Annotated in this window: 50 protein-coding genes, 1 tRNA gene and 1 pseudogene (1 of these 52 only partly in view); 31 read left to right on the forward strand and 21 right to left on the reverse strand. The window is 43.2% G+C overall.

The features are described from left to right. The first annotated feature begins 33 nt into the window (after nucleotides 1-33). The 3 genes from K339_RS0113890 to K339_RS33640 all read left to right on the forward strand — a co-directional run bounded on the left by K339_RS0113890 (nucleotide 34) and on the right by K339_RS33640 (nucleotide 6,140). Complete coding sequence (locus K339_RS0113890; RefSeq protein ID WP_028524137.1) at nucleotides 34-1,389, forward strand: TolC family protein; 1,356 nt, start codon at nucleotides 34-36, stop codon at nucleotides 1,387-1,389. A gap of 17 nt (nucleotides 1,390-1,406) precedes the next feature. Beyond that, complete coding sequence (locus tag K339_RS0113895) at nucleotides 1,407-2,594, forward strand: efflux RND transporter periplasmic adaptor subunit (protein WP_051398001.1); 1,188 nt, start codon at nucleotides 1,407-1,409, stop codon at nucleotides 2,592-2,594. A gap of 87 nt (nucleotides 2,595-2,681) precedes the next feature. Beyond that, a complete protein-coding gene (locus K339_RS33640; RefSeq protein WP_084332206.1) occupies nucleotides 2,682-6,140 on the forward strand; it encodes an efflux RND transporter permease subunit in 3,459 nt (1,152 codons plus the stop codon). An 82-nt stretch (nucleotides 6,141-6,222) separates the two neighbouring features. On the opposite strand, the gene msrB is transcribed toward K339_RS33640, so the two are convergent. From msrB to K339_RS0113925, 6 genes and pseudogenes are all read right to left on the reverse strand, one after another. Then, nucleotides 6,223-6,732 carry a peptide-methionine (R)-S-oxide reductase MsrB gene (gene msrB / locus K339_RS0113905; protein ID WP_028524139.1) on the reverse strand — a complete coding sequence of 170 codons (510 nt, stop codon included), beginning with the start codon at nucleotides 6,730-6,732 and terminating at the stop codon, nucleotides 6,223-6,225. A 16-nt stretch (nucleotides 6,733-6,748) separates the two neighbouring features. After that, a pseudogene (locus K339_RS37880) lies at nucleotides 6,749-7,111 on the reverse strand (DUF5615 family PIN-like protein). A gap of 1 nt (nucleotide 7,112) precedes the next feature. Then, a complete protein-coding gene (locus K339_RS0113910; protein ID WP_028524140.1) occupies nucleotides 7,113-7,340 on the reverse strand; it encodes a DUF433 domain-containing protein in 228 nt (75 codons plus the stop codon). 115 nt (nucleotides 7,341-7,455) lie between these two features. Continuing rightward, nucleotides 7,456-9,165 carry an alpha/beta hydrolase gene (locus tag K339_RS0113915; protein ID WP_028524141.1) on the reverse strand — a complete coding sequence of 570 codons (1,710 nt, stop codon included), beginning with the start codon at nucleotides 9,163-9,165 and terminating at the stop codon, nucleotides 7,456-7,458. A gap of 4 nt (nucleotides 9,166-9,169) precedes the next feature. Next, nucleotides 9,170-10,165, reverse strand: coding sequence for a glycosyltransferase family 2 protein (locus K339_RS35960; protein ID WP_051398002.1), 996 nt, complete (start codon nucleotides 10,163-10,165; stop codon nucleotides 9,170-9,172). Between the two features lie 6 nt (nucleotides 10,166-10,171). Then, the gene (locus K339_RS0113925) at nucleotides 10,172-11,206 is read right to left on the reverse strand and encodes a hypothetical protein (protein WP_157607591.1); all 1,035 of its coding nucleotides are present in this window, start codon (nucleotides 11,204-11,206) and stop codon (nucleotides 10,172-10,174) included. A 137-nt stretch (nucleotides 11,207-11,343) separates the two neighbouring features. Between K339_RS0113925 and K339_RS0113930 the strand changes: the two genes are divergently transcribed. Continuing rightward, nucleotides 11,344-12,066, forward strand: a complete 723-nt coding sequence (locus K339_RS0113930) for a class I SAM-dependent methyltransferase (RefSeq protein ID WP_028524143.1) — start codon at nucleotides 11,344-11,346, stop codon at nucleotides 12,064-12,066. 1 nt (nucleotide 12,067) lies between these two features. On the opposite strand, the gene K339_RS0113935 is transcribed toward K339_RS0113930, so the two are convergent. Genes K339_RS0113935 through K339_RS0113980 form a run of 9 tightly spaced genes read right to left on the reverse strand, consistent with a single transcriptional unit; the run spans nucleotide 12,068 to nucleotide 22,843 of the window. Beyond that, nucleotides 12,068-13,582 carry a lipopolysaccharide biosynthesis protein gene (locus tag K339_RS0113935; protein ID WP_028524144.1) on the reverse strand — a complete coding sequence of 505 codons (1,515 nt, stop codon included), beginning with the start codon at nucleotides 13,580-13,582 and terminating at the stop codon, nucleotides 12,068-12,070. Between the two features lie 2 nt (nucleotides 13,583-13,584). Next, complete coding sequence (pseI, locus tag K339_RS0113940) at nucleotides 13,585-14,649, reverse strand: pseudaminic acid synthase (RefSeq protein WP_037300351.1); 1,065 nt, start codon at nucleotides 14,647-14,649, stop codon at nucleotides 13,585-13,587. Then, nucleotides 14,649-15,773, reverse strand: coding sequence for a tail fiber domain-containing protein (locus K339_RS0113945; RefSeq protein ID WP_028524146.1), 1,125 nt, complete (start codon nucleotides 15,771-15,773; stop codon nucleotides 14,649-14,651). The genes pseI and K339_RS0113945 overlap by 1 nt, the downstream gene beginning before the upstream one ends. Beyond that, nucleotides 15,770-16,780: a GNAT family N-acetyltransferase gene (locus K339_RS36660; protein WP_084332208.1), complete on the reverse strand. Its 1,011-nt coding sequence runs from the start codon at nucleotides 16,778-16,780 to the stop codon at nucleotides 15,770-15,772. The genes K339_RS0113945 and K339_RS36660 overlap by 4 nt, the downstream gene beginning before the upstream one ends. Beyond that, a complete protein-coding gene (pseF, locus tag K339_RS0113960; protein ID WP_028524147.1) occupies nucleotides 16,767-17,462 on the reverse strand; it encodes a pseudaminic acid cytidylyltransferase in 696 nt (231 codons plus the stop codon). Before pseF ends, K339_RS36660 begins: the two co-directional genes overlap by 14 nt. Before the next feature lie 3 nt (nucleotides 17,463-17,465). Continuing rightward, nucleotides 17,466-18,113 (reverse strand): pseudaminic acid biosynthesis-associated methylase, encoded by a 648-nt coding sequence (locus tag K339_RS0113965; protein WP_028524148.1) that lies wholly within the window; start codon nucleotides 18,111-18,113, stop codon nucleotides 17,466-17,468. Nucleotides 18,114-18,120: 7 nt separating this feature from the next. Further along, a complete protein-coding gene (pseC, locus tag K339_RS0113970) occupies nucleotides 18,121-19,305 on the reverse strand; it encodes a UDP-4-amino-4,6-dideoxy-N-acetyl-beta-L-altrosamine transaminase (RefSeq protein WP_028524149.1) in 1,185 nt (394 codons plus the stop codon). Then, a complete protein-coding gene (gene pseB / locus K339_RS0113975) occupies nucleotides 19,302-20,312 on the reverse strand; it encodes a UDP-N-acetylglucosamine 4,6-dehydratase (inverting) (protein WP_037300354.1) in 1,011 nt (336 codons plus the stop codon). Before pseB ends, pseC begins: the two co-directional genes overlap by 4 nt. Before the next feature lie 50 nt (nucleotides 20,313-20,362). Continuing rightward, complete coding sequence (locus K339_RS0113980; RefSeq protein ID WP_028524151.1) at nucleotides 20,363-22,843, reverse strand: putative glycosyltransferase family protein; 2,481 nt, start codon at nucleotides 22,841-22,843, stop codon at nucleotides 20,363-20,365. Nucleotides 22,844-22,977: 134 nt separating this feature from the next. Between K339_RS0113980 and K339_RS0113985 the strand changes: the two genes are divergently transcribed. Further along, nucleotides 22,978-23,562 (forward strand): Uma2 family endonuclease, encoded by a 585-nt coding sequence (locus tag K339_RS0113985; RefSeq protein WP_028524152.1) that lies wholly within the window; start codon nucleotides 22,978-22,980, stop codon nucleotides 23,560-23,562. Between the two features lie 2 nt (nucleotides 23,563-23,564). After that, entirely contained in the window at nucleotides 23,565-25,493 is a 1,929-nt protein-coding gene (locus tag K339_RS0113990; RefSeq protein ID WP_028524153.1) for a c-type cytochrome, read from the forward strand. Nucleotides 25,494-25,582: 89 nt separating this feature from the next. Here K339_RS0113990 and K339_RS0113995 read toward each other — a convergent pair whose 3' ends face one another. Then, entirely contained in the window at nucleotides 25,583-26,407 is an 825-nt protein-coding gene (locus K339_RS0113995; protein WP_028524154.1) for a mechanosensitive ion channel family protein, read from the reverse strand. A 97-nt stretch (nucleotides 26,408-26,504) separates the two neighbouring features. On the opposite strand from K339_RS0113995, the gene K339_RS0114000 reads away from it, so the two are divergent. After that, nucleotides 26,505-26,996 carry a dihydrofolate reductase gene (locus K339_RS0114000; protein ID WP_028524155.1) on the forward strand — a complete coding sequence of 164 codons (492 nt, stop codon included), beginning with the start codon at nucleotides 26,505-26,507 and terminating at the stop codon, nucleotides 26,994-26,996. Nucleotides 26,997-27,039: 43 nt separating this feature from the next. Then, the gene (locus K339_RS0114005; protein ID WP_028524156.1) at nucleotides 27,040-28,497 is read left to right on the forward strand and encodes a M20 family peptidase; all 1,458 of its coding nucleotides are present in this window, start codon (nucleotides 27,040-27,042) and stop codon (nucleotides 28,495-28,497) included. A gap of 114 nt (nucleotides 28,498-28,611) precedes the next feature. Here the strand turns inward: K339_RS0114005 and K339_RS0114010 are convergent, their stop codons facing one another. The 5 genes from K339_RS0114010 to K339_RS0114030 form a co-directional block, all read right to left on the reverse strand. Then, nucleotides 28,612-31,656, reverse strand: a complete 3,045-nt coding sequence (locus tag K339_RS0114010) for an efflux RND transporter permease subunit (protein ID WP_028524157.1) — start codon at nucleotides 31,654-31,656, stop codon at nucleotides 28,612-28,614. A gap of 45 nt (nucleotides 31,657-31,701) precedes the next feature. Continuing rightward, on the reverse strand, nucleotides 31,702-32,769 hold the full coding sequence (locus K339_RS0114015) for an efflux RND transporter periplasmic adaptor subunit (protein WP_028524158.1): 1,068 nt from the start codon (nucleotides 32,767-32,769) through the stop codon (nucleotides 31,702-31,704). Between the two features lie 15 nt (nucleotides 32,770-32,784). Continuing rightward, nucleotides 32,785-34,152, reverse strand: coding sequence for a TolC family protein (locus tag K339_RS0114020; protein WP_028524159.1), 1,368 nt, complete (start codon nucleotides 34,150-34,152; stop codon nucleotides 32,785-32,787). Between the two features lie 112 nt (nucleotides 34,153-34,264). Then, nucleotides 34,265-34,693, reverse strand: coding sequence for a DUF3995 domain-containing protein (locus K339_RS0114025; protein WP_028524160.1), 429 nt, complete (start codon nucleotides 34,691-34,693; stop codon nucleotides 34,265-34,267). A 17-nt stretch (nucleotides 34,694-34,710) separates the two neighbouring features. Further along, nucleotides 34,711-35,328: a TetR/AcrR family transcriptional regulator gene (locus K339_RS0114030; RefSeq protein WP_028524161.1), complete on the reverse strand. Its 618-nt coding sequence runs from the start codon at nucleotides 35,326-35,328 to the stop codon at nucleotides 34,711-34,713. A 196-nt stretch (nucleotides 35,329-35,524) separates the two neighbouring features. Here K339_RS0114030 and K339_RS0114035 point away from each other — a divergent pair, with 196 nt between their 5' ends. The 23 genes from K339_RS0114035 to K339_RS35970 form a co-directional block, all read left to right on the forward strand. Continuing rightward, nucleotides 35,525-36,037: an HNH endonuclease gene (locus tag K339_RS0114035; protein ID WP_028524162.1), complete on the forward strand. Its 513-nt coding sequence runs from the start codon at nucleotides 35,525-35,527 to the stop codon at nucleotides 36,035-36,037. Between the two features lie 127 nt (nucleotides 36,038-36,164). After that, on the forward strand, nucleotides 36,165-37,985 hold the full coding sequence (gene rpsA / locus K339_RS0114040; protein ID WP_028524163.1) for a 30S ribosomal protein S1: 1,821 nt from the start codon (nucleotides 36,165-36,167) through the stop codon (nucleotides 37,983-37,985). 111 nt (nucleotides 37,986-38,096) lie between these two features. Then, nucleotides 38,097-38,167 (forward strand) — tRNA-Cys (locus tag K339_RS0114045). 266 nt (nucleotides 38,168-38,433) lie between these two features. Then, the gene (locus K339_RS0114050; RefSeq protein ID WP_028524164.1) at nucleotides 38,434-39,660 is read left to right on the forward strand and encodes a c-type cytochrome; all 1,227 of its coding nucleotides are present in this window, start codon (nucleotides 38,434-38,436) and stop codon (nucleotides 39,658-39,660) included. A gap of 42 nt (nucleotides 39,661-39,702) precedes the next feature. Then, the gene (locus K339_RS0114055; protein WP_028524165.1) at nucleotides 39,703-42,792 is read left to right on the forward strand and encodes a TAT-variant-translocated molybdopterin oxidoreductase; all 3,090 of its coding nucleotides are present in this window, start codon (nucleotides 39,703-39,705) and stop codon (nucleotides 42,790-42,792) included. Between the two features lie 110 nt (nucleotides 42,793-42,902). Beyond that, nucleotides 42,903-44,330 carry an NrfD/PsrC family molybdoenzyme membrane anchor subunit gene (gene nrfD / locus K339_RS0114060; protein ID WP_028524166.1) on the forward strand — a complete coding sequence of 476 codons (1,428 nt, stop codon included), beginning with the start codon at nucleotides 42,903-42,905 and terminating at the stop codon, nucleotides 44,328-44,330. Between the two features lie 50 nt (nucleotides 44,331-44,380). Continuing rightward, nucleotides 44,381-44,908 (forward strand): DUF3341 domain-containing protein, encoded by a 528-nt coding sequence (locus K339_RS0114065; protein WP_028524167.1) that lies wholly within the window; start codon nucleotides 44,381-44,383, stop codon nucleotides 44,906-44,908. Between the two features lie 15 nt (nucleotides 44,909-44,923). After that, nucleotides 44,924-45,514 (forward strand): c-type cytochrome, encoded by a 591-nt coding sequence (locus tag K339_RS0114070; RefSeq protein WP_084332209.1) that lies wholly within the window; start codon nucleotides 44,924-44,926, stop codon nucleotides 45,512-45,514. Between the two features lie 104 nt (nucleotides 45,515-45,618). Further along, nucleotides 45,619-46,935 (forward strand): hypothetical protein, encoded by a 1,317-nt coding sequence (locus K339_RS0114075; RefSeq protein ID WP_028524169.1) that lies wholly within the window; start codon nucleotides 45,619-45,621, stop codon nucleotides 46,933-46,935. Nucleotides 46,936-47,001: 66 nt separating this feature from the next. Next, a complete protein-coding gene (locus tag K339_RS0114080) occupies nucleotides 47,002-48,117 on the forward strand; it encodes a cytochrome c oxidase subunit II (protein ID WP_028524170.1) in 1,116 nt (371 codons plus the stop codon). 31 nt (nucleotides 48,118-48,148) lie between these two features. Then, nucleotides 48,149-50,026: a cytochrome c oxidase subunit I gene (locus K339_RS0114085; RefSeq protein WP_028524171.1), complete on the forward strand. Its 1,878-nt coding sequence runs from the start codon at nucleotides 48,149-48,151 to the stop codon at nucleotides 50,024-50,026. After that, nucleotides 50,004-51,026 carry a COX15/CtaA family protein gene (locus K339_RS0114090; protein WP_028524172.1) on the forward strand — a complete coding sequence of 341 codons (1,023 nt, stop codon included), beginning with the start codon at nucleotides 50,004-50,006 and terminating at the stop codon, nucleotides 51,024-51,026. The genes K339_RS0114085 and K339_RS0114090 overlap by 23 nt, the downstream gene beginning before the upstream one ends. A 2-nt stretch (nucleotides 51,027-51,028) precedes the next feature. Further along, nucleotides 51,029-51,904 (forward strand): heme o synthase, encoded by an 876-nt coding sequence (gene cyoE, locus K339_RS0114095; RefSeq protein ID WP_028524173.1) that lies wholly within the window; start codon nucleotides 51,029-51,031, stop codon nucleotides 51,902-51,904. Nucleotides 51,905-51,946: 42 nt separating this feature from the next. Continuing rightward, nucleotides 51,947-52,531 carry a cytochrome c oxidase subunit 3 gene (locus K339_RS0114100; protein ID WP_028524174.1) on the forward strand — a complete coding sequence of 195 codons (585 nt, stop codon included), beginning with the start codon at nucleotides 51,947-51,949 and terminating at the stop codon, nucleotides 52,529-52,531. A 42-nt stretch (nucleotides 52,532-52,573) separates the two neighbouring features. After that, nucleotides 52,574-53,335: a cytochrome c oxidase subunit 3 gene (locus K339_RS0114105; protein WP_028524175.1), complete on the forward strand. Its 762-nt coding sequence runs from the start codon at nucleotides 52,574-52,576 to the stop codon at nucleotides 53,333-53,335. Between the two features lie 41 nt (nucleotides 53,336-53,376). Next, a complete protein-coding gene (locus K339_RS0114110) occupies nucleotides 53,377-53,691 on the forward strand; it encodes a cytochrome C oxidase subunit IV family protein (protein ID WP_028524176.1) in 315 nt (104 codons plus the stop codon). Nucleotides 53,692-53,695: 4 nt separating this feature from the next. After that, nucleotides 53,696-54,214 (forward strand): hypothetical protein, encoded by a 519-nt coding sequence (locus K339_RS0114115; RefSeq protein WP_028524177.1) that lies wholly within the window; start codon nucleotides 53,696-53,698, stop codon nucleotides 54,212-54,214. A gap of 2 nt (nucleotides 54,215-54,216) precedes the next feature. Next, complete coding sequence (locus tag K339_RS0114120) at nucleotides 54,217-54,759, forward strand: DUF420 domain-containing protein (RefSeq protein ID WP_028524178.1); 543 nt, start codon at nucleotides 54,217-54,219, stop codon at nucleotides 54,757-54,759. Between the two features lie 21 nt (nucleotides 54,760-54,780). Further along, nucleotides 54,781-55,059 (forward strand): CAMCR motif-containing small membrane protein, encoded by a 279-nt coding sequence (locus K339_RS0114125; RefSeq protein WP_037300357.1) that lies wholly within the window; start codon nucleotides 54,781-54,783, stop codon nucleotides 55,057-55,059. A gap of 24 nt (nucleotides 55,060-55,083) precedes the next feature. Further along, entirely contained in the window at nucleotides 55,084-55,947 is an 864-nt protein-coding gene (prmC, locus tag K339_RS0114130; protein WP_028524180.1) for a peptide chain release factor N(5)-glutamine methyltransferase, read from the forward strand. A 24-nt stretch (nucleotides 55,948-55,971) separates the two neighbouring features. Continuing rightward, nucleotides 55,972-56,679 (forward strand): hypothetical protein, encoded by a 708-nt coding sequence (locus tag K339_RS33660; protein WP_051398005.1) that lies wholly within the window; start codon nucleotides 55,972-55,974, stop codon nucleotides 56,677-56,679. Nucleotides 56,680-56,688: 9 nt separating this feature from the next. Next, the gene (gene yidD, locus K339_RS35965; RefSeq protein ID WP_051398006.1) at nucleotides 56,689-57,147 is read left to right on the forward strand and encodes a membrane protein insertion efficiency factor YidD; all 459 of its coding nucleotides are present in this window, start codon (nucleotides 56,689-56,691) and stop codon (nucleotides 57,145-57,147) included. Next, a protein-coding gene (locus K339_RS35970) for a tetratricopeptide repeat protein (RefSeq protein ID WP_051398007.1) crosses the window boundary here: on the forward strand, nucleotides 57,144-57,671 show its 5' portion. It continues 315 nt past the right edge of the window; 528 of the gene's 843 nt are visible here — the first part of the coding sequence; the start codon lies at nucleotides 57,144-57,146; the stop codon falls past the right edge of the window. Before yidD ends, K339_RS35970 begins: the two co-directional genes overlap by 4 nt.

Raw genomic sequence — 57,671 nt, forward strand, 5'->3', positions numbered from 1 at the left:
AACCCCACAATTTTATAATCAACACTTTACTATATGCCACAATTTCGACCGCAATGGAAATGGCTGGTACTGCTCATGCTACCACTGTTTCCGACGTACAGCCAAACGCGTTATTCACTTCAGGAAGCCATTCAGTACGGACTAACGCACAATATCAATGTCAAAAATACCCAAACTGACGCCCAAAGCGCCGAATCTCGCATTGGCGAAATCAGATCAGTGGGGTTGCCACAAGTGAGTGCTTCCGTCAACATTTTGGACAATTTGATTATCCAAAAGGCAATTTTACCAGCCGCCTTTGTTGGTGGTTCACCAGATGATCCTCCAGTTGCGATTCCTTTTGGAGTAAAATACTCAGGTACTGCCGCTGCACAATTGAACCAAATCATTTTTAATGCACAATGGTTGCTTGGTCTAAAAGCAGCCCAAGCGTATCGTGAATTGGCGGTTAAAAACGTAACGCAATCAAAGATTCAAGTAGCGGAAAATGTCTCGAAAGCCTATTACAGTGTGTTAGTAGCGGAAGAAAGAGCCAAACTTTTGGACTTGAATATTCAGCGTTTGGACAGCCTCACCCGTGAGATGAGCGCCATGAACCAAAAAGGTTTTGTAGAAAAATTGGATGTTGATCGTTTAGAAGTATCACTCAACAACCTGAAAACAGAACGCTCAAAAGTGCAAAACCTAGTGGACTTGAGTTATTACATGCTCAAGTTCCAGATGGGAATGAAACTCGACGATACTATCGTACTGACCGACCGTATCAACGAGAACGAAGTAGCTCGCATCGAAACAGAGGTGAAGGCAGATAATAATGCTTCTTTTAGCTACGACCAACGCATTGACTACTCCATTCTCAAAAGCAACTTGTTATTATCCGAAATGGATGTGGAAAATAACAAGCGGGGGTATTATCCTACCGTGGCGGCGTTTGCGGGTTATGGATACAATACTGGTCGTAACAAGTTTTCGCAACTCTTTACTTCACCTTGGTTCAACAATGCAAACATTGGTTTGAGCGTCAACATCCCTGTCTTTGATGGATTTGCGAAGAAGTACAAAATCCAACAAGCCAAGTTTACGGTGGACAAAGTAAAACAAAGCATGAGCTTGGTTGAGCAGTCGATTGATTTACAGATTCGTAGCGCCAATATTACCATTGTCAATGGCCTCGAAACCTTGAAGAGCCAAAAACGTAATTTGGATTTGGCCCAAGAAGTGGTGCGGGTTTCTAAAATCAAATACCAATCGGGAACGGGTTCAAACATTGAGGTTATCAACGCCGAGTCGGCCTTGAAAGAAGCTCAAACCAACTATTTCGCGTCGTTGTATGATTTGCTACTTGCCAAAATCGACCTCGACAAAGCAAAAGGAAAATTATCCTTCTAATCTTTAAAAACTTTATTATGAGTACGTTGACAACATATACTACCAATAAAAACACTCCTTTCAAAACAGGGCTCCGCGCGGGTGTAGCGGTGCTGTTCCTTTCGGTTTTTGTGACTGCTTGTGGTGGCGGAAAAACAGATAATTCGTTGGCAGGTAAAAAAGAAGAACTGGCCAAATTGAAAGCGGAGTCAAAGACATTGACCGAAAAAATTGCCAAGTTGGATGCCGAAATTAAGGCAGCTGACCCAAGCATGAAAGCGGCAGAGAAAGTGTTTCCTGTGATTACAGAAGCGCTTCAAACGCGTAGCTTCAAAAGCTTTATCGAAATTCAAGGAACGGTTGAAACCAAAAATACGGCAACAGCTACGCCTCGTATGGCGGGTACTTATACCACGGTTTATGTAAAAGAAGGGCAAACGGTGAAAGCGGGCCAGTTGTTGGCTAAAATTGACAACGCTATTTTGCGCGATCAGATTGCGGCTTTGAAACAGCAAATGGAATTGGCAAATGTTGTTTTTGAAAAACAAAAAGGACTTTGGGACCAAAAAATTGGAACAGAAATCCAGTATTTGCAAGCCAAAAACAACAAAGAAGCGTTGGAGAAAAACTTGGCCGTTCTCGAAACACAAGTGGATTTGTACAACGTTTATGCCCCCATCAGTGGTGCAGTGGAGCGTGTGATGGCCAAAACGGGTGAAGTGGCTGCGCCAGGCATGCCATTGGCAAGCATCGTGAATTTGGGAAGCCTCAAAGCAACGGCCAACGTGCCTGACGTCTATATCAGCCACATCAAAATGGGCGATGCTGTAAAGGTGGTGTTGCCTGATTTGAACCGTGAAATCAACGCCCGCGTGACGTTTATTAGCAAGTTGGTAAACCCAGCTAACCGTACCTTCAAAATCGAAGTAGCGATTCCAACCAGTGCCGACATTAAGCCAAACATGCTTTCGGTGTTGAATATCGCGGATATCAACAAGGCGAACGTATTGGTCATCAAGCAGAACTATATTCAGAGTACTGAGTTTGGCGATGTGGTATATGTAGCAACTACCGAAGGCAACAAAAAAGTAGCCAAAGGGCGTAAGGTCAAAATGGGGGTAGCTTACAACGGTGACGTCGAAATTTTGGATGGACTCCAAGCAGGCGATTTAATCATCACAGACGGCTATCAAGACTTGGTCGATGGTCAGGCAATCAGTTTCTAAAAACTGTTAATTGTTATTCGTTAATGGTTAACCGTACTGAGGTTGGTAACCAATTAATTGACAACGATTAACCTAAACCGTAAGGTTATGACAACCCTAAAAGACTTCAAAGTGACGCGTTGGTGCTTAGAAAATAAAACCACCGTCTATCTTTTTACAGCTATAATTTCACTAGCGGGTTTGTTCGTGTATTTCACGATGCCCAAAGAACAGTTTCCCGAAATCGCCGTTCCGACGGTTATTGTCTCGACGATTTATCCTGGCGCGAGCCCCTCGGATATTGAAACTGTTATTACCAAACCCATCGAAAAGCAAATCAAAGCGGCGAGTGGGGTAACAAAAATTAAATCAAACTCGATTCAAGACTTCTCGCTGATTACGGTAGAGTTTTCGACGGGAATCAAAGCGCAAGAAGCCAAACAACGCGTAGCGGATGCCGTTGACAAAGCGTTGGTGGACCTTCCGTCTGACCGTAAACAAGACCCTTCGGTGCAGGAGGTAAACTTCTCGGAGTTTCCGATTATGAACATCAACTTGGCGGGGAATTACTCGTTGAAAAAGTTGAAAGATTATGCCGAACAACTCAAAGACGAAATCGAGTCGTTGCCAGAAATTACGCGGGTGGACATCGTAGGAGCACTGGATCGCGAAATCCAAATCAACCTCGACTTGTACAAAATGCAGGCTGCGGGAGTATCGTTTTACGAAATTCAAAATGCGATTCAGGGCGAAAACATCAACGTATCGGGTGGTGAGCTAAACGTGGACAACGTACGCCGCAACTTGCGTGTAGTAGGGGAGTTCAAGGATGTTCGTCAATTGGAAAACATCATTGTTCGCTCTTCGACGGGTGCTACGCTTCGTTTGGCCGAACTGGCCGAAGTAAAAGATGGTTTTGCCGAAAAACAAAGCTATGCTAGTCTGGATGGTAAAACGGTAATTACGCTCAACGTCATCAAACGTGGAGGCGAAAACCTTATTTCGGCAGCGGATGAAATCAAGGCAATTTTGAAAAAATATGAAGAAACCAAGTTCCCAGATGGTTTGAAAGTAAGTTTGACCAACGATAGCTCAGAGCGTACCAAAGTGGAGCTGAACGACCTTCTCAACACCGTTATCTTGGGCTTTATCTTCGTGGTATTGGTATTGATGTTTTTCATGGGGGTTCAAGATGCGATTTTCGTAGGTCTATCTGTTCCACTATCTACCTTGGTAGCATTTGTGTTGTTCCCCGTCATTGCTTCGGCAACGGGTATTACGTTTACGCTTAATACGATTGTACTCTTTGCGTTTTTATTGGGACTCGGGATTGTGGTGGACGACGCGATTGTGGTGATTGAAAACGCCCACCGCGTTTATAACGACGACAAAAAACTGACCCGTACCGAAGCCATTTCGTATGCGGCTGGTGAGGTATTTATCCCAGTATTGTCGGGTACCCTGACGACCATCGCGCCGTTTTTGCCATTGCTGTTTTGGCCAGGTATTGTGGGTGAATTTATGAAATTCTTGCCATTGACGCTGATTATAACCTTGTTTGCGTCGTTGTTTGTGGCTTACGTAATGAACCCTGTTTTTGCCGCTTCTTCCCTAAAACGCGTTGAAGAACATGCCAGCGAGGACAAATCATTCAAGTCGATTCGCACCCCTTTGTTTGTGTTGCTAGGACTTGCGGCAGTAGGATATTTAATCAACTTTGGAATTGGTAACTTACTTTTATTCATTGCCATTCTATATGTATTTAACCACTACATTCTGACCCCAAAAATCATTGTTCCTTTCCAAGAAAACGTGTTCCCGCGTCTCAAAAACGGTTATCGTAAAGTGATTGCGTGGGTAATTACGGGTCGCCGCCCTTACGGTGTATTTGCGGGAGTGATTGGAATCTTGGTTGGCACATTTGTGTTGATGGGTGCTTTCCCTCCAAAATCGGTATTCTTCCCAAGTGGTGACCCTGATTTTGTGTATGTGTATTGCGTAATGCCCCAAGGAACGGATGCTTCTAAAACCAACGAGGTAATGAAGCAATTGGAAGACCGAGTCTATAGCGTAATCGGCAAAAATAGCCCAGCAGTAGCCTCAGTAATTACGAACGTTGGTATCAATGCGGGTGACCCTTTCAACCCTGACCGTACTGTTGTGCCACACAAAGGCAAAATTACGGTGGCTTTCAAGAGCGTAGAAGAACGCCTTCACCATGGAGTATCGACTTCCGACATTTTGGCGAAAGTTCGTGAAAAAGTAAAAGGAATTCCGGGTGCACAAGTGACGGCAGAGCCAGAAAGTAACGGGCCGCCAACAGGTAAGCCAGTGACGATTGAGATTGCTGGGGAAGACTTTGGCCAGTTGGTAGAAGTAACCGCAAAAGTAAAAAATGCCATCATCAAATCGGGTATTCAGGGTATTGAAGAGTTGAAATCGGATTTGGTGTTGAACAAACCTGAAATTGTGATTGACATCAACCGCGAGCAAGCAGCCCGTGAAGGTATCAGTACGGCGCAGATTGCGTTGCAAATTCGTGGGGCGTTGTTCGGAACTGAAGTGTCTAAATTCCGTGATGACAAGGATGATTATCCCATCATGGTGCGTTTGAAGGAAGGCGACCGTAACCAGATTGAGAAATTGTTGAGCATGAACGTGGTCTATCGCGATATGAACCTTGGTGGTGTGTTGCGTCAAGTTCCGTTGAGTACGTTGACTAACATTCGCTACGCAACGACTTACAGTGGTATCAACCGCAAAGACCAAGAGCGCGTAGTGACGTTATCGTCGGACGTACTTGGTGGGTTCAACGCCAACGAAGTAAACGTGCAAGTGCAAGAAGTGGTGGACGGCCTAGACCTTCCACAAGGCTATACGATTCGTTTGGGTGGGGAGCAAGAAGAACAAATGAAATCAATGCAATTCTTAGGAGTAGCGTTTTTGGGAGCTATCTTATTGATTTTCTTGATTTTGGTGACGCAGTTTAACTCCACCAGCAAGCCACTTATTATCTTCTTTACCGTGTTGTTTAGCTTGATTGGGGTGTTCCTTGGATTCATGCTTACGGGTAAAACCATGTCAATCATCATGACGGGGGTAGGTATCTTTGCTTTGGCGGGTATTGTGATCAAGAACGGTATCTTGTTGATTGAATTTACGGATGAGTTAAAAACCCGTGGCTACCCTACACGCCAAGCGTTGATTGAAGCGGGTGCCGCTCGTTTGACGCCCGTATTGTTGACGGCCTCAGCTTGTATTTTGGGCTTGATTCCGTTGGCATTGGGGATGAACATCAACTTTGTAACGTTGTTCACCGAGTTTAATCCACAAATTTTTATCGGTGGTTTCAGTGCCTTGTTCTGGGGGCCATTGGCATATACCATTATCTACGGTTTGTTGTTCAGTACTACTCTTACATTGATTGTAGTTCCAACCATGTACTGGATTGTGGAGCGTTTGAAATTCCGTTTGGGCAAAAAACCAGCCGAAGAAGCGGTTTATGTTTTCAATAATGGTACCTCAAACGGCAACGGCCACCACGTAGAAGAAGAAGTAGAACATTAATTATTTTGAAGGTTTAGAGAAGCTTGTTAAGAAAAAAGCCGTTCCGCTGGAGCGGCTTTTTTTGTGGGTTTGAGTCGCTATATCAGTGTTTTTTTGAAGCCATTTGTACAAACTTCAGCGCCAACGAGTTCATACAATAACGCTGTCGAGTAGGCGCAGGGCCATCGTAAAAAAGATGCCCTAAATGCCCATTGCACCGCCTACACCGCACTTCAATGCGTTCTTCTCGCTCCGAAAAATCACGTTTGAACAAAAGACAATTGGGCGTAGCGGGTTGCCAAAAACTTGGCCAACCCGTACCACTTTCGTATTTTTGGGCCGAATAAAAAAGTAACTTACCACAGGCGGCGCAGTGATAGTTGCCTTCTCCTTTAAAATCATGGTATTCGTTGGTAAAAGGAGCTTCGGTAGAGCCTTCCCGCGTGACAGTGTAAACGCCGTCGTCCAGAACTTCTTCCCAAACACTGTTTGGTATCCGTACTTCTGTGGTATCCGTCAACGAAAAATAGGGGTTGTGTTTGGGGGTGTTATTGGCACGCTGGCAACTGCTATTTATCACTAATACTAGCAACCCTATCCAACTTAGTTTCATGCGGATTTATGATGATTTACTCTGGAAGTTTGTAGATACTAACACTACGACCTAGTTCGAGATAAAAAGAATCGTCTTCGTTCAACTTTCTGATGAGAAGTAAATGCTGTTCAAACACAGTAAGCAATTCTTGGTTGGAGATGTTGCCTAAAATTATACGAATTAATTTGCGGGGAGTATGCTGAAGAAAAAAGGAGTTGCGAAAATCTTCATCTTTTGTGACAACAATTAAACCATTATTATCAGCAAATTGACAAATTACTGAATCTTTGGTGTGTCACTTATTTTCTAATGAGTTGACATGAAATGACTCAAAACCGTTGTTCGATAAAAATTTGACAAGCTTAAAGGGGATATGTACATCACAAATAAATTTCATTTTAGGCAGCCTCTCTAAGTGAACGTCCAGATACTAAAACTTTGGCATAACTAAGACAAGCAAGTATATCTTCTCGTTCTAATTCGGGATGGTCTTCTAAAATATCGTCAAAAGACATTCCTGCTCCTAACATATCTATAATAACTTCAACAGGCCACCGCATACCCCGTACACAAGGTTTCCCATGACAAACTTCAGGATCAATCGTAATTCTTTCAAGATAGTGCATAGTATAACTGTTTGTAGTGCAAGTTAGCAACAACCGATTGGATAAACAATTGTGAATCACTGATACCGGTCGTTCTTTTAGTAAGCAACAATACCAGTATCAGTGGAGTATAATCTCAATACCGCCAACTCTTCAAATCGGCTCCTGCGGGTGCGCCTGCTTCAATACGCTTCAAGATTTTCGGAATGTACAGGGTATTATAACGAAGCCGCGATACGTAGTTGGGGACGTTGGGGTCGCCATTCCAGCAGTGTTCAAAGCGGTCGCCGTATTTTACTTCACCGTCGTAGTGCGGGTTCTTGGTTGTTTTTAAGAAATCTTCCATCAAGTACACGGCGTTGTTGAGGTAATAATTATCCATATCGCCGCAGTAGATGTGGATTTTTCCTTGCAGTTTTTTACCAACTGTTGCCCATTGGCGTTTGAGAATGTGCATCAAATCGTAGTTCTCTGACCAGTATTTCGCTACGCTATGGTCGATTTTACCCGTTTCTTTGTCCCAAATGGGCTTTGGATACCCATTTTCGCCCATGGGTGAGTAAGTGGCTTGCCAAATATCCCATTGGTCGCCCGAGCGCGAATTATCACCAATGGCCAGTTCGCGTTGGTTGATTTCTTCGATGGTGCATTTTACCTGACCTAGGTAATTGCGCATCCCTGGGCGTGCGGTTTTCTTGAAGTCGCTCGGCAAAAAGTACGCGTTTTCGTCTTTGTAAATATTAACAACCGTGTAGGCTTCAAAGGTAATAGGGTCGGGACAAGCCGCAAAACAGCCGTTAAACTCATCGGGATAAAACACTTGGGCCGCAAGAGCCTCCCAGCCTCCCGTGCTACCGCCGTAAAGAAAACGCGCCCAACCTTGTCCAATGCCTCTGAATTGTTTCTCAATTTCGGGAATCAACTCGTACATGATGGCGTCGCCGTATGGTCCCATATTGGCCGAGTTGACGGCGTACGAATCGTCATAGTAAGGGGTCGCGTGCTGGATTTCAACGATGAGCATTCGAGGGAAATCCTTGCTTGTCCATTGTTTGTAAAAATTGTAGGCTTCTTGCCAAACAAATTTTTTATACCCATATATCCCAAAACGAGCGATGTAATCGGTCGTGTCCATGTCGGCTGGGGGAGGTGTTTCTTTGAAGCCATCAAAGTCGGCGGGGAAGTGACCGTGGTTAATGCAAATGGGGTATTTTGCTTCGGGGTGTTCATCAAATCCATGCGGCAACAGTACGTGAGCCCCCAAATACATCGGCCGTCCCCAAAACTCAGTCAGAAGTTTACTTTGGATTTTGATGTGTTTGATGTACTTCGTGTCTTTGGGTTCAGGCAGTAACGGGTTTTCTTGGTCAAGTACAATTTTTACCACTTGTTTAGCCTTGGGGTCGTACTTGATTTTGAAGGGTTTTGAAAACAAGTTACCTGGAGCCGTGCGATAGTTTTGGCCTTCGCCTCGGTCCATCGGCAGTTTTACGGTATGACCCGTTTTAAGTTTAAACGTTTCGTATTTGTGCAAAAGCGCTTGTACCCAATATTCTCCCGCAGGAAAATCTTTGAGTGATTTGACAGGATAGCCATAAGCAGTGGCGCTTACCAAAGCAGGCTTGTCGGCTTGCCAAGCATCCACGTTTTGTCCAAAAAGCTGCTGCGAGTTGGCTTCGTCACTCACCTGAAAACGTGGCTCAGATTTGTTGTCTTTTGCCAGAAAAAGCATCAAGCGCCCGTCGAAGGTACTTCCTTTTGATTTTGGGAAACTGACCGAAAATTGCGTTTGAGCTACGGTAACGTAGGCACAGAAAAGCAGTAGAAATAAAGGTACGGTTCTCATAAGTTTACTTTTTAAATACCCAGTGATAAAAACGTTTGTGAAATGAACGCTGGAGTTGAAGAAGCTTTACAGCCCACGTTGGCGGTAAGGCAAAAAGTAAAACACTCCACCCGAGTAAAATACAGCTTTTTCGTTCAATAGACAAGTAAAATGCTTCGCGTATCGCAGCCATACGCCCTTCACGTTCAAGGGTTAAGATACATTTTTCAACAAAATCATTATTTAACAACGTTTCGTTGAGCTTGACTAGCTGAGGGGTGGGTAAAATGGGGCGTAACCTTTGCCGAACTTCAATAAAACTGTTGACCATAACGATGCGGTTACGGGTCATACTGGTATGATGTAGGCGCATGAGCGGCAAGGTATTTGGCAAGTCTAAATAAGTAAATTGGACGTTTTTATAGCAGCACCGAATCCAAAACTCCCAGTCTTCGCAAGAGGGTAAATCTTCTGTAAAAAGCCCAGTTACTTTTTCTATTGTCGTTCGCCGCATCACGGGCATGGGAGGCATAATGACGCACGAAATCACTAAAAATGGCAAAAGGTCAATGCCTGCCCCCGACTTATCGAGGGTCCAAGGGGTGCTTTTATGTTGGGGAGAAAAAATGAGCTCGGACGTGCCGTCATAAAAATAGCGTAAACCGCCATAGACAAGCTCAACCTCGGCATGTGTTTCCAAATACGCCGTATGGTGTTGAAGTTTGTCGGATTGTAATAAATCATCAGAGTCCAAAAACTGAATGTATTTCCCCGTTGTGGCCCGAATCCCCGTATTACGAGCAGCAGGAAGTCCCTGATTTTGCTGATAAACGTAACGAACACGGGGGTCGCTTTCTACAAATTTTTGTACAACCTCAGCACTATTGTCGGTTGAACCGTCATCCACAACGACGCACTCCCAATTTTGAAGTGTTTGATTTTGAAGACTTTCTAATGTTTCGGCAATAAACCGGCCGTAATTATAACAAGGGACAATGACTGAAACCAATGGTTGATTCATTGGGTATTAATTTTGAGATGGATACTGCAAATACGTAACATTTTCGAGGTAAAAACTCGGCAACAAATGACCAAAACTTTTGAAAACGGGCTGGTCTTGGCAACAAATTTTGTAGATACTCACAACCTCCGAACCAGCCAAATGAGCATAAAGCCCAACGCTACTGATGCACACATAGATAACAGGGTGCTGGCTTAGGGAAATTTGTTCGATAGAGTCAGAGGCACCTAGCGTGTGTAGGCTGGCCTTCCCAGCGACCTTTTGTTGCATAAAGGCTTCAATGGCCTGCAATGAGGCTTGCTCTTGAGCGGGGTGGAATTTTTGGTAAATACTGGTAAAACCGCGTTTAAGGGCATCGTTCACAATCACCTCAACCCACCGAAGGTAGGTGCTTGGCGTCAAACCATGATGGTCATAGATATTGTCATGAACAATAACGCATTGGTACTTTTCATCAGATTCAATCTTAGGAAAAGGCAAACCAACTACTTGGAGGTTAGTAAGCTTAGGGAATGAGTGTTGTGATACGCCAAATGCACCCAAATAGCGTCCCAATTGTGTCGTAAAAAAACTACGATTTGGACGGTTTCTTTGACCGAAATTAAGATAATAAAGTACCGAACGAAGCGGATTAAAGGGCTTCTGAATGTCCCAATCGGCGGGAGGTCGATAAGCCACTAGCCCTTCTTCAATATAATAATAGCCCTGACACATCGGATGCGTCACCATGAGGTGAAAAATACTGCTGTAGGCATGGGCAGCGTAGAGCGTAAAGGGTTGTTGCTGCGTTATTTTTTCAAGCCACTGGTCGAATTCCCTCACCTTGTTCCAAGATTTCCAAAAAGCGATTTGAACTGCAAACGAATCTATCGGATAATGAGAAAAAGGCAGTGGTATGGCTTGGTAGGTGCCGTCTGGAGGCAAGAAATTACGGCTAATGAGAAGTGTAACTGCTTCGACGGGAATCTTTTCGATGCGAATCACTTCCAGTGCCATAAAGTACGTGATTGGACTGTGGACGTTGAATAAATGTCGAGCCATGAAAATGGTAGCGCTTAGTCACAAAATAGGGGTTCACTAATTGTCAAAGGTAGGAATAAATGTAGCCTAGGCCAAAAAGGACTGCTATTTGCTTTATCTTTGTACTTTCTTTCAACTATTCACTTTAAAGAAACATTATGTCGCTTATCGGGAAGATATATCGCCAATTAGAACCACTCATTGAGGTTTTTTTTCGGACAACACGTCAATCTAAAACGGCCGCCGACCCTAGTAAATGGAAAGCGGAGGCCCAAAAAGGAGAGTTTGCTTTTCACAAAAACGACACATGGCGCCAAACAGAAAGCTTCCTACAACAAACAAGTGTATTGTTCAAATCTTGGGGATTTGATGCCGATGAGTTTGAGGGCAAGGTAGTCTTGGATGTGGGAGCAGGCAGTATGTTGCGTGGTAAATACTTTAAAAATGCCAAATTGGTGGCGTTAGAACCAATGGCCGACGACGTATTGCGTGAAATTCCGTGGACGGACTTACGTGATGCGTGGAAAGTTTTTTCTACGCCCGCCGAGCAATCCATTCCCGAATTGGTAGGGCAAGTTGACTTTATCTTTAGTATCAACGTTCTCGACCACTGCTATAATTTTGACGAAATCATCGCCAATTTATATACCTATCTGAAACCTGGCGCAAGGGCATTTTTGTCGTTTGATGAGCATTACGTGACCAACAAAATGCACCCGTTAATTCTAACTGAAACCATTTGTCCGCCGATTTTTGAAAAGGCTGGCTTTAAAATTGAAAAATTCAATAAAGGTTTTGAAGGAAAAGCAGCAGAGGTAATGAAAGTGTCAACCTACGGTCACGGACAAACTTGTCTCAATTATTGGTTAAGAAAACCATAAATTATTGTTTAGGTTTACCCACTATTCCCCAGAGTTTTTGATAAATAGTAGTACACTGTTGGTTAAATTCTGGGGAGTAGCCACTCACATAAAACCCGCCTACAAACAACAACGTAATGGTAATGGAACGGTAAGTCATGTCTCCAAGTATGGCAATTGGGCTGCCTGTTAAACTTGGTAATAAGCTCACTAGCCCAAAAGCGGCAATTCCCATTCCGACAACAATAGCGTTTTTGGAGTTAAAAGGCTGAAATCCAAATAAATACCAAAGGAGGCCATAACGACAAAGGTTGTAGATGAATACTGAAACAACCGCTCCAATCGCCGCCCCCTCAATCCCGAAAGTAGGAATCAGTTGGTGGTTTAATAATACGGTACAAAAAATAAGGACGATAAAGAAAATGGTATCGAGGTAGTAATACTTTGACGTGTTAAGAATCGTACCGTTGATACCCGTTGCCATGTCCAACACTTTTGAAAGGCCAATCCATACGATTACCCAGCGGCCTGCTTCGTAGGCGGGCGGTAGAAACTCGAAAATGTTGTCGAGGTTGACGCAGATTCCGAGAAATACCCACAGCCCTACGAAAAGTTGAACCAAACAGCTCTTTTGGTAAATTTTGGCGATGTTTTCGTGGTCGTTATTTTTCCACGCTTCTGCTACTATCGTGCCCGCAATAAGCTGCATCGCAATCATGGGCATGGCAATTACCGTCCCAAAAAAGGAGGCTGTGCTATAAACGCCCACGGCATTCAAGTCAATCATGTCGGTAATCATGATTTTGTCGATGTAGAGCACAATTTGCGAAGAAAGTGAGGCGACAATGGAGAGCGCGCAAAATTTAAGAATGGGAACCAATAACTGAGATTGTTTCAAAAAACCAAAATCAGGGCGTAACGAAAACCGCCCTTCTCGAATGGTTTTGAGCACAATAAGCACCATTGGTAACGAAATTCCCGCGCACCAAATCATCATAAACTGGTCGAAGTTTATCCAACGAAACGCATATAGAATTGCTACCACGAGGTTGTTGAGGCGCAGTACAAATTGGCTTAAAAATGTACCCGTCACTGAGTCGTAATGCAGGCGAGAATAAACGTCAAATACGTTGAATATCAACATAAAAGCCACAATAGGTAGCAAATATGGGTAATATTTGACCAACAAAATGGACTTTTTTTGGTATTCTTCAATAAGCCCTTCTTTGAAAAACCAGAGCGCAACAACGACGATAATAAAACCAACAAAAGAAAACAGCAAGGCTAAGAATACGTAGCCATGGTCGTTGGTTTTGGCGTCACGAAAATAGGGGAAATAGCGCGTTCCTGCCCCGTTGAAACCGAGGTTAGCAAATAAGGGCAGCAGTAGCATTAACGACAAAAACAGGCTGATGAGCCCATTTTGGTCGGTTGCAAAGAAATTAGGGATAACATACCCCTGAGTTACCAAGCCAACTGCTGCGCTTAGGTAAGAATAGATGGTACTTTGAAAGGTCTGTTTTTTGATTTGGGCCATTCCTATGACGAGGCAACTAGCCCCCATTCTAATGCAGTACCAGCTTCAATGTCGCGCGAAGCATGGCTTTCTAAAATTTGATCATAATAACGTGTATGCAATCCATTGGCAGGACGAATACTGCGAACATTCTCGGCCGTAAAAGCCTCACCTGCTTTGATGTCTTTGACCACATAAAGTGAGCGTTTGAATTGCAGGCTTTTTTGTTCTTTGGGCGATAATTCGTAGTTGACTCGACCCATTGCCAAAAACGCCCGTTCTGATTCAACCACCAAAGCGTTGATTTCCTCAGGTTCAAGGGAAAATGCAGAGTCCACGCCCCCATCAGCTCTACGTAACGTGAAGTGTTTTTCAATTACCCGTGCGCCCAATGCAACCGAAGCTACTGCCGCCCCAATGCCCATCGTGTGATCTGAAAGCCCGACAGGACATCTGAAAAGCTCTCGCATGTGCGGAATGGTCAGTAAGTGCGTATTTTCGGGGGTTGCTGGGTAAGTGCTGGTACATTTTAGGAGTATCAATTGAGTACAACCATTGGTTTTCAGCACTTGTACTGACTCTTGAATATCAGCAATACTCGCCACGCCTGTACTCATTATGACAGGCTTACCTGTTTTGGCTACTTTTTTGAGAAGGGTATGGTCGGTATTTTCAAACGAGGCAATTTTATAACAAGGCACCTCCAATGACTCTAAAAAATCAACGGCCGAAAGGTCGAATGGGCTACTGAAGGCAATCATTCCGAGGGATTTAGCACGGTCAAAAATGGGTTTGTGCCATTCCCAAGGGGTATATGCTTGTTGGTATAGTTGATGTAAGTTTTGATTCTTCCAGAGAGAATTATCATCGCGAATATAAAACTCGTCCGATTTACCATTAAACGTGATAGTATCGGCCGTGTACGTTTGAAGTTTAAGTGCATGGGCACCTGCTTTGGCCGCTGCATCCACCAGCTCAAACGCCCTTTCGAGCGATTGGTTGTGGTTGCCCGACATTTCAGCAATAATAAACGGCCGATGATCAGGGCTAATGGTTATGTGACCGATTTGAATTTCGTTGGCAAACATTATCGTTTTTTTAATTTTTCAATCTCTTTTTGAAGCTCTTTTATTTGAGTCGCTTGCAATTGGAGAAGTTGCTGTTGCTCTTTAATAGCTTCTACTAAAACGGGGGTGAGACCGTCATAGTTCAGAAACTTGGTACCACTTTCATTGTGAGATACTAATTCAGGTAAAACATTTTCAACTTCTTGGGCGATTAATCCTACCTGTTTTTCGTTGGAAGTAGTCCAGTTGTAGTAATACCCGTTCAATTGATTTACCATCTGTAAAGCATTTGAAATAGGAGCAATGTTGCGTTTGGTACGTACGTCAGAAATAGCATTTATTGTTCCATACACGGTTACTTTTGCATTGTTGGCAGGAGCACCTCCAATCCCGATGTTTGACCCGTTGTCAAATAACTGACTATTAACCAATACGTTTGATTGGTCAAATCTTGGTAAACTGTGCACTGTAGGGGAGGTAGTTGTTACGGCAATAGTCGAATTGTTGGGTAAGAAGTTTTTTAAAAGAACTCCCTCCGAATTGGTCGTAAGCAACGCATTTCCTACGCCTCCTTGAATTCCTTCAAATCGAACCGAGCCAGTGGTGTGTAATTGCGCTTGAGGAGCCGTGGTGCCAATACCGAGCGAGCCGTTGGCGGATAAAATCATTTTTATCACGTTGAGGTTTGTCCAAGAAAATAGAGGCCGATTGATGACAAAATTAGGCCCTAGTAATCCTTCGCCATTGGTGTACGTTCGAGCGTCAAACTTAACAATTGGCTCATTCCCTAAGTCATTTTCTGGCGTAGTCGATACGCTAAATGACATGGAAAACCTGCGGTCAGTTTCATTGTGAGCAAGAATAGAAGGCATAAAGCGCCCATTCAGAATGGTTGAATTGGTAAATGCTAAAAAATCTTTTGGTGCGTCAGCGACTTTAATTTTAAGGATTTGCTCTAGTGTAGAATCACTAGGTGTTTTAAGAATAGATATTAATCCTCTTAAATTGCTACCTATCCCTAAGTTTGGAGGTAAAGTAATAGCCGTATTTGAATTATCTTCCACCCAAGCGTCTGGGGTAGGGTCTTGTCCTTTAGCAGTTAGGTGTAGAACTATAAAAACGACAAAAAATAGCATTTTTCTCATGGCTGACGATTGGTTTGTAGTTTGTAATAATCGGCTGTTTTCTCTAATTCATAAAACCCTGCTCGTTCAAAGGCTTTTTTAGAAGCAAGATTAGCGAGCTTGATGTAAGCAATGATACTACTTTCGGTTTCAAATGTCTCAAAAAATGCTTGAATACTTTGTTTAATCATGGAAGTGGCAAATCCATTACCTCGAAAATGGTTAGCAATTGAGATGCCAATTACGGATTCGTCGTCGTTTTTGTCAATTCTAACTTGTCCAACTGGCTGTTTTAAATGGTTCTCAAATACCAACATTAGGCTATTAGGTGCCTGTATTTTTTTCAAGAACCAATCAACGTGTTTATCGTACGGAATGGGGGCAGAATTGAAAGAATTTTGTCGAGTTCCCTCATCATTGGCCCATTCAAAATATAAATCAACGTCGGACGAAGTGGCTCTTCGGAAGGAGAGTGTTCGGTTCAATTTTGAGTGAATAAGCACATCGACAAACTGCCCATCAAAAAAACAATGTTCTTTTAATCGAGCTTCAAGTTGAAAGCCTGCCTTTTCTAAAACAGGATATAAATGAGGTCTGACATCAAAGGCATAAGTAAATATCTTGTGAAAATTTACTTCAACAAACCCCACTTCCTCGATTAATTGTAAATAATTCAGCCAAAACTCTTCGAAATAGCCTTCTTCAAGACTTGTATTCATCAGGAATGAAATCTCGGCGTATTTATCAATCCAGTTGATATGAACTAAACCGCCATAAGCAACCAGTTGACCTTCTTTAAGTAAGGAGAAAAGGAGCTGAGAAGGCTGTGTTTGTTCAAAAAGTGCGCTTACAGTGGTGGAAAAATAAGCTTCTTGGGCTTCTATTGTGAGCGGTTTCGACTGGCGTAAGTGAAAAATTTGTTCATTTCGCCATTGCCTGATTAAATATTTGTCTTCGTCTCGTAGAGGTACTAGCTGATACGCTTCATTCTCAAAAATTTGACGAGATAAACATTTATAATTTCTCATATAATAGTTGGTATTTCAACTCCGCTAATTTCCAATCTTGCTCATTGTCAATGTCTTGAGCTTCTAGTTCTGAAATTTCAATGCAGCTTGTATTGTCGGTCATGAGGCGCTGATTGATGAAAAAACGAGCAACGTCAAAGAAATAAAACTGCCCCGCATCGTGGTAGCATGGTTCTAAATCTTGCGAACGAGCGCTAAAATACTGTGGTTCACGAAGTACAAAACGCTGGTCTGATTTTTGGACAAGGCATCGTTGTATAGGATACGAAAACCGCATGACAGGAAACACCGCGTCGAATTCTCCCTCTTTTAGTGTTTGAGAAGCCTTTTGCAGCAGTTCTTTTGTTACAAAAGGTGCTGTTGGGTAAATACAACAAGCGGTGTCGAAATGGTGATCCATTTGTTGATACGCTTCCAGGACTTCATTGATAACATCCGCCGTTGTTGCAAAATCATCAGATGCTTTTTCAGAGCGCTGAAAAGGTACTTTTGCGCCGTATTTTTGGGCAATTTGGGCAATTTCAGCGTCGTCTGTCGATACCATTACTTCGTCAAAGAGATTACTGGCAAGCGCCGCCTCAATGCTGTACGCAATGATTGGCTTTCCCAAAAAATCTTTGATGTTTTTGCGGGGAATGCGCTTGCTGCCTCCTCGGGCCGTAATGATGGCAATACAACTCATCGGCTATTGTTTTTCCAAAAGATACATATAGTCCACATTTCCTTGCTGTGAAGCAGAGACGTATGGGTACATTTTACGATAAACTTCTTGGAGCTGAGGGAAATTCTCTTGGAAAATTTTGCTGTAGTCTGCCTTCCAAAGAAACCCTTCGTTCCCGCGGTAGTTGATGTTAACCAAAGAGCTGGCAAAGTACTCAAAACCCCAAACGTATTTTTTGCTACAACGCACCATTTCTGACATGATTCGCGGTAGGTCGTTGGGAGCAATGTGAATAAGCACGCCGTTTGTGACCACCACATCAAAGTAGCTGTCTTTGAAGGGAATATCAAACCCAGACGCTTGGATGATGTTGACGTTTTTGACGATTTCTTTGGCCTTTTCTACCGCGTAGTGTTGTAACTCAATTCCGTATAAATTGGTGAAACCCATTTCTCGGAGACACCGCAATTGTAGCCCAATGTTACAGCCCACTTCTAAGATTTTGGCATCTTTGGGGAGGTTACGAAGGCAATCTTCGTTCATCTGAGTTTTTGTAATCCCCCATTCGTGCCGATAAAAGTCGTCATATTGAGCTGACGTCCAGTTGTTTCTATCGGAATAGGCTTTGCCAAACTCTCCGCTCCAAAACGCTTCCTGTGTGGTTGTTGACATGATGTATTTATGAGTGATAAAAATCAATAATAGTTTGAATAACGAATGCTTGTTGTTCCTCCGTGAGGGTAGGGTACATCGGCAAACTCAAGCAGTGACGGTAGTAGTTTTCGGCGGCGGGGAAATCACCTTCTTTCCATCCTTGAGCGCGGTAATACGGCATCAAATGGCAAGGAATGTAATGAACCTGGGCAAAAATCTGGTGTTCGCGTAAGTGGGTATAAAGCCCCAAACGGTTTTCTATCTCTACCACATAAAGATGGTACGCATGACCCTCAACCACGCCCGATTGCCCTTTGATAAACGATAAACCTTCAAAAGCTGTGCTGTAAACTTGCGCAATTTCGCGACGCCGAGCGAGCCCTTCGTCGGCCCTTGCTAGCTGAGAAATTCCCAAAGCTGCCTGAAAATCGGTAAGGCGGTAATTATAGCCTAGCGTTTGCATTTCCATGTACCAGCCTGGGTAGTTGGTGGCTTGCTCGTCGCCTGCGGCAAAAGCAATGGAGTTTTGGAAACCATTCGCGTCGCGACTGATGCCGTGGGTACGAAGTGTCAGCAGCTTTTGGTAAAGGGAAGCATCATTGGTAGTAATCATGCCTCCTTCACCGCAAGCAATGTGCTTAACGGGGTGAAATGAAAAAATGGCCAAATCGGCAAATTGTCCGTTTCCGCAGCGCTGCATTTGTCCTTGGCTATCGTTGAAATAGCCTCCTGGCGCGTGACAAGCATCTTCGATAATCCACAAGCCGTATTCGTCAGCGAGGGCTCGAAAAGCCTCTAAATCAACCGCGCGGCCTGCAAAATCAACGGGAACAATTCCTTGGTACGTTCCCTTGGGGGAAGCCGCAAGTAGGGCACGTACTGCGTCGATGTCCAATAAATACGTTTCAGGGTCAATGTCGGCAAAAACAACCTCCCCGCCGCAGTAGCGAACACAGTTGGCGGACGCCGCAAATGTAATAGGCGTAGTAATCACTTTTTGGCCTTCGGTTACGTCCAACGCCAGCGCACATAAGTGCAACGCCGCCGTTCCGTTGGCGACGGCTACGGCATATTTCGCCCCGACGTATTCGGCAAAGGCGACTTCAAATTGATGAATTGTGGGGCCTTGCGTTAGAAAATCAGCGCGCAAAGCCTTGGTCACTACCTCAATGTCGTCGTCGGTAATATTTTGTCTTCCGTAAGGAATCATACTTCAAAATTGGGGTCAACGTGCTGCTTGATTTGTTGGCGTAAATCATCGACTGTCAGCCATTCGTCGTTGGTACCTGAGTTATACTCAAACCCGTAAGGAACTTTACGACCGTTGAAAGCTTCTACGTAATCGTCCATGCTCCAAATAGGGGTACTTGGGCAAATAACGTAGTACTTGTCGAGCTCGATGGTATTGAGCGAATCGGTTTCAGTAATCATTTCCTCATGGAGTTTTTCCCCTGGACGAATCCCCACAACTTCTTGGCGTGCGTTAGGAGCAATGGCTTCGGCTACGTCTGTAATGCGGTAAGAAGGAATTTTTGGCACAAAGATTTCACCTCCCCAAGCATTTTCGAGCGCAAACAACACCATTTTTACCCCGTCTTCGAGCGAAATGTTAAAACGAGTCATGTCGGGGTGAGTGATGGGTAAAACTCCTTCTTTGCGTTTCTGCAAGAAAAAAGGAATCACCGAACCGCGCGAACCAATAACGTTTCCGTAACGCACGACTGAAAAACGAATGTCGCGCGCGCCTTTGATGTTGTTGGCCGCCACAAACAATTTGTCGGAACAAAGCTTGGTCGCGCCATATAGGTTAATGGGAGCGGCTGCCTTATCAGTCGAAAGAGCTACCACTTTTTGGACGCCCGTAGCCAAGGCCGCTGTAATGACATTTTGACCGCCTAAAATGTTGGTCTTGATGCACTCCATCGGGTTGTACTCTGCCGCAGGAACTTGTTTGAGTGCCGCCGCATGAATGATAATGTCTATGCCTTCGCACGCCATCGTGAGGCGGGCTTCGTCGCGAACGTCACCAATAAAATACCGTATTACGGGGTATTTGCTGTGGCTAAATTCTTGTGACATTTCAAACTGCTTCAATTCATCGCGCGAATACACCACCAAACGCTTAACGTCAGGGTATAGCTTGAGAATCGTTCTAATAAATTCCTTGCCAAATGAGCCTGTTGCTCCAGTTACAAGGATTGATTTTCCATTTAGCATTATTTAATCAAGAGGATTATTCGGTGGTTGATACCTGTATGCGAGCTGCGTTAGGCTTGTTTTTTGGTACGAAAATCTAGGAACAAAGCCCCGCCGATGAGCAGTAGCCACGCAATAGAAGCGTACAAATCTATTTTTTGACCTTGACTAACCGTTTTTGCATCAAATTTGAATTCGATGGTGTGCTTTCCTGCTGGAATAACCATGGCCCTGAGCACGTAGTCAGCTCTAAAATGAGGGGTCTCTTTACCATCAATGTACGATTTCCAATCTTCGTTCCCTTTGTAGTACATTTCTGAGAAAATAGCTATTTGAGGGCTCGATGTGTTGGATTCATACGCCAATTTTGTGGGGTGATAACTCGTCAGACGAATCGTCCCTGTGCTGTCAGACGACGGTTGTGCTCCTTTTAGAGTTTCAGCAAAACGTTTATCTACAACGGCGGTTTTACCTGGGTTGAAATTATCTAACGCGGCCATTTCTTCGTCAGGATTGTTGACCATTTTCAACTCACGCACAAACCAAGCGTTTCCAAGTGCCCCAGGGTTTTGTTGTACTACAGGCTGTTTTTTCTCGTCAGGTACAATGAAGTACTTTGTATTGAGCATATTGAAAACCGCCATGTTGTTTTTAACCATCTGGCGTTCAATCAAGTCTTGTGTACGGCGTAGTTTTGAAGCACTATAACCACCTATCGACTTATGGAAAGCCGAAGCTCTTGGATCGGCAAAAGGGTTGCTGGTAACATCCAATACGCGGTAATCAGGGTCAGTATCTCTCAAAATTTGTTGGTCAGCGGCGCTAGGTTCTACGTTTTGAGCCGATTCAAATTTAGGACGGAAATCGTCATTGTTGAGGTAACGCTTGTTGACGCTCCACATGTCTATCAACGTCAGCGCCGAGATAATTCCGACAACAGCCGTCGTGTTTTTGAGTTTATTGGTCACAAAGGCCCACAGAACCGCCGCCGCCAACAGAATGAAAAGCACTGTGCGCAAGGCGTCAGAGCGAAGCATAGAAGCACGGTCATCGAGAAGCGCATTGTAAAGGTCATTAGCGGCGGCTTTGTTGTTGCCAAAGCTTTGGGCAATTTGCTCCACAAAAGCGGTGTCGTTGGGACTTTTTAAGCCTACCAAGCTAGGAACGAGTGCCAAAATGAGTGCAAGTCCAGCAGTTGCCCCTAAACTAATAAAGAAAGGCTTTTTAAACTCTTCCCATGAAGGACGGTTTTCAATCAATTGTTTTACGCCCAGCGAAGCGATGATAATCATACAGAACTGCGTCAGTGAAAGAATCATACTGACCGAACGGAACTTGTTGAAACCAGGAATGTAGTCAAACAAGAAGTAATTGAGGGCCGTGAAATTTCCCCCCCAACCGAGCATTAAGGTAAAAACGCCTGCGATTAGGAACGGAATGCGGTAGCGTTTTTCGGCATAAAATAACCCCAGTACAAACAAGAAACAGATGATAGCCCCTGAATATACCCCGCCACCTACGAAAGTCTGGTCGCCCCAGTAGGTAGGTAATTGATAGGCAAACTGAGCGGCATTTTGTCCATCTATACCGTAGCGAGTAAGGGTTTTGTACGATTCTGAGTTGGTGTCTAATTCACCTCCCGAACTACCACCCGAAAAGTCAGGAATCAAAAGCGTTAGTGATTCAAGTTTACCGTAGCTCCACGCAAAAGCGTATTCTTTGGTGAGCCCTTTACTATCGTTATTGCCTGCACTTGCAGCTTCGCCTTTTACAGGTGTAAGTTCTGACCCACCGCGAATGGTTTCTTTGGAGTGGTCATAAAGTGTCCAAAGCCGTGAGGTATTTGTTGCTAAGGCCAACGCGCAAAAAACAGCCGAGGCACCAAAAAAGATAATGAGCGATTTTACTGCTCCATTTTTTACCGCTCTAATGGTTTCAAAAATGGCTAAAATGCCTAAAACGATGGCAGAATAATACGTAATCTGGGGGTGATTGGCGTGAATCTGCAACCCAAGTCCCAAACTAAGCAAGACAGCTCCCAACCAAGGCCGCTGATTAAATCCAAAGATAACCCCTGCGGCCATCAAAGGAAGGTAGGCAACGGCATATACTTTGGCGGTGTGCCCTGCTTCAATAATTTGAAAGTTATACGTAAAAAATGCGTACCCAATTGCACCAAGAATACTGGTCCAAAGGTCACATTTAAACCCTCTTAACATCAAATAGGCCCCAATCAAATACATACCAATGAAGGTCGCTTTGATATTGAATAGGGTATAAATCAGTCCGTGAATTTTGATAAAAATACCGTTTGAATAATCGCCTCCCACCAAAAATGTAGGCATTCCTCCAAATAAACTATTGGTCCAGCCAATGTATTCGCTGGCGTATTTGCGTATTTCGCTTTGAAGAGCTATGAAACGATCAACATCGCCCATCGCCAATTGCTGCCCTTTCAAAACAGGGCTCATGTACATAATGGCAAGTGCTAAAAAGCCAATAATGGCAAGTAGGTGTGGTAAAAGACGACGGAAGTCAAACTGGTTTCTCATATAAAGGTTTTATAGATTGCACAAAATTATAAAAAAACTCCAAAGGTGGTTGTTTCAAGGCTTGTATGGCTGAAATTGGGAATGATTCTCTATCTTTGCTCAACGAATGAGAGATTCCTAATTGATAGCAACCCATGCTGATTCCATTGCATCTTCCTTCTCGCGAGCAATTTACTGATGATGAATTGGTAAACTTCTGCCTTTCAAACCCCGATTTGATGGTAGAACGTAACGAGTTTGGGCAAATTTTTATCAATATGTCTCCTACCCATCTGCTAACCAGTTCCAACAACAGCGAATTGAATGGCGAATTTGTTATTTGGAATCGCCGTACAAAAGCTGGGAAAGTGATTGATTCTAACGGCGGTTTTTTCTTGCCCGATCGCTCCATGCGTGCGCCTGACGTGGCGTGGATTCGGAAAGAACGTTGGGCTGAATTATCAACCGCTGAAAAAAAATCGTTTCCGTATTTAGCCCCTGATTTTGTGCTTGAGTTAGAATCTGACACGGATAATTTGGAGGATTTGAAACAAAAAATGCAAAAATGGATTGACAATGGCGTGCGATTAGGTTGGCTGGTAGCCATGAGTGAACAACGAACGTACATCTATCGGCCGTATGCGGCTATTGAAACTAAATTATTTAGTGAAACCCTAACAGGCGACGACGTTCTCGTCGATTTTGAAGTAGTATTGACCAATATCTTAGAAATACCGTAGTAATGAAAAAACAAGTTATCTGCACAATCACCTCCCTTTTACTGAGTTTAGGCGTATCCTTTGCGCAAGAATCCCCTTCGGAAGAAGATTTTTACAAAATTGTCACCCCGCCAGTGCCTGAGGGTATTTTGCTCGAAGTAGGAGGGATGACCAGTCTTCCTGATGGTCGTTTGGCCATTGGAACGCGCCGAGGCGATGTTTGGTTGCTCGAAAACCCAACGGGCTCAAAGCCGTACTACAAAAAATTCGCTTCAGGCTTACACGAAATCTTAGGTCTTGTTTACCAAAACGGTGCTATGGTTTGTGCGCAACGTGGAGAATTGACAAAATTGATTGACAAAGACCACGATGGGAAAGCGGATGTTTATGAAACAATCTATGCTTGGCCGTTATCATCGCACTATCACGAGTATAGCTTTGGGCCAAAAATCGCCCCTGATGGCTCGTATTTTGTGTCGGGTAACGTCGCTTTTGGGGACGAAGAATGGTGGGCTGGCGAAAGCCGCCGTCCGTTACGTGGTTGGATTTTTAAAATTACGCCTGATGGCCAAATGGAACCGTGGGCAACGGGTGTTCGCTCACCTTGCGGCTTAGGCATGGTGGATGGTGAGTTGTTTTATGATGACAACCAAGGCGACTGGATGGGTTCTGGCGGTATTTGGCACGTGAAAAAAGGGGCTTTCATGGGGCACCCAGCAGGGCTCAAGTGGGCTAATAGCCTTACTAATTCTCCCATCAAAATTACCCAAGAAGAAGTATATGCGATGGTTGACCCGCGCAAAACGCGTGACAAAAATGGCAATGCCATCAAGCCCGAAAACGTACAAAATGAGAAGTTTTTGACGTTGGCTGACATGAAGAAAAAATACCCTGAAACGCAACTTCCAGCAGTGTGGTTACCTCACGGTATTTTAGGGGTTTCAAATGCTGAGATTTTAGCGGATCAAACGGGCGGGAAATTTGGCCCTTTTAGCAACCAACTTTTTGTAGGTGACCAAGGGCAAAGTAAAGTAATGCGCGTTTTCTTAGAAAAAGTAAAAGGTGAGTACCAAGGCGCTGCGTTTGACTTCCGTTCAGGATTCCAGTCGGGAGTTTTGCGTATGGCGTGGGCCAATGACGGCGGTTCACTTTACATCGGAGAAACCAACCGTGGTTGGGGTTCGTCGGGCGATGCTAACCAAGGCTTGCAGCGATTGGTATGGAACGGAAAAACACCGTTTGAAATGAGAGCAGTTCGTGCGATGCCTGATGGATTTGAAGTAGAGTTTACCCTTCCAGTAGATAAAAAATCAGCTGAAAACTTAGCTTCGTACGCGGTTCGTAGCTTTACGTACAAGTATCATCCAGTATATGGAAGTCCTACGATTAACGAAGCAAAATGCGCTATCAAAGGCGTAAAAGTTTCAGAAGATGGCTTGAAAGCACGTATTGTGGTGGACAATTTGCGTGAGCACTACATCCACGAGTTGAAACTTGACGGAGTGCGTGCTTCTACGTCGTATTGGTCTTTGGTACACCCAACGGCTTTCTATACATTGCATAATTTGCCCGATGGCGAGAAGTTGAAAGTTGCTGAAATGAGCACAAAATCGTCGGCTACGACAACTGCGGCGAAAACTACAGAAAAGAAAACCGCAACGGCATCGGGTAAAGCACCAACGTTTGAAGAAATTAAACCTTTATTGGCCAAAAATACGTGTTTGGCTTGCCACGCCGTTGACAAACGCCAAGTGGGGCCTGCTTACACAGAGGTGGCAAAACGTAAGTATTCAAACGAAAAAATTGTAGAGCTTATCTATAATCCTAAGCCTCAAAACTGGCCTGATTATGCTACACCAATGGCTCCTATGCCGCAGGTACCGCGTGATGAAGCGCTCAAAATTGCCGCTTGGATCAACTCGTTAGCGCCGAAATCAGCGCCAAAGCCGTAAGTAAGAACTTGATTCGATAGATAAAAAAAGCGTAACCTCACATAGCAAGAGGTTACGCTTTTTTGTTAACGCCCAACTGGGAAATTTATCTAGACTTTGCTAGGTTGCATCACGACGTGGACTTCGGCGGGTGCGGGGGCTAGGATATTATCTGCGGTAAATTGTTTGCTAATGTGTTCGTGTACAAAATAATAAACATCCCAGTAATGATCAGGGTGAGTCCACACACGAACGTCAAGGAAAATGGCATTTTCGGTTAGTTTTGTTACCAAAATATCGTGTTCGGTTTCTTTGAGAGCCTGAGGGCAACTGGCAATGACTTTCTGAATAGAAGCTCTGATTTTATCGACTCCGTTGGGTGCTCCTGCGGCAAACACCATATCCACGCGAATTTTACCTTTACCAGAAATATTTGTAATAGCTCCTGTCGAAAGCCCGCCGTTTGGCAGGGTAATGGTTTTATTATCGGGCGTAAGTAAGACAGTATCAAAAATTCGGATGGCTTCTACATGGCCTGTGTATCCTTGGGCAGAAACCAAATCGCCTACTCTAAATGGTTTAAAAATCAAGATTAGTACGCCACCAGCAAAATTGGCTAAACTTCCCTGAAGGGCTAGTCCAACGGCTAGTCCAGCTGCCCCTAAAATGGCAACAAATGAAGTAGTTTGAACGCCGAGTATCCCTGCGCAACTCAGCAAGAGCATGATATTGAACGTGACAGCCGTCAGGGAAAGTAAAAAAGGCTGAACATCACGGTCAATCTTTGCATTATTCATCCGAGTGCTCAAAAAACGCATAACCGTTCCGATAAGCATTCGCCCAATAATAAACGCAAAAATCGCGAGCAACACTTTGCCTCCGTACTGCGTTACGGCGGCCATAAGTTGATTTTTAAACGTGGTTAAATCTAGCATGGTAGTAAGGAATTGATGGAAAATTTGCCTTATGACCGCTTTACTGTCTATTAGTCACGTTACATTTGTGCTGTTACAGATTAACTAGGTTGAAACTATGATTACTTCTATGATTGTTGCCGTTGCCCAAAACGGGGTAATTGGGCGTGATAATCAGCTTATTTGGCATTTGCCCAACGATTTAAAACAATTTAAACGCCTAACGACTGGTCATCCAATCATTATGGGGCGTAAAACGTTTGAGTCTATTGGTAAACCCTTACCTAACCGTACTTCCATTGTGATTACTCGGAGTAAAGAGTGGGCTTACGAAGGGGTTATCGTCGTACATTCGATGGAGGAAGCGATTGCCGCCGCTCAAGCCACTCAAACGGAGGAAGCATTTGTCATTGGCGGTGCCGAAATATATCGTGTGGCGTTTCCCCTAGCCGATAAACTTTACCTGACCGAAGTAAAAGCTGATTTTGAGGGAGATGCGTATTTTGAGCCTATTAATCCCAATGAGTGGAAAGAGATAAGCCGTCAGTCACATTCTGTAGATGAAAAGCATTTTGTACCGTTTGATTTTGTGGAATTAGTTCGTAACTAGCGTTGAATACACTTTATTCTCAACTAATTACCCCTAACGCTTCATGAAAAAGGTCTTCCTTGCTGTGGCGGTGCTGCTTTTGGCGCTGATTTCTGTTTTGGTTTTCAACACGTTGCGACTAAGCTCTAAACAGATGCAGGGAGTCGCGCCTTTGCCCGCGCTTACGCTCAACGATTCGGTGGTGAGCCACTTGTCAGAAGCGATTCAATTTCGGACGGTTTCGTACGAAGATTTGTCATTGATGGATAGTACGCAATTTGAAAAATTTGTGGGCTATTTGGCAAAAACCTATCCTTTAGTGCATAGCCGTTTGAAGTTAGAAAGAGTAAATACTTATGGTTTGTTGTACGAGTGGAAAGGGAAAAGTACCAGCTTAAAACCTGCACTTTTGATGGGGCACTATGATGTTGTTCCTGTCGTGCAGGGTACGGAGAAAATGTGGAAACATCAGCCTTTTGCGGGGGACATTGCCGAAGGATTTGTCTATGGACGCGGAACGCTCGACGATAAAGTAACGGTGATGGGGGTGCTCGAAGCTGTCGAACATTTACTTAAAAATAACCATACACCTGAGCGGACTTTTTACTTGGCATTTGGGCACGATGAAGAAATTTCGGGTAGAAACGGCGCGCAGCAAATCGCGGCTTTGTTGGAAAGTCGTAAAGTGGAGTTAGAGTACGTAGTTGACGAAGGAGGGGTGATAAAAATTGATGGTGTTTCGGGGATTAATCAGCCTATTGCCTTAATTGGCGTTGCTGAAAAAGGGTACACAACCTTACAATTGAGCGCGACGGGTGACGGTGGACATTCGTCCATGCCTCCCGCTCAAACTAGCATTGGAATGCTCGCGGAGGCCATAGATAAATTACAGAAACACCCGTTTCCAGCTCGATTGGGTGGAGCGGCGGGGTACATGCAGGACTATTTAGCCCCTGAAATGCCTTTTTCTACCAAATTGGCGATGGCCAATCGTTGGCTGTTAAACTCAGTAATCATTGGTATATTGGAAAAAACGAATGCAGGAAATGCCATGGTTCGTACCAGTATTGCGCCCACGGTGATTCACGCGGGAGTGAAAGACAACGTACTGCCCGTAGAAGCCATTGCCAAAATCAATTTTAGAATTTTGCCAGGTGACTCAGTCAAAACGGTGATTGATTACGTAAAAAAGACCATTGGCAATGACCGAATTACGGTCGAATCGCTCAAACAATTTGATTCAGAACCCTCGCCCGTTTCTGATACCGCTACGGTGGGTTTTCGTTCGCTTCACCGAACCATCAAGGCGTGTTTCCCTAATGCAATTGTCGCACCGTATTTGGTGGTTGGGGCAACCGACGCGCGTTATTATAAGAATGTATCCCAAAACTTGTACCGTTTTATGCCCGTACGCATGAACGACGAAGACCTCAAACGCCCCCACGGCACCAACGAACGCATAAGCGTCGAAGATTTCAAAAATGTCGTACGGTTTTATATTGAATTGGTGAAAGCAGGTTAGGGCATTGTTAATGGAGAGGAGACATTTTGCCAAGCCTTTCCAAAAACATCAAATTCGTGAATAAACCCTTGTCAAGGTTCAAAACCTTGACAAGGATTTATCTGCCATTTTCTATTATTTCCCCTCCACCTTCGGCGGAATAAGTCGATACAATACAGGCGTTACAATCCGAGAAAGCAGCGTAGAGCTGATTAAACCACCAATCAATACCCAAGCGAGAGGCGAGTAAAGTGGGTTGCCTTCGATGGCGAGCGGAATCAAACCTCCAATGGCTGTAAGCGAAGTAAGGACAATGGGTACAAAACGGATTTCGCCTGCTTCCTGAATCGCTTCCAACAACGGCCTACCTTCTTCTCGAAGCTGGTTGGTGAAATCCACCAGCAAAATGGAGTTTTTGACTTCTATTCCAATCAAGGCAATCAGGCCAATGACGGCCACAAACGAAAGTGGATAACCCACAATCCAGAGCATCGTAAAAGCCCCAATAATGCCCAACGGAATGACAGAAAGCACGATAAGTGAGCTCTTGAACGTGCCAAATTCAAGAATTAACACCCCTAAAAACCCAAAAGCGGTAATTAGAATGATGGTGCCGAGGCCGCCAAATGATTTCTCGCGTGCTTCCAATTCGCCCGCTGCTTTGTAGCTAAAATCCTTGGGAAATGGATGTTTTTCGAGTTTAGCTAGAATGTCATTGTACACATTATCAACCAAAAAACCACTTTTCACAAAAGCCGAAATCGTCACAAAACGGTCACGGTCAAAGTGCCTAATTTGGTTGGTTGAGGTTTCAAATTGCACATCCGCAATTTGGCGAAGTGGCACAGCCGAGCCCGTCAATGTGTTGATATAGAGATTGTTTAAAACATCAGGCGTGGTGGTTTTTCCTTTGGGCAGCGTAACATTGATGGCGTAGTCGTCGCCGTCACTATCTTTGAAAGTACCAATGTTTAAACCTGCAATGGCCAAACGAACCGTACGGTTAATATCGGCAATCGACATTCCTAACAAACCTGCTTTTTCTTTGTTGATTTTCACCCGTAAATCTGTTCGACGGGTAGTAAGCGGATTTTTGACGTAAATGGTGCCTTGGGTATCTTTTAAGATTTTCTCCACATCTGCCGCCACCGTGCGCAATTGCTCCAGGTCGTCGCCCAAAACGCGAATGGCGATAGGCGCTTCGGTATTAGGACCTTGCTCAAAATCAACTACTTCCACGTTCGCATTGGGAATGTATCGTAGCTTTTCGCGAAGTTTGTCAATGATTTTCTCTTTTTGAGGAGGGTGAATTTCATCTTGAAGTTGGACAAATACCTCCGCATAATTGCTTGCCTCAGAGCGCTCGATGACGTTGTAATACATCCGAGGGTTTCCGCGCCCAACGCTGGTTGAAAAGTACTTAACCTCAGGGACTTGCTTCAGTTCATTCTCGACCAAGCGGGCTACGCGGTTGGTTTCGTTTAGGCTACTTCCTTCGGGTGTCTCAAACGTTACCCTAAACATAGGTTTTTCTGATTTTGGAAAAAGAGCAAAACCAATTTGTTTTGGAATCAGTAAGGATGCGCCAAAAATGAGTCCTGCAAATAAAAGTGAAGGCAGCGGATGACGTAATGCCCAGTTGAGCAAACGACTGTACGAACCAGAAATCACTTTTTTCAACGCTCTCAAGAAAATATTCCCTTCGGGATTGTGGCTATTTTCTAACAAACGGCTGCTCAAAAATGGAACAATCGTAAGCGATACAATCATGGACGCGATGATGGTCATGGTGACGGCCGTGGGAAGGCTTCGAATAAAATCTCCCGAGGCTTCAGGCAAAAACATCAATGGCAAAAAGGCTAAAACAAGCGTAACGGTACAACCAATGACGGCCAACGTGATTTGTCGGGTAGCTTTGATGGCGGCTTCACGTTTACTAAACCCGTCTCGAATCCAGCGTTCGATGTTTTCTACTACGACAATGGAGTCGTCCACCAAAATCCCTAAGGCAACGATTAAACCTACGACACTTAACTGGTTGATGCTGTAACCCAAATAATTGACGGCGGTAAGCCCAATGGCCAACGAAAGGGGAATCGAAATCATCACCACCAATGCTGCTCTAAAACCGAGCGGTAATAAGGTAAGCGCCACCAACAAAATGGCAATGCCAAAATCTTTGGCAAAGCGTTCAAGACGTCGGTCCACACTGACAGATTGGTCAAAGTACTTCACCATCTTGATGTGCTTAGGCATTGTCTTTTCAAATTCGGTTAGGCTTTGGTTTAGTTTCTTGCCCGTTTCCGAAATATTTTTGCCCGATTTCTGAGCGGCTACCACCAACACGGCGCGGCGCCCGTTGAGTCGGGTAAAATTGGTTTCTTCTTCGTAGTTGAAATCAACGTCGGCTACGTCGCGGAGGTAAATGATTTTTTGACCATTGGTAGCCACTACCGTATTACGGATTTGGTCAAGCGATTCGTAGTCACCGCTGGTTTTTACGTTAAAACGCCGCGCACCTTCCTGAACACTTCCTGCTGGGATGTTGAGGTTTTCGCTTTGCAACGCTCCAAGTACTCGGTTGACTGCAATACCTTCTTGGGCCATTTTTTCAACATTGAGCGAAATCCGAACGTTTTCTTTGGGGAATCCGTAATCTTTCACGCCGCGCAAGTCTTTATTTTTCTCAAGTACTTTTCTCAAACGTTCGGAATACTGCGCCATTTCTTTGTACGAAGCGACTTCCGATACCAAAGCCACTTGCACGATGTTTACTAACCCAGGGTCAAATTGAAAATAACGAATATCGAAAATGTCGTTGGGCAAAATACCCCGCATCGAATTGACTTCACGAGCGATTTCTTGCTTTTTTTCGTCATTGTCAACCGCGTAGTCGTATTCCAACATAAACACGGCCAAACCGTCGTCGATGGTGGTGCGAATATTACGGACGTCTTTTAACTCGTTGAGGCGTTTTTCAACTGGGTCAACCACCAGTTCCTCCATGTCTTTGGGGTCAGTACCAGGGTAAATTACTGATATAATAAATGTAGGAGCCTCGAAAGTCGGGTCTTCGGAGCGAGGCATGGTGAAAAGTGAGTTGAGTCCCAGCGCGACCACTCCCACAAACATCACCAGCATAAATTGCCAGTTTTTGACGGAAAATTCGGATAGATTCATTGTTTTTAGCGTCTTTGCGTGATTAAAAAGTGGTTCATCAATGCGTTATTTTACAATCACGGTAGAGGACTCAGTTAGGAAAGCGCTACCAGAAGTGATTACTTCTGAAATGCCTTCTAAGCCATTTGTAATCAAAACTTTATCGCCGTCCACAAAACCAATTTGCACAGGTAAACGCTTCACTTTTTTGCGGGTTTCAGCCAACACATAAATGAAAGCTTCTTTGCCATTTCCTTCCACAATTGCTTCTAGTGGCACAACGGTATATGTGCGACTTTGGACGGGTTTTAATTCAACTTTGGCAAAAAGTCCTGTGGCCAAACGCTTTCCCTTGGGCGCAATTCTCACTTCAATTTCGTACAACTTATTCATGGGGTCGGCGGCAGGAGCAAGTTTGGTAATGCTGCCAGAAAATGCTTCGGAGGGGTAGGCATCAAGCTGCACATTGGCTTTGTCTCCTACTTTTAAGCGCGCCCAATCTTTGTCCGAAACACCTACGCGCACCACCCAGTCGCCCTGACGATTGGACGTAATGTAAAAAATAGGCGTCCCAGGCCCCGTCAATTCACCTTCGTTCCCCATTTTCTTGACAACCGCGCCGTCGATGGGCGAAATGATTTGGGCGTACGAACGGTTAAACTGAGCGATTTGGAGGTTTTGTTTGGCAATGTCCAGTGCAGTTGTCACGTTTTGCATTTGCTCCAGCGTGGCGGCGGTGTCCTTTAGCATATTTTCGACGCGCTTAAAGTCTCGTTCAGATTTTTCAACGCCGTATTTGGCCTGATTCACTTGCGCGTCGATTTCGGTGGTGTTAAGCGAAGCGAGAAGTTGGCCTTTGCTCACCTTTTGGCCTTCGGTCACATATATTTTTTGGATTATTCCGCCAATTTTAAACGACAACCTCGCTTCTTCTGACGAGGCAACCAACCCAGACGCAACGATACTTTCAGAACGGGTAGCTTGGTCAACTTTGGTGAGTGAAACGGGCACCAATACCTCATCTGTTTCAGGGTTTTTTTGTTGCGTTTCGTCTTTTTTATTGCAGCTTATAAGAAGTAAACTCAATAATAATGAGCTACTTACTAAGCGAAATGTGTTATGTAAAGAGTTCATAGTCAGAGAAGTAGGTTAGTTAACGGCTGTGATTTTATTGAGAGTAGCTTGTTTAGAAAGTATATCAAACTGTGCCAAAGATTCTTGCAATTGCGCGTTGAGCAATTCGCTTTGGGCTTTGACGTATTCAATGAGTAGGACATTGCCATTACGATACCGACTGTCGATGACCTTGAAATACTGTTCGGCTTTACGGATACCGTCGGCCAATGATTTCATCGATTCTTTGGCGGCTTGAAGCTCAAAATAAGCCTGCGTCGTTTGGAGCTCAATCTGTTTTTCCACTTCAGATTGCTTCGTTTTTAGCAGTTCTGTTTGAATTTTAGCCTGTTGAATTTTTGATTTTCGCTCGTACCCCTTAAATATATCCCATTGCAAACCTATTTGGGTGACAAGGTAAGCTTGTCCCGAAAATTTATAGCCAAATCCTTGAAAACCACTGTTTCCGCCAATAAAAACTGATGGTCGTTTTGCGGCTTTTTCGTGGAGCGTAATGGCAGTTTGCGAAGCTAAAATGGATTGAGCAAGCTGTTTTAATTCTTGACGATTTTGAGTGGCCAAGCTAGTCAAGGAACTTAAAGCGGGGGAGGGGGCAATGAATTGCTTTTGATTAGAGGCTAAAAGCAAGGAATCGGTTTTAATATCGCTTCCGAGCTCGCGATTGAGCAAAAAATTAAAATAGGCTTTGGCTACGTTTGAGTTTTTGGCGGCTATAATCGCTTGCTGTTCGAGTTTACTTAGCTCATATTCGGCACCTACTACGGCATCTTTGGTAACGACGTTGTTTGAAACAAGCTTTTGGTTGAGCCGTACCAGTTCATGTAGGGTTTTCTTGGCATTTTCAAAAATCTGCAAAGCCTCCTGCGACTGTAAATACTGAAAATAGGCCGTTTCAATCGTATATTTTAGCTCATTTTCTACAACGCGTTTACGCGCCTCTTGCGCGGATAGCAACGTTTTCTGAATCAGGTAATTGTACTGAATTTCAGGGTTATAAATGGAGTATTGAAAACTTAACTTTGTGTCATGAAAATGATTGGGGGCTAACAACTCGTTGACATTTTCCACCTGGGGAAAATTGTTGGTTTGCGTGAGCTGGTTGAGTGTGTTATAAACTGGATTCAGTAAGTCTCCTACAGGAAAGGCCAATCTCCGTCCACCTGCGGCCAAGGAGTAAGTGGGGTTGAAGCTGACTTTTGGATAAAAAAGTGATTTAGCTTGTACGATGGCTTCATTCACTTTTTGGATTTCAAGCCCTTCTTGTTTGAGCGAAAGGTTGTTTTGGAGTCCTTCTTGTACATAGGCTTCCAAAATGGCGGATGATTGGGCCGTCGCTCCAAAGCTGAACAAGAGCAACGACCACAGGTGAAAATATCTAATCATATCTTATTTAATAAACAGTGTTCATAAATAGGCAAAAAAGAGAGGAAACCTACAAGGCATTGCTCGGGAGGAGGTGACAGAATCGGGGTTTTCATGGCTGTAAAATCTTGATTTATAGGTAAATAATAAATGAAAGAAGACTGATTAATAAACAAATCGGAGAATAGTAAAGAGTGTCCATTTTTGCGAAAGGCGTATCTTTGATTTTCTTGAAGAATCCTACATAGCGAAACTCCCCGATGGCACGTAATAGAAAAATGATTGCAATGACCAATACGCTATTTGAAATATACGAATTAGGTAGCTGAAAAGTGGAAAAAATGCCTACTTTAGCCCCAATGACCCAAGCAAATCCTAAAATACCTAAAGCAACTACCAATGTTTCGAAAAAACGCGGTTTGAAAAGTGGCGTTTCAGTAGCTTTTGGGGAAGTTGGTATTGCTAAATGAACCCATTTCTTACCCCCCAATCCCCAGTAAAAATGAAGGAACGAAATGCCTGAAAACAAGGCAATTAATGGCATCGAAAAGAAAATGTTCATGGCTGATAGATAGTTAATTAAAGTGTTTCTTTAATCATTTTAGTAAACAGCACAAACGACTGCTGCATTCGTTGCAATTGTTGGTTGTCTTGAAACATGCTCATGCGATTTTTTAAGTAAATAGATACCAAACCGTGCATATAAGACCAAATAGTAATGGCTGAAACCTCAATATCCGTATTTTTAAAATAACCCGCCGTTACACATTCTTGAATCGCCCATTTGAGTAACCCAAACGATTTTAGCCCATCTTCCCACACTTCATCGCGACAAGCTAATGCTTCAATGGGGGCTTTCATGATAAACATAAGGTCGTATAATTCAGGGTTTTCAACGGCAAATTTGATGTACCGATGTCCCATTTCAATCAAGCGAGCAAAGGAATCTTGGATGGTTTGTAGCGAACTGAGTTCCTCCATCAATTTTAAGAATGCTTCTTCATGGAGGGCAAAAAATAATTCGTTTTTGTCTTTATAGTATAAATAAATAGTGGCTGGACTGTATTCTATGACGTCTGCGATGTTCCGAATACTTGTTTTTTCATACCCTTGCTCCAAAAAAAGCTCCCGTGCGGCGTTCAAAATGAGCCGTCGCATGTCTTCTCTTTCTCGTTCTTTTCGCTCTAGTATTCCCATGAAATAGAATAAATGTTTGATTGATATTACAAATTTACTGAACAGTGTTTAGTAAACAATAGATGTTTATTTTTTTGTTCCAAAGTCAGCCAAAAAAAAATCCTAGCAAGAAGATTTTGTTAAGATATTAACTGAGGGAGAGATTATTACCTCAGAATTTTGTAAATTGCAAAAACCTAAAAAACTTGATGTCGGTATGGGTAGGAAAGTCTTAATTTTGAATCAAGATTACTCCGCTTTAGGCATTTGTTCGGTTCCTAAAGCCTTTTTACTCGTCTATTTAGACAAGGCCGAATTGGTTGCTGCATCTTCGGTGTTTCAATTACATACTGTAAGTACTTCATTTCCGCTACCAACAGTTATTCGCCTCAACCGTTACATTAATCTTCCCTACAAAGGCGTGATGCTCACGCGGCAAAATATTTTCAAACGAGATGGGCATCGGTGTGTGTATTGTAGTTCGACGGAAGACCTTACGTTAGACCACGTGATGCCAAAATCCAGGGGAGGGCGAACAAGCTGGGAAAATCTGGCTACGGCCTGTAAGCGCTGTAATGCCAAAAAAGGGGATTGCACCCCCGAAGAAGCCTCTATGCCCATGCGTCATCGGCCTTTTAAACCTTCATTTGTGCTATTTTTGCGCGATTATTCAGGGGCTGTAGAAGAATCATGGATGCCTTTCTTAACAAAGAGAGAAAAGGTGTATTAAAAATTGCATTTTTTTTGGAAAACATCTACCTTTGCACTCCGTTTTGCGAAAGGCGGACGTTTGTTTCACCAAATTTCAACCTAAATGCCGATAGGTTGATGTATAAAAGGCAATTTTAAAACTTATCATGAGTAAAGCTCAATTAGCTGATTTTGATTGGGATAGAATTGATAACCGTGGCTTTGGTAGCGGTTACTCAGTAGCTGAAAAAGCCCAGCTAGAACAATTGATTAACGGGACTCTTGCACCCGTCGCCGAAAAAGAAGTAGTTAAAGGTGTCGTGGTCGGTATGAATGACCGCGAAGTGATTTTGAACATTGGATCAAAATCGGACGGTATCGTACCGCGTTCAGAATTCCGCGATTTGTCGGATTTGAAAATCGGCGACGAAATTGAAGTATATATCGAAAACCAAGAAGACCCTAACGGTCAGTTGGTTCTTTCTCGCAAAAAAGCACGCGTTATTACAGCTTGGGATAACATCCAGAAGTCATTCGACGAGGATTTGGTTATCGATGGTTTTGTGAAGCGTCGCACAAAAGGTGGTCTTATCGTGGATATCTACGGTATCGAAGCCTTCTTGCCAGGTTCACAAATTGACGTTAAGCCAATTCGTGACTTCGACATCTTCGTAGGTAAGAAAATGGAAGTGAAAGTTGTGAAAATCAATCACGCTAATAACAACGTGGTCGTATCTCACAAAGTTCTTATCGAGAAAGATCTTGAAGCACAACGTCAACTTATCCTTACAAACCTTGAGCGCGGTCAAGTACTTGAGGGTGTAATTAAGAACATGACTAAGTTCGGTGTGTTCATCGACTTGGGTGGTGTTGATGGTTTGTTGCACATTACAGATATTTCTTGGGGACGTATCAACGATCCATCGGATTTGTTGAGCCTTGACCAAAAAATCAACGTAGTAGTACTTGACTTCGACGAAGATAAGAAGCGTATTTCACTTGGTATGAAGCAACTCCAGCCTCATCCTTGGGAAGCACTTTCTACAGAGGTTGAAGTTGGCTCGAAAGTAAAAGGTAAAGTAGTAAACGTAGCTGACTACGGTGCTTTCCTTGAAATCATGCCAGGCGTAGAAGGTTTGATTCACGTTTCAGAAATGTCGTGGTCACAACACCTACGTAACCCACAAGATTTCTTGAAAATCGGTGACGAAGTAGAAGCAGTTGTATTGACATTGGATCGCAACGAGCGTAAAATGTCTCTTGGCTTGAAACAATTGACCGCTGATCCTTGGACACGCCAAGAAATCATCGAAAAATATGCAGTTGGTTCAAAACACAAAGGTGTAGTTCGTAACTTGACTAACTTTGGTCTTTTCCTTGAATTGGAAGAGGGTATCGACGGTCTAGTTCACGTATCTGACCTTTCATGGACAAAGAAAATCAAGCACCCAAGCGATTTCATCAAAGTTGGTGAAGAACTTGAAGTAATGGTACTTGAACTTGACGCTGATAACCGTCGTTTGTCTTTGAGCCACAAACACCTTGAAGAAAACCCATGGGATACTTTTGAATCAGTATTCGCAGTAGGTTCAGTTCACAAGTGTACTGTCGTTGGTAAAGGTGACAAAGTAGCTACGCTCGAATTACCTTACGGTATCGAAGGAGTTGCAGTGTTGAAAAACCTTGCTAAAGAAGATGGTTCAGTTGCGGAAGTAGGTGAGTCACTTGATTTCAAAGTAACTGAGTTCTTGAAAGAAGAAAAACGCATCGTTCTTTCTCACGCTAAAACTTGGCAAGATAAAGAAGAGCCTAAAGTAGAAGAAAAAGCGGCGAAACCTGCTAAGGTTGAAAAAGCAAAAGACGCTGAGAAAGCTACACTAGGTGACCTTGAGGCACTTTCGGCATTGAAAGAACAATTAGAAGAAGGCGAGAAGAAGAAAAAATCGGCTGCTCCTAAGAAAGTTTCAAACGAAACAGACGCTGAATAGTGAATTATTCAAAATAAAGCACTACATTTGCACTTGGATATGGGTTAGTGATTTCGCTAACACTTTTAAGCAAAGTTTAGTATTTGTCTAACACATTATCCAAGTGTTTTTGGTCCTGTGGCCGAGTGGCTAGGCAGAGCTCTGCAAAAGCTCGTACAGCGGTTCGAATCCGCTCGGGACCTCACTAAAATACATATTTCTAAAAAAAATACCATTCAGCTATGATAACCATTTCACAAGCTGAGTGGTATTTTTGTTTTTAATCCTACCTATTTTTCCTCAAATACAGAATAAAATTAGGTTTTAGGTGGGTTCTGCTCTTTAATTAGAAGAAGTCTAAATAATTAAATTATTGCAAATTAAGAATAGAAATACTTTGGCACGTACCTATTAGTGCATTACTTTTGTAGGGTCAAGAAGTATCATGTTTTTGTTAATTCATACACGAATGAAGAGTAGTTTATTTTTCAAAAAAATGCGCAACATCAGTCGGCTATTAGTAGTAGCAATGTTGACTACTGTTGGATTCAGTGCAGTAGCTCAAGATGGTGATGCAGCCAATGGCGAATCGCTATTTAATAACAACTGTAAAGCTTGTCACTCTCCCAAAGACGAGCAAGTAGTAGGCCCTGGCTTAAAAGGTATCCAACAACGCCGTGATTTAGCTTGGTTAGTAAAATGGGTAAAAAATCCCAATGGAGTCATTCAATCAGGCGATGAGTATGCTGTAGCTTTGTATAACAAATTTGGCAAAGCACAAATGACGGCCTTTCCAGCGTATGGCGAGACAGAAGTAAAGGACATTTTGGCCTACATCGAGAAAGCCAATACCGCAGTGGCGGCAGCCCCTGCAGCAGCGGGTGCAACTGCGGCAGCAGGTGGAGCAGCTGCTGAGTCTTCTGATTTGTTTACTTACATTCTTGTAGCGTTACTATTAGTAATGTTACTTGTACTCGGAGTATTGCTAGCTATCGTTTCGATCTTATCAAAAGCGGTAAGTGGAGAAGTAGGTGCTGGCGATGGCGGTTCTTTTGGCGACAAACTTCGTAACGGTTTGGTAGCGATGAGCAAAAACTCAGCTATCCGCAGTGCTACCGTATGGTTCTTTGTATTAATGGTAACGAAAGCTACCCTTGATGGTTTGTATGGCGTAGGTATCCAACAAGGATACGCTCCAAAGCAACCAATCGCTTTCTCGCACAAATTGCACGCAGGTCAGTATAAAATTGACTGTAACTACTGCCACACAGGCGTTAACCGTGGCAAGTCTGCGACAATTCCTTCGGCAAACATTTGCATGAACTGCCACGGAGTGATCAAAAAAGAATCTCCAGAAATTCAAAAAATTTACTCGGCTATCGAGGAAAACAAGCCAATCCAGTGGGTACGTGTTCACAACCTACCTGATTTGGCGTATTTTAACCACGCCCAACACGTAAACGTGGGTGGTCTTCAGTGTCAGCAGTGCCACGGTGAAATCCAAACAATGGAGGTTGTTCAACAACGTTCAACCTTGACAATGGGTTGGTGTATCGACTGTCACCGTAAGACAGACGTTAATACAAAAGAAAACGCCTATTATGACAAGCTAGTGCAGCTTCATGCTGAGAAAAGCGATAAGCCTTTGAAAGTGGCTGATATTGGCGGCTTGGAATGTTCAAAGTGTCACTACTAGAACTAGAAAATATAAGAATCCAGAATCTACATTCATAAATATATGGAAAACCAAACGAAGAGGTATTGGAAAGGACTAGAGGAGCTTCGGAATGATGAGACTTTTGTAAAAAACGCCCATAACGAATTTGGTAGCTTTGAACTTACCAATTCCAGTGAAAACAAGAGCATCGTCGATGGCATTGGTTCAGACCGTCGCGATTTCTTGAAAGTGCTGGGATTTGGCGTTGCTGCCGTGTCGTTGGCCGCGTGTGAAGCTCCCATAAGAAAAGCTGTTCCTTATCTCAACAAGCCAGTAGATACCTTCCCATCTATCGCAGATTGGTACGCATCGACGTACGCTGAGGGCGGAGATTATGCTAGTATTCTAGTAAAAACTCGCGAAGGACGTCCAGTCAAAATTGAAGGGAACAAACAATCGAGTGTAAGCAAAGGAGGGGTTAGTGCTCGCGCACATGCCTCTTTGTTGGCGTTATACGATATTGAAAAATTGAAAGGCCCCAAAAAAGGGGATGCTGATGCTGACTGGGATGTAATTGACAAAGAAATCTCAGCTCAATTGGCAAAAGGTGGACAGATTCGTATCGTTTCTTCTACCATTTTAAGCCCTTCAACAAAAGCTGTTATTGGCGACTTTACAGCAAAATATCCTACAACAAAACACATTTCTTACGATGTAAATTCAGCATCTGGCTTAATCAAAGCTAATGCGGATTCTTTTGGCAAAGCAGTATTGCCATCGTATGATTTTAGCAAAGCAAAAGTAATTGTAGGTTTAAGTTGCGACTTTTTAGGTACTTGGGTTGCCCCAGATGCGTTCTCAACCCAATATGCCAGAGGCCGTAAAATAAGCAGCGTAAAAGGCGGAAATAAATCAATGTCACGTCACTTCCAGTTTGAGACAACATTGTCACTTACGGGTTCAAACGCTGACTATCGCACAACCATCAAACCTTCACAAGAGGGTCTTGTAGCGTTGGCGTTATATAATAAGATTACTGGCAACGGAAGCGCTTCTTTAGGTGCTGAGGTTGACAAAATGCTTGATAAAGCAGCCAAAGAATTAAAAGCTGCGCAAGGGGCTTCGTTGGTCGTATCTGGCTCAAACGATGCGAGTGTTCAAGTTGTAGTAAATGCCATTAACCAAACACTTGGTTCGTATGGCGCTACGATTGATTTGGGCACACCAGCGTACTTCCGTCAGGGAGATGACGCTGCCATGAACACTTTGATTGATGAAGTAAAAGGTGGTTCGGTAAGCGCCGTTATTTTCTACGGTTGTAACCCTGTCTATGATCACCCACGTGGTGCTGAATTGAAAGAAGGACTTTCTAAAGTAGCACTTTCGGTTTCATTTGCTGATCGTGCCGATGAAACATCTTCACTTTGTAAATACATCGCACCTGCTCCTCATTATTTAGAGAGCTGGGGTGATGCCCAACCAGTTGCTGGATTCTACAGCTTGCAACAACCTGCTATTTCACTGATTTACAAAACGCGCCAAGCACAATCAAGCTTATTGAAATGGGCTGGTTTGAATGCTGACTTTTACGCTTATTTGCGTAACTACTGGAAAGCTAATGTAATTGGTGGGGCAGATTTTGAAAATGCCTGGACAAAAGCATTGCACGATGGTATTTATGAAAAAGGAGCCGTAGCAGCTAGTGGTGCTGGAACAGTGGCAGGTGTAGAAGCCGCAGTCGCTGCAATCAACAGCGCATACAAAGCAAATGCTTCTGGCCTTGAAGTGGTTCTTTATGAAAAGGTAGGAATGGGAATCGGGGCATTGGCCAACAACCCTTGGTTGCAAGAGTTCCCAGATCCAATCACAAAAGCTTGCTGGGATAACTACGCATGTGTTTCTCAAAAAACAGCAAAAGAACTAGGAATAGCGCAAGACGACGTTGTTAAGGTAGAAGTAAAAGGTAAATCTGTTGAATTACCAGTCGTAATCCAGCCAGGCCAAGCCAACGGAACCGTCGCTATTGCGATTGGATACGGTCGCGAGAAAGCTGGAAAAGCAGGTAATGGGGTAGGGGTAAATGTATATCCTCTGGCTCAATTGAAAGGTGGAGCTGTTAGCTTCAGTGCAGGTGAAGGTACCCTCACTAAAACTGGAGATACGCACAAAGTTGCGCAAACACAGACTCACGACACCGTAATGGCGCGTAAGTCGGTGCTACAAGAAGCTCGTCTTGCTGAGTATCAAAAAGATAGCAAAGCTGGTCGTTACTTCCCGCACGTCGTTACTTCAGAAGGTGTGAAAGCCCCAGGAGAAATTTCATTGTGGAATGGTTATGAAAAACCAAACCATTCTTGGGGATTAGCGATTGACCTTAACTCATGTACAGGTTGTGGCGCGTGTGTAATTAGCTGCCAAGCAGAAAATAACGTTTCGGTAGTTGGCCGCCAAGAGGTAATCAACCGCCGCGAAATGCACTGGATTCGTATTGACCGCTATTACAGCAGTGATGCACCAGTGGATGATTTGAGTGGTTTGGAAGTTGCCTCTGAAAACCCAGAAGTAACATTCCAGCCGTTGATGTGTCAGCACTGTGGAAACGCTCCTTGTGAGACGGTTTGTCCAGTATTGGCCACAACCCACAGCACAGAAGGTTTAAACCAAATGGCTTATAACCGTTGTGTAGGTACACGTTATTGTGCAAACAACTGCCCATACAAAGTACGTCGCTTCAACTGGTTTAAGTACTTCGACAACGATAAATTCGATTATCACTTCAATAACGACCTTGGTAAAATGGTCATCAACCCAGACGTAACTGTACGTTCGCGCGGGGTTATTGAAAAATGCTCGATGTGTGTGCAACGTATCCAAGAAGGTAAGTTGAACGCGAAGAAAGAGCGTCGTCGTCCAATTGACGGAGAAATCGAAGTAGCATGTTCGCAATCATGCCCAACAGAAGCAATCGTGTTTGGTGATATGAATGATCCAAGCAGCCGTATCTCTAAGTTGTTGGCAGAAGAGAAAGAAGGACGTGCATTCCAAATGTTGGATGAAATCAACGTCAAGCCGCAGATTACTTACTTGACTAAGATTCGTAACAAAGATGTTGACGCTTCTAAAGCTGCGGCTCACGCGGAGCACCAACACGCTGAACACGGAGGTCACTAATAAATCAAAGCCACTGCTTTTCGGAGCAGTGGCTCTCGATAAAATAGTCGAGCTATTTTGTCAAAATACATAGAGAAAAATCAATAAAATAACTATTAACTCTTAAAAATATGCACGTTACTTCACCCGTAAGAACCCCTCTTGTAACAGGTGGCAAGACGTACGCTGACGTAACAGAGGATATCTGCAAGCAGGTGGAAGGTAAACCAACCAAAGAGTGGAAAATAGCATTTGCCATTTCTGTTGTGGTTTTACTGTATGGTACTTGCTGTCTCTTCTGGACTTGGTGGGAAGGTTTGGGCGTTTGGGGCCTTAATAAAACTGTAGGTTGGGCATGGGACATTACCAACTTCGTATGGTGGGTAGGTATCGGTCACGCTGGTACACTTATCTCCGCAATCTTGTTGTTGTTCCGTCAAAAATGGAGAACTTCTATTAACCGTGCTGCTGAAGCGATGACGATTTTCGCCGTTATTTGTGCGGCTTCGTTTATCTTGATGCACATGGGCCGTCCGTGGATGGCGCACTGGGCTTTGCCTTTGCCAAACACATTCGGATCATTGTGGGTTAACTTCAACTCACCATTGGTTTGGGACGTATTCGCGATTTCAACGTATTTTTCAGTATCTTGTTTATTCTGGTATGTAGGTCTTGTGCCTGATTTGGCTACTATCCGTGACCGCGCTCAAAATAAAGTATCGAAGTATATCTACGGTACTTTGGCAATGGGCTGGAACGGTTCAGCAAAAACGTGGGCACGTTACGAGTACATCAGCTTAATTTTGGCTGGTTTGTCAACACCACTCGTACTTTCAGTACACACGATTGTATCCATGGACTTTGCAACCTCGGTTATTCCAGGTTGGCACACTACCATTTTCCCTCCTTACTTCGTAGCAGGTGCGATTTTCTCTGGTTTTGCCATGGTACAAAACTTGATGCTTATCGCCCGTGTCGTATATAAGTTGGAAGATTATATCACATTTGAGCACATCGAAATGATGAACAAAATCATCACTTTGACGGGATCGATTGTGGGGGTAGCGTATTTGACTGAGTTCTTTATCGCTTGGTATTCAGGCGTTGAGTACGAAAGCTACGCATTTATCAACCGCGCTACGGGGCCATACTGGTGGGCATATTGGGCGATGATGACGTGTAACGTAATCTCTCCACAGCTCTTCTGGTCACGTTCACTTCGTCGTAGTGTTAAATGGACGTTCTTCATTTCGGTAATTGTAAACATCGGTATGTGGTTTGAGCGTTTCGTAATTATTGTGACGTCACTTCACCGCGACTATATTCCGTCGAGCTGGGCAATGTTTTCACCAACAATGTTTGACATCGGTGATTATATCTTCTCATTCGGTTTGTTTGGCACTCTTTTCTTATTGTTCTCTAAGTATTTGCCAGTAATTAACATGGCAGAGGTGAAGGGTGTATTGCGGACAACTTCTGAGCAATTGCCCAAAAAAATCGCAGGCGTTTCTAAAGCAGACAGATTAGCTTCTCCTGCCTACAAAAAAGATGCAGAATAAGAAAGTAAGGGAAGTTAAAATTGAGTTTTCAAAAAATAATTGAGACAACAATGACGGACGCAAATAAGAAGTTTTTGGTAGGTGTTTATGACGATGATGACGTAGCACTCGCCGCAGTAAATAAAATTAAAAGCGCTGGGGTGAAAATCTACGAAGTGTATTCACCTTTTGCTATTCACGGAATGGACATAGCAATTGGCCACCCACGGACTCGTATCGGTATTGCGGCATTTTGCTTTGGTTTGACAGGGTTTTTGTGCGCAATTACGTTGACTACTTGGACAATGGGAATCGATTGGCCGATGGTTATTGGTGGGAAAGACCCTCTTTCTTATCCCAACTATATTCCAATTATGTTTGAGCTTACGGTACTTTTTACGGCTTTTGGGATGACAATTACCTTTTTCCTATCAAATGGATTAGGGCCAACCGTTGAGCCACTTTTGTTTGACCCACGTTGTACTGACAATAAATTTGTGATGGCGATTGACCTAAGCAAAAACAAAATGTCAGAAGCTGAAATTGCTAGTTTGGTAAAAGCTTCAGGAGCAGAAGAGGTGAGTGTTAAACAGGTTTAATGTTTTTAAATGAAGATGAAAAAAATTAATACATTAATTGCTGGTACGTTTGCTGTCGTCGCTGCTTTGAGTTCATGCCAACGTGGTCACGATGATGCAGGTTTAGAATATGCTCCTAACATGTACAACTCGGTTGGTTATGAGCCATATACCCAAATTGAGAAAAACCCCATCAATGCTGATGGAAAAAACATGCGTGAGCCTGTGGCAGGAACGGTATCTCGCCGTAACTACAAAACTCAATTTGACAGCTCAAGCGTGGACTTGATGATTTACCACATTGGTAAAGATGAACTCGCTACTGCGGAAGCCGTTTTGAAAAATCCCGTTCCAAATACTGCCAAGACACTTGCAGAAGGAAAAGCACTTTATGGAAGATACTGCCAACACTGCCACGGTGAAACAGGTGCAGGAGATGGCCCAGTAGCTGATATGTACAAAGGGGTGCCTAACTACAAAGCGGATGCTTACCTCAATATGAATGACGGACATATTTTCCACGTAATTACGCACGGAAAAGGTCGCATGTGGGCACATGGTTCACAAGTGACTCCCGAAGAGCGTTGGAAAATTGCTCACTATATTCATAAATTACAGAAAGGCTAGTACTAAGTTACTGTAATAAACCGAAGCGGCAAACCGCTAATTACGAACAAGTTAGCGGTTCGCCGCTGCGATAACCAACAACAACTTAAAGATAAAGATTTATAATGGGCGCACATCATCACGAAGTTGTTTCTGTCGAAGAACAATTTGAATTTACCGCCGAATCAAAACGCAATTTGCTCATTGGGATGGGTATTGGCGCTGCGCTGGTATTGATCGGAGCATATATGTTATCTCAAGGTGGTGGACATGGGCACGAAGCTCATGGGGCTGCGGGTCATGCTGCTGAACATGCACACGACCATGCCGAACACGCTTACCACTGGACACAACGTATTATTTCTAACCTTTGGGTAAATAGTGTCTATTTTGCTGGTATTTCGGTCGTAGGCTTATTCTTCCTAGCTTATAATAACCTTGCTCAGGCGGGTTGGTCGGCAGTATTTAGAAGAATCCCAGAGGCAATGCCTGCATTTTTGCCAGTACCAGCCATTATTATTTTGGTGCTTGCGGTAGGCTTTGGAGATAAATTATTCCACTGGATGCACGAAGGTATTATGGACCCAAGCAGTCCGCATTATGATGCCATCATCGCAGGTAAAAAAGGATTTTTGAACAAACCATTCTATTTCATCCGTCTCGTATTGTATTTCGGTTTGTGGTATGGTTTGTGGAAAGTATTGAGAAATTTATCGCTTCAAGAAGACGAAATTGGTGGAACTGAGAATTATGAGAAAGCCATCAAATTCGGAACGGCGTTCTTGCTAGTTTTTGGCGTAACTTCATCTACTTCTGCTTGGGATTTTGTGATGGCAATTGACACTCACTGGTTCTCAACCATGTTTGGATGGTACACACTCGCTAGTTGGCACGTAGCAGGTTTGGCAACAATGACGCTTACAATTGTTATGTTGAAAGAACGTGGCTATTTGAAAGCAGTAAACGAAAGCCACCTTCACGATTTAGGTAAATTCTGTTTTGCCTTCTCAATTTTCTGGACGTACGTTTGGTTTTCGCAGTTTTTGCTTATCTACTATGCTAACCTTCCAGAAGAAGCTATCTACTACCGTGAGCGTTTTAGTGGCTATGGTGGTATTTATAAAGCACCATTTTTCATCAACCTTTTCTTAAACTTTGTTACCCCCTTCCTAGTTTTAATGACAAGGGATTCGAAGCGTACGCCATTGATTTTGAAAATCGCTTGTTGGTCAATCCTTGTAGGTCACTACTTCGATTTTTATACTAACATTATGCCAGGTACGGTAGGTGAACATGCTGGTTTTGGGCCTGTTGAGTTTGGCTTTATTTTATTGTTTGCTTGTGCGTTTATTTGGTCAGTTTCAACTCAGTTGACGAAAGGCAATCTAATCCCTCGCAACCATCCAATGTTAGAGGAGTCTCTTCACCATGATGTTGCGTAATTTGTAGAAATTGATTTTGTCATCACTAGCAAAATCTCTAAATCAATATAAAACGACATAATAACAATGATTTATTTAGTTGGATTACTACTGGTTGTGCTGCTTGGTATTGCAATCGCCGTAGCAGCAAAATTGCAAAAGGTAATGGGTAGTACTCAATCAGAAAGTGAAGCCCCTGTGCCAAATAACAAAGCGAACGGTGCGCTTTGGCTTGTTTTCTTGGTGGGAGGGTCAGTCGCAATGGTGTGGTCTTATCTCGCCTCGCAGGACGCTTTCTTACCTGAAGCTTCTTCCCCACACGGTCGGGAAACGGATAGCCAATTTTGGCTTGATATGGGCTTATTGACGATTGCCTTCTTTATCGTAAATTTCTTGCTTTTCTTCTTCTCTTGGAAATATCAGTACAAAAAAGGCTATAAAGCTACTTTTTATCCTGAAAACCACAAGTTGGAGTTGATTTGGACTGCGATTCCTGCTGTGATCATGGCATCATTGGTGTTTTTAGGATTCCGTTCATGGACTAAAATCATGTCTGATGCACCAGCTGATTCTCAGGTGGTTGAAATTATGGGAAAACAGTTTGGTTGGATTGTTCGTTATGGAGGTGTTCAAGACAATAAGCTTGGAGGCTATAACTATAAGTTAATAGATGACAATAATAACAATCCAAGCGGGATAGATTATTCTGATGAAGCATCTTTTGATGATTTTATCAATGTAAGTGAAATGCACGTTGAAGTAGGTAAGCCCGTTTCATTGAAAATCCGTGCTCGTGACGTTTTGCACAGTGTGTATATTCCTCACATGCGTGTTAAAATGGACGCAGTTCCTGGCATGCCAACGAAATTTTGGTTTATTCCAGACAAATCAACTGAGCAAATGCGTGCAGAAACAGGGAATCCTAATTTTGATTACGAAATTGCCTGTACTGAAGTATGTGGACGAGGTCACTTTGCAATGCGCTTGCGCCTGATTGTAGAAGATAAAGCTTCTGTTGATGCTTGGAAACAACAACAAAAGCCAGTACTCTCTACAATTTTAGAAGCTGATCCAAAATTCATTACTAAAATCCCAGAGAAATTGCGTGCAAAGGCAATGAATTATGCTCCTTACGTAGAAGAAGCTGATAGTACCACTGCTTCTACAGGTTCAGCTGCGGCTGCAAGTGCATCGATGCGTTAATAGAAATTATAACTTTAAAATCTAAATAAAAATGTCAGTAGTAGAGGCTAACTTGGGACATGATGTCCACTCTCACGATGAACATGAGCACCACGAGTTAAACTTCTGGCGCCAATATATCTTCTCTGAAGATCACAAAGTGATAGCCAAACAGTACATGATAACTGGTATTTTTTGGGCTATCATTGGAGCTGCGATGTCGGTTATTTTCCGTCTGCAACTAGGGTTTCCTGGCGCAGATTTGAGCTGGCTAAAGCCATTTCTAGGTGATTGGATTACTGAAACAGGTGCATTAGACCCTAACTTTTACCTTGCTCTTGTCACCATGCACGGTACCATCATGGTATTCTTTGTATTGACGGCAGGTTTGAGTGGAACTTTCAGTAACTTCTTGATTCCATTGCAAGTTGGAGCTCGTGATATGGCATCAGGGTTCTTGAACATGCTTTCGTTTTGGTTGTTCTTTGTTTCAGGTTTATTGATGTTTATCTCTATCTTCCTTGAAACAGGGCCAGCAGCAGGTGGTTGGGTGATTTACCCGCCATTAAGTGCATTACCACAAGCTCACATGGGTTCTGAGATGGGGATGACACTTTGGTTGTCAAGTATGGCAATTTTTATCATGTCTTCGTTGTTGGGAAGTTTGAACTACGTTACAACCGTAATCAACCTTCGTACACGTGGTATGACTTTCACGCGTCTTCCATTGACAATTTGGGCGTTTTTAATCACGGCTGTATTGGGAATTATTTCTTTCCCTGTATTGCTTTCAGCAGCCTTATTGTTGATTTTTGACCGTCACTTCGGAACAAGTTTCTACTTGTCAGAAATCTATATCAACGGTGAAGCTTTGCCAAACGTTGGTGGTAGCCCAATCTTGTTCCAACACTTGTTCTGGTTCTTAGGACACCCAGAAGTATATATCGTATTGTTGCCAGCCCTTGGTATTACGTCAGAAGTAATTGCAACCAATGCCCGTAAGCCAATCTTTGGTTACCGTGCGATGATTGCCTCTATCATGGCAATTGCATTCCTTGCCTTTATCGTATGGGCGCACCACATGTTCGTAACGGGTATGAACCCATTCTTGGGTTCAATCTTTATGTTCTTGACGCTGATTATTGCGGTACCTTCGGCGGTAAAAGCTTTTAACTACATCACAACTTTGTGGCGTGGAAACATCGTCTTTACGCCAGGTATGTTGTTCTCAATCGGTCTGGTATCGTTGTTCGTATCAGGTGGTTTGACGGGTATCATTCTTGGAAACTCGGCACTTGATATTCAATTGCACGATACGTATTTTGTAGTAGCTCACTTCCACATTGTAATGGGTGCTGCTTCTGCTTTTGGTTTCTTCGCGGGTATTTACCACTGGTATCCAAAAATGTTTGGCCGTATGCTTAACAGCACACTTGGTCAAATTCACTTCTGGCTTACTTTTGCTGGGGTATATTTGGTGTTTATGCCAATGCACTACATCGGTATTGCAGGTTTCCCACGTCGTTATTACCAATTCACTAGCTTTGATTTTGGTAAGTCATTCACTGATTTGAACATGTTTGTTTCGATAGCTGCCATCTTTACTTTCTTTGCTCAGTTTATATTCCTTTGGAATTTCTTCTACAGCATGTTTAAAGGTAAAGTAGCACCTCAAAACCCGTGGAATTCAAACACATTGGAGTGGACAACACCAGTAAACGTAGGTCACGGAAACTGGGTAGGAGAAATTCCTGCCGTATATCGTTGGCCATACGATTATAGCAAGCCAGGATCTGACGTTGATTTTATTCCTCAAAATATTCCTCACTCTCAAACGCTCGAATCTAACTTCCCGCATGAGAATGAGTATATAGCGCAGGAAAAAGAAATTGAGGCTCAAAATTATAATGACCAGTTTGCGTCACACTAATTCTGATACAAATAATCGCTTATTTCAGAAGCTAGCACTTCTAACAGTAGTTGTCGTTTATGTTTTGATAGTAATCGGCGGGATTGTTAGAAGTACTGGCTCTGGGATGGGTTGCCCCGATTGGCCAAAATGTTTTGGCTCTTGGGTTCCTCCAACGGAAGTTTCTGAACTACCTGCTAATTACCAAGAAATTTTTGGTGCCAAATTAAAAGGAGAGGTAGAATTTAATGTATTTAAGACGTGGACAGAATACCTTAATCGGCTTTTTGGGGTATTTACTGGGTTCTTAATTTTTGCTACTCTTCTCGCTTCTATTCCTTTTCTTAAACGCGACCGACCTATTTTTTACATGAGCTTACTGGCATTTTTGCTAGTAGGGTTTCAAGGTTGGTTGGGAGCCAAAGTCGTTTCATCGGAGCTTGCGCCCGTTATGGTCACTTTGCACATGTTGCTGGCTATAGTCATCGTATTTGTACTGATTTATACCATGGCAAGGTCGTATGTCGGGGATGTTCAACTCGCTGAAATCAAAAAGAAAACGTTCATAAATAAGTGGCTTATTTGGACGTTGATTCTATCACTTGTACAGGTCTTACTAGGAACACAAGTAAGGGAAGTGATGGATGTGGCGATAAAAGAACTTGGAGAAGCGGGCAGAAATCAGTGGATAGAGCATTTGGGCGTGAAATTTTATATTCACCGTTCTTACTCAATTTTGCTTTTTGGGTTGCACATAGGCTTACTTTACTGGTTACGAAAAGCGACCTCTCAAAGCGGTATCATTTATAAGTTGACGTTGGCGTTGTTGGTGATGGTCATCATTGAAATAGCCACTGGGATTATCATGGCGTATTGGTCAGTTCCAGCATTTGCGCAACCTCTTCACTTGACACTCGCTACGATTGCACTGGGATTACAATTTGTGCTTTTGTTACTGATTAATGCCGAATTAGTCTTCAACAAAAGACAATTATTCACTACTGAAAATATTAACGCCTAACAATGACATTGGCAATCAATTTATTTTTTGAAAAAGTACGTAGCTACTTGGAGTTGATGAAACTTCGCTTGGCGTGGTTAGTGACTTTTTCGGGGGCGTTTGGATATAGCCTAGCGGTCGAAAAAGTGAACTGGCCTAGCCTATTACTTTTTATTTTGGCGGCTTTTTCAATCACTGGTGCGGCAAATATCATCAACCAAATCATTGAGAAAGATTTGGATAAATTGATGAAAAGAACCCAAAATCGACCACTTCCTAGTGGCCGTGTTTCGGTGAATGAAGCTACTGTGTTTGCCTTAGTCTTATTCGCTTTTTCGACGTTCATATTTTTGATGGAATTCAATGTAAGAGCGTGTGCTTTGGCCATCCTTTCCACGATTTTATACGGGTTTGTTTACACACCTCTCAAACGCGTGGGGACGATAGCGGTTTTTGTAGGAGCCATTCCTGGGGCATTTCCGCCAATGATTGGCTGGGTGGCTGCCACAAATCAGTTTGGACTAGAACCAGGCATTTTGTTCGCGATTCAATTTTTCTGGCAATTCCCACACTTCTGGGCTATTGCTTGGGTGTTGGATGAAGATTACAAAAAAGCAGGCTTTAATCTTTTACCTTCAAAAGGAGGAAAAGACCTAAATACGGCGATTCAAATGATGATTTATACCTTATTTCTCTTGCCAGTAGGGTGGTTGCCTTACGAACTTGGAATGACAGGAATTAACTCAGCGCTGGTCGCTATGCTGTTTGGAGTGTTGTTTTTGGCACAAACGTTTCATTTGATGCGGAAGTGCTCAGACAAAACAGCCCTACAGCTTATGTTTGGCTCATTTGCGTATTTGCCGATTGTACAAATCGCTTATTTGCTGGATAAGGCTTAGTTGTTGAAAACTAAGTGATGACTTAAAACAATTTTTAAAACTATGGCAAAGGTTGAAAAACTAAAGATAGAGGAAGCGCCAGAAACCTTGTCGATGGATCCCAAGAAGTTTATCTTGTGGGGTTTTATCGTAACAATTATCATGCTTTTTGCCTCGCAGACAAGTGCCTATTTGGTGCGTAGGGCAGAAGGAAACTGGGTTGAATTTGAGGTTCCTCAAATTTTTTGGTATAGTTCTGTTGTCTTGATTATTAGCAGTATTGCCATGCACTGGGCATATTTAGCTGCAAAAAAAGACAATTTCAATACGCTCAAAATCGCAATTTCTATTACTTTTGTGCTTGGACTGGCGTTTTTGTGGATGCAAGTAGAAGGATGGAAAGACCTAGTGGCCCAAAACATTTATTTCGTTGGTAACCCCTCTGGTTCGTTCTTTTATGTTTTTACGCTTCTTCACGGTGTTCACTTGGTAACAGGTCTGATTGTGTTGTGTGTTACTTTTATCTCAGCAATGCGCCTAAAAGTTCACGCAAAAAACTTGAGAAGAATTGAGATTTGTACCACATATTGGCATTTTCTTGACATTCTTTGGCTTTATTTGTTTGCATTTCTTTTGTATTTCCGTTGATTAAACATTTTACTTAAAACCTGAATTTTTAATAGAATAACGATGGCTGCTACTGCACAACCGAATGTGAAAAATGTATGGCTAGGTGGAGTTGAGCCCATGAAGGCTAGCTACGGGAAGTTGATGATGTGGTTCTTTTTAGTATCAGATACATTTACTTTCTCGGCCTTGTTGGTTTCTTATGGCTTAGTTCGCTTCAGTTATCCTGCTTACGCGGGTAAGGTCGCTGATTTTGTATCATCACCTGCTTATTGGCCAATTCCTGAAAAGGTATTTGATGCCCTGCCATTTATGCACGGCCTTCATGCCCCACTCGTTTTTGTAGGGATTATGACCTTCATTTTGATTCTTAGCTCGGTGACAATGGTACTTGCAGTAGAAGCAGGTCACCGCATGGATCGCGCTGCGGTTGAAAAATACATGTTGTGGACAATCCTCGGTGGCGCTACTTTCTTGGGTTGCCAAGCATGGGAGTGGACGCACTTTATCCACGGTACAGACAATGGAACTGTGATCAAAGAATTGGTAGATGGCTCATGGGTTTCTAAAACCATTTTTGGGGCTAACCTGACTGAAAACCAATACGGTCCTCCAGCGTTTGCTGATTTGTTTTTCTTCATTACAGGATTCCACGGTACACACGTATTCTCAGGAGTAGTGCTTAATTACTTGATTTTCTACAGAACATCAACTGGTTTTTATGATCGCCGTGGTTCTTATGAAATGGTAGAAAAAGTAGGTCTTTACTGGCACTTTGTTGACTTGGTGTGGGTATTCGTATTTACATTCTTTTACTTGGTATAATTTACTACCTAATCTCTAATCTCCTTTAATTAAGAAAAAATATGGCACACGTTCACGAACACGACGAAAACGCTGGCGCAGAACAACGCAAAGCAATTTGGCGTACATTTTGGATTTTACTTATCCTTACGGCTTTAGAGTTCTTGATTGCATTCACATTGACTGCAGGTACGCTTAAAACAGCTATCTTCGTTGGAATGACGATCGTAAAGGCTTTCTATATCGTAGGTGAATTTATGCACCTTAAACACGAAGTAAAGTCGTTGATTTGGGCAACTTTGCTTCCTTGTATTTTCGTCGTTTGGTTGCTAATAGCATTAATGACTGAAGGCGGTTCTATTTTTGACTTGAGATAGTTCTATGCAAAAGTATATAAAAGCCGGAATGCTAACCTTGGTGTTGGCATTACCGGCTTTCATTGTTTTATTCTTACATAGCTTTGGTGAAAATCACTTTGAGCTACCCTATTTTGTCCCCGCAGTTGATGCCGCTGGAAAGCCAATTTTAAACGGAAAGGATACCGTTTTTTATCAGGTTCCATCAGCCGTTCAGGGGACGATTAAAGTTGCTGGATTCTTCAATCCAGACAGTGATGCAGTGGTAAGACAGCATTTTGATAGGGCAAAAAAACTGTTTGAAAAAGAAGCAAGCTTTAGTGTGGAGAAAGGAGCTCCCGAACTACTGATAGATACGTACAAGCTTGGCAATTTGAAAAATGGTAAATCAAAACAAACCATTCCCTACAACGAACAGTTGGTGTTAGTGGATAAACAAGGCTATATTCGAGGTTTTTACAATGGTAAAGACGAAAAGGATGTAGAACGTTTGGTGACCGAAATAAGCGTACTGTTAGATATCTATCAAAAAAAGGAAAAATAAGTATGTCAACAATTACTGTTCCGCAAAATAAAAAATTCAATCAGTGGATCAACATAATCGCCGTTGCGATTCCCGTTGTGGTCGCTATTTTGTTGAATCCAAGTATTCCCAAAGTGAACTTGGGTGAGTGGACAAAAACACTACCGCACGTCAATGGTGTCATTAATTCTCTGACAAGCGTGTCGCTGCTCGCTGGTTTTTATTTCATCAAGCGTAAAAATATCGCTGCTCATCGGGTTATGATGACCATTTCCTTTTGTTTAGGGGCGCTTTTCTTGGTGAGCTACGTCTTGTATCATTTATCGAACGAATCTGCCGTCTTCGGAGGCGAAGGAATCATTCGTCCAATTTATTATTTCTTGCTTATTACGCACATTACGCTTTCGATTGGGGTTGTGTGGTTTGTGCTACGCGCGGTATATTATGCGTTTAGCAATCAGATAGACCTGCACAAGAAAGCCGTTAAATGGGCGTTTCCTATTTGGCTCTATGTCAGCATAACGGGCGTAATCGTTTACTTGATGATTTCACCTTACTATCACTAACCGATTTTAATCAACAACACTATGAAAAAGTATGGTATTCTTTTATTGGTGATGCTCCTATTTGTGGTAAGCACTAACGGGGCGTTTGCCCAATGCGCCATGTGTAAAGGGGCGGTTGAAACCAATATGAGCACTGGAAAAAACGTGATTGGGAACGGTATCAATGTAGGTATCGCTTATCTATTTGTTTTTCCCTATCTAACGGTGGCTGTGATAGCTTATTTGTGGTACAGAAATAGTCGTAAAGCCTTAGAACAAAAAATGGCGCTACAGGCACGTATGCGCGAAGTGCTTAAATAAAACCAACACGTGTCGAAGAGCTCTATGTATTCCTCAGCCAAACCTCTTTTTGATTATATCGTTCAAAACATCACTGCCTATCCTCACAAGGAAGCGAGGGCCATGGCATTTATGCTGATGGAACATTTCTTACGGCTTCGCAACGTGGATGTGCTCGTAGATAAGCCTATCCCCGCCAATGCCTCGCAGCCTGACTGGGATACCATCGTCAAACGCTTAAACCAAAGTGAGCCAGTACAACACATCATTGGTTCGACGTATTTCTGCAATTTGGAGTTTAAAGTATCGCCGTCGGTACTTATTCCTCGTCCAGAAACGGAAGAATTGGTGCGGTTGATTGTGAAGGATTGTTATTGGGAGGAAAACCCTGTCAAAATTGTTGATATTGGCACAGGAAGCGGCTGTATTGCGATTGCCCTCGACCGATTTATGTCGTTTGCCAAAGTGTGGGGTTGGGATGTGTCGGAAGACGCCTTAGCGATTGCGCAAGAAAATGCCCACCGTTTGTTGTCAGAGGCCACGTTTGAAAAATACGATATTTTAAAAGAAGACACTTTTGCGGGTGAGTTTGATTGTGTGGTGAGTAATCCGCCCTACGTGACTTATTCCGAACAGTCGAGCATGGAGCCCAATGTATTGCGTTTTGAGCCGCATTTGGCGTTGTTTGTGGAAGATACCGATCCGTTACTTTTTTATCGTGCCATCGCCGATTTTTGCCTTAAACACTTGAAAAAAACGGGCGCTTGCTACGTCGAAATCAACGAACATTTTGGACAAGCCACCAAGCAGCTTTTTATAGAAAAAGGCTTTGTTAAGGTTGATGTCATCCAGGATATGTACGGAAAAGACCGCATCGTGAAAGCAAAGCTGTCGATAGAGGGTCTGTAATACTACATCGGTTTTTGTTTAAAAATGAGTATCCCTGTGAGTTATTGGAAATTATTTGTAGCGTTTTTCGTTGTAAATCAGCTTATTGCCCAAAGCGTACGTAAAGTTAGTGCAACCATGACAATGCGCACGGCCCACAAAGGAAAAACCATCAATACCCGTGCTGAATTGTGTTACGCAACTTCTGGACGGATGGTGACGCTTTTTCCTAAACCCGCTGAATTGTACGTCTTTAACAATTCCAACGGCGAAATTAAGGTTTTTGACCCCACTAAAAATACGGTATTGCAGCAGCAAAACGCGACCTACAGTACCGAAACAACCCAGTTTTTTTATTTTCTACACAACAGGAAAGCCGACTTGGGGTTGTCGAGCATGGGGTTTTCGTTGAGCCAAACAAAGTTTGAAGATGGCCTAATGATTTCGACTTGGAAATCGCCTACGCCGATGGCAAAGAGTATCAAACGCGTAGAATTGGTACACAAAGGCCAGAACCCTATTTTTATGAAATACATAGACCCCTCCGAACGGACGATAAAAAAGGTCTATTACTACGAATATACAAAACTAGGGAGCGTTGATTTTCCGCAGACAATCACCCAGATTGACTACGTGACAGCCAGGGATTCGATCATTACCAAAACGGCCTATGGCGCATTAAAAATCAATGAGCAAGTAACCTCTACTTTGCTTGATTTTGTGATCCCTGCTAACGCTAAGATTATCAAATAACGTTGTTGGATGGCTAACAAAATCAGAAATATACTCCTGTGCGGAATGCTGTTGTTGGGCTGTGCAATGGGTAAATTGCGGGCACAGGTGTCAGACCTAGAGCTGCTGGCTGAATCTGGATCGGCGCCAACGGTTTCGTTTGGGAAGGTAGAGAAGCCTAAGCAATCCCCTTTCTTGCGTTACAATCCTGTCTATTGGTTGCTCAATGGCGCATTGACAGGCTATCAAAAAGTCATTTCACCCCAAATATCAGCCGATTGCCTTTATGAATTGTCCTGCTCGCGTTTTAGCAGGGTGGCGATACAAGAGTTTGGTATTTTTAAAGGAATTGCCCTCACTGCCGACCGAATTTCACGCTGCAACCGCGTGGCTGCCACAAGTATTGAATTACTCCGAATCAATATGCAGACAGGGAAAGTGGTGGATACGCCCGCGATGTATCGAATAACCCCCAAAAAAACTCCATGAAGTATTTGAAAGAATGGATATGTATTGGGTTGGTAATATGGTTAGGCTTGCCAACGAGGGCGCAGCAAACCCAATCGTCGGATTCACTTTTTTTGGAATATTTGCTGGAAAAAAAAGCGTATAACGATGTCCTCAACTGGACAAAATACCGAAAGGCGTTTCCCTATTATCGGGGTTTGGCTTATTACAATCAGCTTCAGCTTGATTCCGCTATTTCTTGCTTTCGTCAGCTTCCTGTAATACATCCCCATTTTGAAAAAGCCCGCTTTTTGGAAGGGATTGGGCATACGTTTTTAAAACGTTATGATAAAGCACAAGCGGCATTGACAGATTTTGTACCCAAAGATTCGTTGTTTATCGCTTTGCAAAATTTCCAGTTGGCGGGGGTTGCATTGCTGAAAAGAGACACAATAGGCTTTGTAAGGCGCCAAAAGTCCTTCACAGGGCATTATTTTGCATTTAGTCAAGAGGAAGATAACCTCGAAAAAAACTACCGCCAGATTAGGACGCATCGAGGCAAGTCT

This window comes from Runella limosa DSM 17973, from assembly GCF_000482465.1.
GTDB lineage: Bacteria > Bacteroidota > Bacteroidia > Cytophagales > Spirosomataceae > Runella > Runella limosa.

What these genes read in the sequence shown, in the direction of transcription:
- K339_RS0114090 (WP_028524172.1), top strand. Translation starts at nt 50,004, where the DNA reads ATGACCAGTTTGCGTCACACTAATTCTGATACAAATAATCGCTTATTT.
- K339_RS0114110 (WP_028524176.1), top strand. Translation starts at nt 53,377, where the DNA reads ATGGCACACGTTCACGAACACGACGAAAACGCTGGCGCAGAACAACGC.
- K339_RS35960 (WP_051398002.1), bottom strand. Translation starts at nt 10,165, where the DNA reads ATGAATCAACCATTGGTTTCAGTCATTGTCCCTTGTTATAATTACGGC.
- K339_RS0114025 (WP_028524160.1), bottom strand. Translation starts at nt 34,693, where the DNA reads ATGAACATTTTCTTTTCGATGCCATTAATTGCCTTGTTTTCAGGCATT.
- K339_RS0113995 (WP_028524154.1), bottom strand. Translation starts at nt 26,407, where the DNA reads ATGCTAGATTTAACCACGTTTAAAAATCAACTTATGGCCGCCGTAACG.
- K339_RS36660 (WP_084332208.1), bottom strand. Translation starts at nt 16,780, where the DNA reads ATGAGAAATTATAAATGTTTATCTCGTCAAATTTTTGAGAATGAAGCG.
- K339_RS0114015 (WP_028524158.1), bottom strand. Translation starts at nt 32,769, where the DNA reads ATGAACTCTTTACATAACACATTTCGCTTAGTAAGTAGCTCATTATTA.
- K339_RS0114035 (WP_028524162.1), top strand. Translation starts at nt 35,525, where the DNA reads ATGGGTAGGAAAGTCTTAATTTTGAATCAAGATTACTCCGCTTTAGGC.
- K339_RS0114030 (WP_028524161.1), bottom strand. Translation starts at nt 35,328, where the DNA reads ATGGGAATACTAGAGCGAAAAGAACGAGAAAGAGAAGACATGCGACGG.
- K339_RS0114075 (WP_028524169.1), top strand. Translation starts at nt 45,619, where the DNA reads ATGGGCGCACATCATCACGAAGTTGTTTCTGTCGAAGAACAATTTGAA.
- K339_RS0114115 (WP_028524177.1), top strand. Translation starts at nt 53,696, where the DNA reads ATGCAAAAGTATATAAAAGCCGGAATGCTAACCTTGGTGTTGGCATTA.
- K339_RS0114080 (WP_028524170.1), top strand. Translation starts at nt 47,002, where the DNA reads ATGATTTATTTAGTTGGATTACTACTGGTTGTGCTGCTTGGTATTGCA.
- K339_RS0114070 (WP_084332209.1), top strand. Translation starts at nt 44,924, where the DNA reads ATGAAAAAAATTAATACATTAATTGCTGGTACGTTTGCTGTCGTCGCT.
- K339_RS0113990 (WP_028524153.1), top strand. Translation starts at nt 23,565, where the DNA reads ATGAAAAAACAAGTTATCTGCACAATCACCTCCCTTTTACTGAGTTTA.
- yidD (WP_051398006.1), top strand. Translation starts at nt 56,689, where the DNA reads ATGGCTAACAAAATCAGAAATATACTCCTGTGCGGAATGCTGTTGTTG.
- K339_RS0114005 (WP_028524156.1), top strand. Translation starts at nt 27,040, where the DNA reads ATGAAAAAGGTCTTCCTTGCTGTGGCGGTGCTGCTTTTGGCGCTGATT.
- K339_RS0113895 (WP_051398001.1), top strand. Translation starts at nt 1,407, where the DNA reads ATGAGTACGTTGACAACATATACTACCAATAAAAACACTCCTTTCAAA.
- K339_RS0114000 (WP_028524155.1), top strand. Translation starts at nt 26,505, where the DNA reads ATGATTACTTCTATGATTGTTGCCGTTGCCCAAAACGGGGTAATTGGG.
- K339_RS0113915 (WP_028524141.1), bottom strand. Translation starts at nt 9,165, where the DNA reads ATGAGAACCGTACCTTTATTTCTACTGCTTTTCTGTGCCTACGTTACC.
- prmC (WP_028524180.1), top strand. Translation starts at nt 55,084, where the DNA reads ATGTATTCCTCAGCCAAACCTCTTTTTGATTATATCGTTCAAAACATC.
- pseF (WP_028524147.1), bottom strand. Translation starts at nt 17,462, where the DNA reads ATGAGTTGTATTGCCATCATTACGGCCCGAGGAGGCAGCAAGCGCATT.
- K339_RS0114105 (WP_028524175.1), top strand. Translation starts at nt 52,574, where the DNA reads ATGGCTGCTACTGCACAACCGAATGTGAAAAATGTATGGCTAGGTGGA.
- K339_RS33640 (WP_084332206.1), top strand. Translation starts at nt 2,682, where the DNA reads ATGACAACCCTAAAAGACTTCAAAGTGACGCGTTGGTGCTTAGAAAAT.
- K339_RS0114100 (WP_028524174.1), top strand. Translation starts at nt 51,947, where the DNA reads ATGGCAAAGGTTGAAAAACTAAAGATAGAGGAAGCGCCAGAAACCTTG.
- K339_RS0113945 (WP_028524146.1), bottom strand. Translation starts at nt 15,773, where the DNA reads ATGAGAAAAATGCTATTTTTTGTCGTTTTTATAGTTCTACACCTAACT.
- K339_RS0114065 (WP_028524167.1), top strand. Translation starts at nt 44,381, where the DNA reads ATGACGGACGCAAATAAGAAGTTTTTGGTAGGTGTTTATGACGATGAT.
- K339_RS0113925 (WP_157607591.1), bottom strand. Translation starts at nt 11,206, where the DNA reads ATGGCTCGACATTTATTCAACGTCCACAGTCCAATCACGTACTTTATG.
- K339_RS0114120 (WP_028524178.1), top strand. Translation starts at nt 54,217, where the DNA reads ATGTCAACAATTACTGTTCCGCAAAATAAAAAATTCAATCAGTGGATC.
- rpsA (WP_028524163.1), top strand. Translation starts at nt 36,165, where the DNA reads ATGAGTAAAGCTCAATTAGCTGATTTTGATTGGGATAGAATTGATAAC.
- K339_RS0113890 (WP_028524137.1), top strand. Translation starts at nt 34, where the DNA reads ATGCCACAATTTCGACCGCAATGGAAATGGCTGGTACTGCTCATGCTA.
- K339_RS0113965 (WP_028524148.1), bottom strand. Translation starts at nt 18,113, where the DNA reads ATGTCAACAACCACACAGGAAGCGTTTTGGAGCGGAGAGTTTGGCAAA.
- K339_RS0113910 (WP_028524140.1), bottom strand. Translation starts at nt 7,340, where the DNA reads ATGCACTATCTTGAAAGAATTACGATTGATCCTGAAGTTTGTCATGGG.
- K339_RS0114125 (WP_037300357.1), top strand. Translation starts at nt 54,781, where the DNA reads ATGAAAAAGTATGGTATTCTTTTATTGGTGATGCTCCTATTTGTGGTA.
- K339_RS0113930 (WP_028524143.1), top strand. Translation starts at nt 11,344, where the DNA reads ATGTCGCTTATCGGGAAGATATATCGCCAATTAGAACCACTCATTGAG.
- cyoE (WP_028524173.1), top strand. Translation starts at nt 51,029, where the DNA reads ATGACATTGGCAATCAATTTATTTTTTGAAAAAGTACGTAGCTACTTG.
- K339_RS0114020 (WP_028524159.1), bottom strand. Translation starts at nt 34,152, where the DNA reads ATGATTAGATATTTTCACCTGTGGTCGTTGCTCTTGTTCAGCTTTGGA.
- pseI (WP_037300351.1), bottom strand. Translation starts at nt 14,649, where the DNA reads ATGTTTGCCAACGAAATTCAAATCGGTCACATAACCATTAGCCCTGAT.
- K339_RS0114055 (WP_028524165.1), top strand. Translation starts at nt 39,703, where the DNA reads ATGGAAAACCAAACGAAGAGGTATTGGAAAGGACTAGAGGAGCTTCGG.
- msrB (WP_028524139.1), bottom strand. Translation starts at nt 6,732, where the DNA reads ATGAAACTAAGTTGGATAGGGTTGCTAGTATTAGTGATAAATAGCAGT.
- K339_RS0114050 (WP_028524164.1), top strand. Translation starts at nt 38,434, where the DNA reads ATGAAGAGTAGTTTATTTTTCAAAAAAATGCGCAACATCAGTCGGCTA.
- K339_RS0114010 (WP_028524157.1), bottom strand. Translation starts at nt 31,656, where the DNA reads ATGAATCTATCCGAATTTTCCGTCAAAAACTGGCAATTTATGCTGGTG.
- K339_RS0113935 (WP_028524144.1), bottom strand. Translation starts at nt 13,582, where the DNA reads ATGGCCCAAATCAAAAAACAGACCTTTCAAAGTACCATCTATTCTTAC.
- pseB (WP_037300354.1), bottom strand. Translation starts at nt 20,312, where the DNA reads ATGCTAAATGGAAAATCAATCCTTGTAACTGGAGCAACAGGCTCATTT.
- K339_RS0114085 (WP_028524171.1), top strand. Translation starts at nt 48,149, where the DNA reads ATGTCAGTAGTAGAGGCTAACTTGGGACATGATGTCCACTCTCACGAT.
- K339_RS0113985 (WP_028524152.1), top strand. Translation starts at nt 22,978, where the DNA reads ATGCTGATTCCATTGCATCTTCCTTCTCGCGAGCAATTTACTGATGAT.
- K339_RS33660 (WP_051398005.1), top strand. Translation starts at nt 55,972, where the DNA reads ATGAGTATCCCTGTGAGTTATTGGAAATTATTTGTAGCGTTTTTCGTT.
- nrfD (WP_028524166.1), top strand. Translation starts at nt 42,903, where the DNA reads ATGCACGTTACTTCACCCGTAAGAACCCCTCTTGTAACAGGTGGCAAG.
- K339_RS0113980 (WP_028524151.1), bottom strand. Translation starts at nt 22,843, where the DNA reads ATGAGAAACCAGTTTGACTTCCGTCGTCTTTTACCACACCTACTTGCC.
- pseC (WP_028524149.1), bottom strand. Translation starts at nt 19,305, where the DNA reads ATGATTCCTTACGGAAGACAAAATATTACCGACGACGACATTGAGGTA.